Source organism: Tabrizicola piscis (genome assembly GCF_003940805.1).
Taxonomy (GTDB): domain Bacteria; phylum Pseudomonadota; class Alphaproteobacteria; order Rhodobacterales; family Rhodobacteraceae; genus Tabrizicola; species Tabrizicola piscis.
The window spans coordinates 3,493,010-3,548,765 of sequence record NZ_CP034328.1 but is presented as its reverse complement, the minus strand read 5'-3'; the positions used below and the strand labels follow the sequence as shown (position 1 = coordinate 3,548,765).

56 protein-coding genes and 1 other RNA gene (2 of these 57 cut by a window edge) are annotated in these 55,756 nt (G+C 64.6%); 20 read left to right on the top strand and 37 right to left on the bottom strand.

What is annotated here, in order from left to right; genetic code table 11:
• The 23 genes from dnaG to EI545_RS17135 all read right to left on the bottom strand — a co-directional run.
• Window positions 1-1,061 carry the 5' portion of a DNA primase gene (gene dnaG / locus EI545_RS17245; protein ID WP_125326607.1) on the bottom strand. The gene continues 877 nt to the left of window position 1, outside the view, so 1,061 of the gene's 1,938 nt are visible here — the first part of the coding sequence; the start codon lies at window positions 1,059-1,061; its stop codon lies beyond the left edge, outside the window.
• Window positions 1,062-1,219: 158 nt separating this feature from the next.
• Window positions 1,220-2,524: an NAD(P)/FAD-dependent oxidoreductase gene (locus EI545_RS17240; protein ID WP_125327656.1), complete on the bottom strand. Its 1,305-nt coding sequence runs from the start codon at window positions 2,522-2,524 to the stop codon at window positions 1,220-1,222.
• A 19-nt stretch (window positions 2,525-2,543) separates the two neighbouring features.
• Complete coding sequence (locus tag EI545_RS17235) at window positions 2,544-3,899, bottom strand: glutamine synthetase family protein (RefSeq protein WP_125326606.1); 1,356 nt, start codon at window positions 3,897-3,899, stop codon at window positions 2,544-2,546.
• A gap of 34 nt (window positions 3,900-3,933) precedes the next feature.
• Window positions 3,934-4,641, bottom strand: a complete 708-nt coding sequence (locus tag EI545_RS17230) for a type 1 glutamine amidotransferase (RefSeq protein ID WP_125326605.1) — start codon at window positions 4,639-4,641, stop codon at window positions 3,934-3,936.
• A gap of 75 nt (window positions 4,642-4,716) precedes the next feature.
• Entirely contained in the window at window positions 4,717-6,051 is a 1,335-nt protein-coding gene (locus tag EI545_RS17225; RefSeq protein ID WP_125327654.1) for a glutamine synthetase family protein, read from the bottom strand.
• A gap of 160 nt (window positions 6,052-6,211) precedes the next feature.
• Complete coding sequence (locus EI545_RS17220; RefSeq protein WP_125326604.1) at window positions 6,212-7,039, bottom strand: ABC transporter permease; 828 nt, start codon at window positions 7,037-7,039, stop codon at window positions 6,212-6,214.
• A gap of 94 nt (window positions 7,040-7,133) precedes the next feature.
• A complete protein-coding gene (locus tag EI545_RS17215) occupies window positions 7,134-8,012 on the bottom strand; it encodes an ABC transporter permease (RefSeq protein WP_125326603.1) in 879 nt (292 codons plus the stop codon).
• Between the two features lie 39 nt (window positions 8,013-8,051).
• Complete coding sequence (locus EI545_RS17210) at window positions 8,052-8,771, bottom strand: transporter substrate-binding domain-containing protein (protein WP_125326602.1); 720 nt, start codon at window positions 8,769-8,771, stop codon at window positions 8,052-8,054.
• Window positions 8,772-8,806: 35 nt separating this feature from the next.
• Window positions 8,807-9,514: a substrate-binding periplasmic protein gene (locus EI545_RS17205; RefSeq protein WP_125326601.1), complete on the bottom strand. Its 708-nt coding sequence runs from the start codon at window positions 9,512-9,514 to the stop codon at window positions 8,807-8,809.
• A complete protein-coding gene (locus tag EI545_RS17200; protein WP_125326600.1) occupies window positions 9,514-10,296 on the bottom strand; it encodes an ABC transporter ATP-binding protein in 783 nt (260 codons plus the stop codon). The genes EI545_RS17205 and EI545_RS17200 overlap by 1 nt, the downstream gene beginning before the upstream one ends.
• A 102-nt stretch (window positions 10,297-10,398) precedes the next feature.
• Window positions 10,399-11,169, bottom strand: a complete 771-nt coding sequence (locus tag EI545_RS17195) for a phosphate/phosphite/phosphonate ABC transporter substrate-binding protein (protein WP_125326599.1) — start codon at window positions 11,167-11,169, stop codon at window positions 10,399-10,401.
• Window positions 11,166-11,603, bottom strand: a complete 438-nt coding sequence (locus EI545_RS17190) for a tellurite resistance TerB family protein (protein ID WP_125326598.1) — start codon at window positions 11,601-11,603, stop codon at window positions 11,166-11,168. Before EI545_RS17190 ends, EI545_RS17195 begins: the two co-directional genes overlap by 4 nt.
• 9 nt (window positions 11,604-11,612) lie before the next feature.
• Window positions 11,613-12,410 carry a 23S rRNA (adenine(2030)-N(6))-methyltransferase RlmJ gene (rlmJ, locus tag EI545_RS17185; protein ID WP_125326597.1) on the bottom strand — a complete coding sequence of 266 codons (798 nt, stop codon included), beginning with the start codon at window positions 12,408-12,410 and terminating at the stop codon, window positions 11,613-11,615.
• A 159-nt stretch (window positions 12,411-12,569) separates the two neighbouring features.
• The gene (locus EI545_RS17180; protein WP_125326596.1) at window positions 12,570-13,958 is read right to left on the bottom strand and encodes an aspartate aminotransferase family protein; all 1,389 of its coding nucleotides are present in this window, start codon (window positions 13,956-13,958) and stop codon (window positions 12,570-12,572) included.
• A 293-nt stretch (window positions 13,959-14,251) separates the two neighbouring features.
• Entirely contained in the window at window positions 14,252-14,908 is a 657-nt protein-coding gene (locus tag EI545_RS17175) for a GntR family transcriptional regulator (RefSeq protein WP_125326595.1), read from the bottom strand.
• A 58-nt stretch (window positions 14,909-14,966) separates the two neighbouring features.
• On the bottom strand, window positions 14,967-16,595 hold the full coding sequence (locus EI545_RS17170; RefSeq protein ID WP_245990148.1) for a glycoside hydrolase family 43 protein: 1,629 nt from the start codon (window positions 16,593-16,595) through the stop codon (window positions 14,967-14,969).
• A gap of 51 nt (window positions 16,596-16,646) precedes the next feature.
• Complete coding sequence (locus tag EI545_RS17165; protein WP_125326594.1) at window positions 16,647-17,780, bottom strand: Gfo/Idh/MocA family protein; 1,134 nt, start codon at window positions 17,778-17,780, stop codon at window positions 16,647-16,649.
• Window positions 17,781-17,792: 12 nt separating this feature from the next.
• Window positions 17,793-18,542: a sugar phosphate isomerase/epimerase family protein gene (locus tag EI545_RS17160; RefSeq protein WP_125326593.1), complete on the bottom strand. Its 750-nt coding sequence runs from the start codon at window positions 18,540-18,542 to the stop codon at window positions 17,793-17,795.
• Window positions 18,543-18,558: 16 nt separating this feature from the next.
• Complete coding sequence (locus EI545_RS17155) at window positions 18,559-20,952, bottom strand: beta-mannosidase (protein WP_125326592.1); 2,394 nt, start codon at window positions 20,950-20,952, stop codon at window positions 18,559-18,561.
• A gap of 2 nt (window positions 20,953-20,954) precedes the next feature.
• Window positions 20,955-22,034, bottom strand: a complete 1,080-nt coding sequence (locus EI545_RS17150) for an ABC transporter ATP-binding protein (protein WP_125326591.1) — start codon at window positions 22,032-22,034, stop codon at window positions 20,955-20,957.
• 3 nt (window positions 22,035-22,037) lie between these two features.
• The gene (locus EI545_RS17145; protein WP_125326590.1) at window positions 22,038-22,967 is read right to left on the bottom strand and encodes a carbohydrate ABC transporter permease; all 930 of its coding nucleotides are present in this window, start codon (window positions 22,965-22,967) and stop codon (window positions 22,038-22,040) included.
• Window positions 22,960-23,850: a carbohydrate ABC transporter permease gene (locus EI545_RS17140; RefSeq protein ID WP_125326589.1), complete on the bottom strand. Its 891-nt coding sequence runs from the start codon at window positions 23,848-23,850 to the stop codon at window positions 22,960-22,962. Before EI545_RS17140 ends, EI545_RS17145 begins: the two co-directional genes overlap by 8 nt.
• Window positions 23,851-23,924: 74 nt before the next feature.
• Entirely contained in the window at window positions 23,925-25,148 is a 1,224-nt protein-coding gene (locus tag EI545_RS17135) for an ABC transporter substrate-binding protein (protein WP_125326588.1), read from the bottom strand.
• Between the two features lie 311 nt (window positions 25,149-25,459).
• On the opposite strand from EI545_RS17135, the gene EI545_RS17130 reads away from it, so the two are divergent.
• The 3 genes from EI545_RS17130 to EI545_RS17120 all read left to right on the top strand — a co-directional run bounded on the left by EI545_RS17130 (window position 25,460) and on the right by EI545_RS17120 (window position 28,872).
• Entirely contained in the window at window positions 25,460-26,530 is a 1,071-nt protein-coding gene (locus EI545_RS17130; protein ID WP_125326587.1) for a LacI family DNA-binding transcriptional regulator, read from the top strand.
• Window positions 26,527-27,585: a sugar phosphate isomerase/epimerase family protein gene (locus EI545_RS17125; RefSeq protein ID WP_125326586.1), complete on the top strand. Its 1,059-nt coding sequence runs from the start codon at window positions 26,527-26,529 to the stop codon at window positions 27,583-27,585. Before EI545_RS17130 ends, EI545_RS17125 begins: the two co-directional genes overlap by 4 nt.
• Before the next feature lie 117 nt (window positions 27,586-27,702).
• Entirely contained in the window at window positions 27,703-28,872 is a 1,170-nt protein-coding gene (locus EI545_RS17120) for a Gfo/Idh/MocA family protein (RefSeq protein WP_174258197.1), read from the top strand.
• 99 nt (window positions 28,873-28,971) lie between these two features.
• Here the strand turns inward: EI545_RS17120 and EI545_RS17115 are convergent, their stop codons facing one another.
• The 5 genes from EI545_RS17115 to EI545_RS17095 form a co-directional block, all read right to left on the bottom strand.
• Window positions 28,972-29,856 (bottom strand): NUDIX domain-containing protein, encoded by an 885-nt coding sequence (locus EI545_RS17115; RefSeq protein ID WP_125326585.1) that lies wholly within the window; start codon window positions 29,854-29,856, stop codon window positions 28,972-28,974.
• A gap of 10 nt (window positions 29,857-29,866) precedes the next feature.
• Entirely contained in the window at window positions 29,867-30,307 is a 441-nt protein-coding gene (locus tag EI545_RS17110) for a TrgA family protein (RefSeq protein ID WP_125326584.1), read from the bottom strand.
• A 22-nt stretch (window positions 30,308-30,329) separates the two neighbouring features.
• Window positions 30,330-31,544 (bottom strand): SAM-dependent methyltransferase, encoded by a 1,215-nt coding sequence (locus EI545_RS17105; protein ID WP_125326583.1) that lies wholly within the window; start codon window positions 31,542-31,544, stop codon window positions 30,330-30,332.
• A gap of 58 nt (window positions 31,545-31,602) precedes the next feature.
• Window positions 31,603-33,015, bottom strand: a complete 1,413-nt coding sequence (locus EI545_RS17100; protein ID WP_125326582.1) for a cryptochrome/photolyase family protein — start codon at window positions 33,013-33,015, stop codon at window positions 31,603-31,605.
• Between the two features lie 187 nt (window positions 33,016-33,202).
• Window positions 33,203-34,432, bottom strand: a complete 1,230-nt coding sequence (locus EI545_RS17095) for an aminotransferase class V-fold PLP-dependent enzyme (RefSeq protein WP_125326581.1) — start codon at window positions 34,430-34,432, stop codon at window positions 33,203-33,205.
• A 400-nt stretch (window positions 34,433-34,832) separates the two neighbouring features.
• On the opposite strand from EI545_RS17095, the gene EI545_RS17090 reads away from it, so the two are divergent.
• The 10 genes from EI545_RS17090 to EI545_RS17045 all read left to right on the top strand — a co-directional run bounded on the left by EI545_RS17090 (window position 34,833) and on the right by EI545_RS17045 (window position 42,075).
• On the top strand, window positions 34,833-35,879 hold the full coding sequence (locus EI545_RS17090; protein ID WP_125326580.1) for an ABC transporter substrate-binding protein: 1,047 nt from the start codon (window positions 34,833-34,835) through the stop codon (window positions 35,877-35,879).
• Window positions 35,880-36,295: 416 nt separating this feature from the next.
• Window positions 36,296-37,456, top strand: coding sequence for a GNAT family N-acetyltransferase (locus EI545_RS17085; RefSeq protein ID WP_125326579.1), 1,161 nt, complete (start codon window positions 36,296-36,298; stop codon window positions 37,454-37,456).
• Between the two features lie 56 nt (window positions 37,457-37,512).
• Window positions 37,513-37,869: a transfer-messenger RNA gene (ssrA, locus tag EI545_RS17080) on the top strand.
• A gap of 49 nt (window positions 37,870-37,918) precedes the next feature.
• The gene (locus EI545_RS17075; protein ID WP_125326578.1) at window positions 37,919-38,569 is read left to right on the top strand and encodes a DUF1194 domain-containing protein; all 651 of its coding nucleotides are present in this window, start codon (window positions 37,919-37,921) and stop codon (window positions 38,567-38,569) included.
• A 206-nt stretch (window positions 38,570-38,775) separates the two neighbouring features.
• Window positions 38,776-39,231, top strand: a complete 456-nt coding sequence (locus EI545_RS17070) for an SspB family protein (RefSeq protein ID WP_125326577.1) — start codon at window positions 38,776-38,778, stop codon at window positions 39,229-39,231.
• A 3-nt stretch (window positions 39,232-39,234) separates the two neighbouring features.
• Window positions 39,235-39,789, top strand: coding sequence for a class I SAM-dependent methyltransferase (locus EI545_RS17065; protein WP_125326576.1), 555 nt, complete (start codon window positions 39,235-39,237; stop codon window positions 39,787-39,789).
• An 89-nt stretch (window positions 39,790-39,878) separates the two neighbouring features.
• Entirely contained in the window at window positions 39,879-41,273 is a 1,395-nt protein-coding gene (gene fumC, locus EI545_RS17060; protein ID WP_125326575.1) for a class II fumarate hydratase, read from the top strand.
• A gap of 3 nt (window positions 41,274-41,276) precedes the next feature.
• Window positions 41,277-41,456 carry a DUF4169 family protein gene (locus EI545_RS17055; RefSeq protein ID WP_125326574.1) on the top strand — a complete coding sequence of 60 codons (180 nt, stop codon included), beginning with the start codon at window positions 41,277-41,279 and terminating at the stop codon, window positions 41,454-41,456.
• Window positions 41,457-41,503: 47 nt separating this feature from the next.
• Window positions 41,504-41,740, top strand: coding sequence for an N-(5'-phosphoribosyl)anthranilate isomerase (locus EI545_RS17050; RefSeq protein WP_125326573.1), 237 nt, complete (start codon window positions 41,504-41,506; stop codon window positions 41,738-41,740).
• Between the two features lie 86 nt (window positions 41,741-41,826).
• Complete coding sequence (locus EI545_RS17045) at window positions 41,827-42,075, top strand: ribbon-helix-helix domain-containing protein (RefSeq protein WP_125326572.1); 249 nt, start codon at window positions 41,827-41,829, stop codon at window positions 42,073-42,075.
• On the opposite strand, the gene EI545_RS17040 is transcribed toward EI545_RS17045, so the two are convergent.
• From EI545_RS17040 to EI545_RS17035, 3 genes are all read right to left on the bottom strand, one after another.
• Window positions 42,030-42,677 carry a DUF1638 domain-containing protein gene (locus EI545_RS17040; RefSeq protein WP_125326571.1) on the bottom strand — a complete coding sequence of 216 codons (648 nt, stop codon included), beginning with the start codon at window positions 42,675-42,677 and terminating at the stop codon, window positions 42,030-42,032. The two genes, EI545_RS17045 and EI545_RS17040, sit on opposite strands and share 46 nt — an antisense overlap.
• 16 nt (window positions 42,678-42,693) lie before the next feature.
• Complete coding sequence (locus tag EI545_RS21420) at window positions 42,694-42,852, bottom strand: hypothetical protein (protein WP_164517331.1); 159 nt, start codon at window positions 42,850-42,852, stop codon at window positions 42,694-42,696.
• A gap of 82 nt (window positions 42,853-42,934) precedes the next feature.
• The gene (locus tag EI545_RS17035; RefSeq protein WP_125326570.1) at window positions 42,935-43,633 is read right to left on the bottom strand and encodes a corrinoid protein; all 699 of its coding nucleotides are present in this window, start codon (window positions 43,631-43,633) and stop codon (window positions 42,935-42,937) included.
• 154 nt (window positions 43,634-43,787) lie between these two features.
• Here EI545_RS17035 and EI545_RS17030 point away from each other — a divergent pair, with 154 nt between their 5' ends.
• Window positions 43,788-44,876 carry a PA0069 family radical SAM protein gene (locus EI545_RS17030; RefSeq protein ID WP_164517396.1) on the top strand — a complete coding sequence of 363 codons (1,089 nt, stop codon included), beginning with the start codon at window positions 43,788-43,790 and terminating at the stop codon, window positions 44,874-44,876.
• A 108-nt stretch (window positions 44,877-44,984) separates the two neighbouring features.
• Here the strand turns inward: EI545_RS17030 and bmt are convergent, their stop codons facing one another.
• From bmt to EI545_RS17015, 3 genes are all read right to left on the bottom strand, one after another.
• Window positions 44,985-45,998, bottom strand: a complete 1,014-nt coding sequence (bmt, locus tag EI545_RS17025; RefSeq protein WP_125326568.1) for a betaine--homocysteine S-methyltransferase — start codon at window positions 45,996-45,998, stop codon at window positions 44,985-44,987.
• Between the two features lie 75 nt (window positions 45,999-46,073).
• Entirely contained in the window at window positions 46,074-46,415 is a 342-nt protein-coding gene (locus EI545_RS17020) for a hypothetical protein (protein WP_125326567.1), read from the bottom strand.
• 255 nt (window positions 46,416-46,670) lie between these two features.
• Window positions 46,671-46,985 carry a DUF1476 domain-containing protein gene (locus EI545_RS17015; RefSeq protein WP_125326566.1) on the bottom strand — a complete coding sequence of 105 codons (315 nt, stop codon included), beginning with the start codon at window positions 46,983-46,985 and terminating at the stop codon, window positions 46,671-46,673.
• A gap of 215 nt (window positions 46,986-47,200) precedes the next feature.
• Here EI545_RS17015 and EI545_RS17010 point away from each other — a divergent pair, with 215 nt between their 5' ends.
• Together EI545_RS17010 and purS are read left to right on the top strand one after the other, a co-directional pair.
• A complete protein-coding gene (locus tag EI545_RS17010; RefSeq protein WP_125326565.1) occupies window positions 47,201-47,953 on the top strand; it encodes a phosphoribosylaminoimidazolesuccinocarboxamide synthase in 753 nt (250 codons plus the stop codon).
• A gap of 46 nt (window positions 47,954-47,999) precedes the next feature.
• The gene (purS, locus tag EI545_RS17005; RefSeq protein ID WP_125326564.1) at window positions 48,000-48,239 is read left to right on the top strand and encodes a phosphoribosylformylglycinamidine synthase subunit PurS; all 240 of its coding nucleotides are present in this window, start codon (window positions 48,000-48,002) and stop codon (window positions 48,237-48,239) included.
• Window positions 48,240-48,272: 33 nt separating this feature from the next.
• Here the strand turns inward: purS and EI545_RS17000 are convergent, their stop codons facing one another.
• A complete protein-coding gene (locus EI545_RS17000) occupies window positions 48,273-49,661 on the bottom strand; it encodes a sensor histidine kinase (RefSeq protein ID WP_125326563.1) in 1,389 nt (462 codons plus the stop codon).
• The gene (locus EI545_RS16995) at window positions 49,658-50,335 is read right to left on the bottom strand and encodes a response regulator (RefSeq protein WP_125326562.1); all 678 of its coding nucleotides are present in this window, start codon (window positions 50,333-50,335) and stop codon (window positions 49,658-49,660) included. Before EI545_RS16995 ends, EI545_RS17000 begins: the two co-directional genes overlap by 4 nt.
• Before the next feature lie 200 nt (window positions 50,336-50,535).
• Here EI545_RS16995 and EI545_RS16990 point away from each other — a divergent pair, with 200 nt between their 5' ends.
• From EI545_RS16990 to EI545_RS16975, 4 genes are all read left to right on the top strand, one after another.
• Window positions 50,536-51,603, top strand: coding sequence for an ABC transporter substrate-binding protein (locus EI545_RS16990; RefSeq protein WP_125326561.1), 1,068 nt, complete (start codon window positions 50,536-50,538; stop codon window positions 51,601-51,603).
• Between the two features lie 128 nt (window positions 51,604-51,731).
• A complete protein-coding gene (locus EI545_RS16985; RefSeq protein WP_125326560.1) occupies window positions 51,732-52,688 on the top strand; it encodes a tripartite tricarboxylate transporter substrate binding protein in 957 nt (318 codons plus the stop codon).
• Window positions 52,685-53,173, top strand: a complete 489-nt coding sequence (locus EI545_RS16980; RefSeq protein ID WP_125326559.1) for a tripartite tricarboxylate transporter TctB family protein — start codon at window positions 52,685-52,687, stop codon at window positions 53,171-53,173. Before EI545_RS16985 ends, EI545_RS16980 begins: the two co-directional genes overlap by 4 nt.
• 4 nt (window positions 53,174-53,177) lie before the next feature.
• On the top strand, window positions 53,178-54,695 hold the full coding sequence (locus EI545_RS16975; protein WP_125326558.1) for a tripartite tricarboxylate transporter permease: 1,518 nt from the start codon (window positions 53,178-53,180) through the stop codon (window positions 54,693-54,695).
• Here the strand turns inward: EI545_RS16975 and EI545_RS16970 are convergent.
• Window positions 54,692-55,756 carry the 3' portion of a cytochrome P450 gene (locus EI545_RS16970; RefSeq protein ID WP_125326557.1) on the bottom strand. 270 nt of this gene lie beyond the right edge of the window, so the window shows 1,065 of its 1,335 coding nt (coding positions 271-1,335); the start codon falls outside the window, past its right edge; it ends in the stop codon at window positions 54,692-54,694. The genes EI545_RS16975 and EI545_RS16970 overlap by 4 nt on opposite strands.

Below are 55,756 nucleotides of genomic sequence, written 5' to 3'. Positions count from 1 at the left end.
TTGAGCAGGTCATCAGGGTCCATCCCCCCCGGCAGCACGGCAAAGCGCAGGGCCTTGCCCGCCTCCAGCAGCGGCAGCGCAAGGTCGATCACTCGCTGCGCGGCCTTCAGCCCGGCAGCGTCGCCATCCAGCGCCACGATGGGTTCATCCCCAATCCGCCAGATCATGCGCAGCTGGTCGTCGGTGACCGCGGTCCCAAGCGGCGCGACGGCAGCCGGGAACCCGGCCTCCGACAGGGCGATCACATCCATGTAGCCTTCCGCGACGATCAGCGGCTTGCCCTTGCCCGCCGCCTCCCGCGCGCGGGGCTGGTTGAACAGGTTGCGCCCCTTGTCGAACAGCTCCGTCTCCGGACCGTTGAGGTATTTGGCCTGAGCGTTCGGATCAAGGCTGCGCCCGCCAAGGCTGATCGCCCGGCCCCGCCCATCGCGGATCGGAAAGATGACGCGGCCGCGGAACCGGTCATAAAGCTGGCCGTTGTCGGATTTGGCGACCATGCCGGATGCGACCATCAGTTCCGGGCTGACCCCTTTCGCCGCCAGCGCATCGCGCAAGGCGTTGAACCCGTCCGGCGCCCAGCCGATCTCCCACCGCTCCAGCGCCGCTTCGGACAACCGGCGCTTTTCAGCCAGATAGCGCCGCGCTTCGGCCCCGGCGGCGGTTTTCAGCTGCAGGCGGTAGAACTTGACCACCTCCTCCATCACCTGGACAAGCTGCGTGCGCCGGTCGGCCTGTTCTGCGGCCTTGGGGTCGCGCGCGGGGACCGGCATCCCCGCCTCGCGCGCCAGAACCTCGACCGCTTCCATGAAGGACAGGTTTTCGGTTTCCTTCACAAACCCGATGGCATCGCCCTTCGCGTGGCAACCGAAGCAGTAATAGAACCCCTTGCGGTCATCGACATGGAAGCTGGCGGATTTTTCCTGATGAAACGGACATGGCGCCCAGAAATCGCCCTTGGCCATGTTGGACTTGCGCATGTCCCAGGTGACCTTTTTCCCCACGATCTGGGAAAGGGTCACCCGTGTGCGCAGGTCATCAAGGAATCCGTTCGGCAGGGACATAAGCTTTTGGCGGCCTTCTTGTGGACGCCCCGGGGGCGCTTCGCCCCCCGGACCCCCAGAGGATATTTGAGCCAGAATGAAAGACCAAGGCCATTGTGACTTTCATTCTGGCTTAAATATCCCGGGGGTGCGGGGGCCGGCCCCCGCTTTGCCAGATGTCAAAGACCCAGACGGTCGCGGGTGGAATACCAGGTCATCGCCAGGACCAGCAGCGGCCAGCGCAAGGCGGCCCCGCCGGGAAAGCGCGGCTGCGGCAGGCTGGCCATCAGGTCAAACCCGGCGGACTGGCTGGCCGTCGCCTCGGCCAGCAGCTTGCCCGCCAGCGTGGCTAGCGCCACCCCATGCCCGGAATAGCCCGAGGCCGACAGCACGTTCGGCCGCACGCGGGTGAAGCAGGGCATCCGGTTCAGCGTGATCGCCAGCGTCCCCCCCCATGCATGGTCGATCCGCACGTCCTTGAGCTGCGGATAGACCTCCAGCATCGGTTTCGACACGGTCTTCACGATGTCGGGGAAACGGTAGCCATAGCTTTCGCCGCCGCCGAACAGCAGGCGGTTGTCCTCGCTCAGCCGCCAGTAATTGACGACAAACTTGGTGTCTGCCACCGCCACGGGTTCGGCCAGCACGCCCACTGCACGGTCGCCCAGCGGTTCGGTCGCGACGATGAAATTGTTGATCGGCATCACTTTGGCCGCCACCGCAGGCTCCAGCCCGCCAAGATAGCCGTTTGCGGCCAGGATCACCGTGTCACAGGTCACACTGCCACTGGCCGTCCGCACCACAGGGCGGCGACCATGGTCGATGGCAGTCACCTCGCTGCCCTCATGCAGGCGCGCACCCGCCGCAGAGGCCGCCTTGGCAAGGCCCAACGCGAAGTTCAGCGGGTGGATATGCCCAGCGCCCCGGTCAACCTCGCCACCCTTGTAGACACTCGACCCGATCAGGCGGCGGATGCCGGTGCGGTCCAGCGGTTCCAGCTGGTCATAGCCGTAATCGCGGTGCAGCTTTTCGGCATAGGCATGCGCCTCGCGCACCTCGGCGTCGGTCCAGCAGGCATGGGCGATGCCGGGCTGATAGGTCACCCCGGCCATCGCGTGCTCCGTGATCAGCGCGCGCACCAGCGCCTTGGCATCCTGCGCAAGGTCCCACAGCCGATGGGCATTCTCTTTCCCGGCCACCTTTTCCAGCCAGACCTGATCCTGCCGCTGGCCACTGCCAACCTGCCCGCCATTGCGCCCCGAGGCGCCAAAGCCGATGCGATGCGCCTCCAGCAGCACCACCTTCAGCCCTCGCTCGGCCAGATGCAGCGCCGCCGAAAGGCCGGTATAGCCGCCGCCGACAATGCAGACATCCGCCGTCACCTCCCCCTTCAGCGCCGGAAGGGGCGGCAGCGGCACTGCGGTGGCCGCGTACCAGCTGGGCGGATATTCCCCGGCCCGGTCATTGGCGTGCAGAAGGTTCAGGCGCATGGTCTTGGGCGCATCAGACGTTCAAGAGCAGATGTTCCCGCTCCCACGGGCTGATGACTTGCAGGAATTCCTTGTATTCGTTCCGCTTTACGGAATCGTACACCTTGGTGAACTCCTCCCCCATCACTTCTTTCAGCGCCTGATCCTCATCCAGCAGGTCCAGCGCATCGCCCAGGTTCACGGGGATGTCCTCGCTGTCGATATAGGCAGAGCCACTGAATTCCGGCCGGCACTGGGTCTTGTTCATCAGCCCCAGATAGCCGCAGGCCAGGGTCGATGCGATGCCGAGGTAAGGGTTGCAATCCATCCCCGGCAGGCGGTTTTCCACCCGGCGTCCGGCAGGGCTGCTGATTGGCACGCGCAGGCCTGTGGTGCGGTTGTCACGGCCCCATTCGAGGTTGATCGGGGCGGCGAAGTCCGGGACATAGCGGCGGTAGCTGTTGACGTAAGGCGCAAACAGCGCGACGGCCGCGCCAAGGTGCTTTTGCAGCCCGCCGATGAAGTGCAGAAACGCCTCGGTCTCCACGCCCTTCGGGCCGGCGAAAATGTTCTTGCCGGTTTTCGTATCCACCACCGAAGTGTGGATATGCATCGCTGACCCCGGCTCACCAGCGATCGGCTTGGCCATGAAGGTGGCGAAACAGTCGTGGCGCAGCGCCGCCTCACGGATCAGGCGCTTGAAGAAGAACACCTCGTCGGCCAGACGGATCGGGTCGCCATGGGCGAGGTTCAGTTCAATCTGCCCTGCCCCGCCTTCCTGCAGGATGCCGTCAATCTCCAGCCCCTGCGCCTCGGCGAAGTCATAGATGTCGTCGATGACCTTGCCATATTCATCCACCGCCGACATCGAATAGGCCTGCTTGCCCGCCGCGCGGCGGCCAGAACGGCCCATCGGCGGCATGATCGGCTGGTTCGGGTCGATGTTGCGGGCGGTCAGGAAAAACTCCATCTCCGGCGCCACGACCGGGCGCCAGCCTTGGGCGGCGTACAGGTCCATGATCCGGCGCAGCACGTTCCTTGGACTGAACGGGATCAGGTTGCCCTGCTGGTCCTTGGCATCATGCACGACCTGCAGCGTCACATCCGCCGTCCAGGGTGCCGCAGTGGCGGTGGACCAGTCGGGTTCAAGGATCATGTCCGGTTCGGTAAAGGCGTCAAACGGGTTGTCGGCCCATTCGCCGGTGATGGTCTGCAGGAAGATCGAGTTCGGCAGGAAGTAGTTGGTCTGCTTGCCGAATTTCGCGGCGGGCATCGCCTTGCCCCGCGCCACCCCGGCAATGTCGCCGATGATGCATTCCACTTCATCCACACGGCGGTTGCCGATGTAGTCACGCGCTGCCTCGGGCAGTTGGTCGGTCCATTTGGACATATGTCACACGGTGTTGGAGGGTGGCCCCCGCGCGTCAGGCGCGGAGCTTCTCGGCCCCGGTTTTTGCTTGGTGGTTCAGAAAGAAAGTCGCAATGCGGCCAGCCATGGTCTGATCGTCCAAAGGCTTGGCGAAACGGTCGCGCGCGGCGGCCATCAGGTCATCCGGCACAAGGCCGGGGCCGCGCGTGCGCATCAGACCCTCGACAAAGCTGTTCGGAAACTCCGGATGGGCCTGCACGCTGAACATGCGGTCATCGTACAGAAGGGCGGCGTTTTCACAGAACTCGTTCGTCGCCGCGACCTGGGCCCCCTCCGGAACCTCGACCACCTGATCGCGGTGCCAGGCGTTCAAGGTCAGCTTCTCGCCGCCGAAGTCATAGTCGGTCGGACCAACCGACCAGCCCTTTTCATAGCGCGCCACACGGCCGCCCATGGCTTGGGCAATGATCTGGTGGCCAAAGCAGACCCCCACAACCGGCACCTGTTCGGCATAAGCCTTGCGGATGAAGTCCTCCAACGGCTTGATGAAGGGGTGATCCTCATAAGCCCCGTGGCGCGATCCGGTGATCAGCCAGCCGTCGCAATCGTGGACATCGGCCGGAAACTCCATCGCTTCAACGTGAAAGCGGCGGAAGGTCAGTCCCCGGCCTGCCAGCAGGGTTTCAAAGAAATCCGGATAATCGCCGTGTTCGGCGCGAAGCGCGTCAGGCGAGGCGCCGGTCTGAAGGATGCCGATCTGCATGGGTCCCGGTCCGTTGTGATGCTTCAGCAGAAGGTGGGCGCTTCGCCCCCCTTTGGTCAAGGGGGGCGCGTGCTGTCAGACCGTGTCGAGGTAAAGCTCGACCCGTTCTTCCGGCGAAAGTTCCGCAAGATAATGCAGTTCCTGCCGTTTGGTCTGGACCAGATTGCGGATCAGTTCCTTCGGCAGGAACCGATAGAGCTGGTCCGAATGCTCAAACGCTTCGATCGCGGCTTCCCAGGATGACGGGATCTGCGGCAGGTCCATCGCATAGGCATTGCCGGTCACCGCCGGTGGCGGCTCCATCTCATCCTCGATGCCGGTCAGGGCGGCGCCCAGAATCGCGGCCAGCATCAGATAGGGGTTCACATCGCCCCCCGCCACGCGATGTTCGATCCGCCGCGCCGCCGGGTTGCCCGCCGGGATGCGGATCGCCGCTGTCCGGTTTTCGTACCCCCAGGAAATCGCGGTCGGCGCATGCTTGTCCGGGACCAGCCGCTCATAGCTGTTGAAATGCGGCGCAAACAGCAGGGTGGAGTCATGCATCGCCCCCAGACACCCCGCCACCGCATGGCGCAGCTGCGCCGACCCTTTCGGACCGCCCGAGTCAAAGATGTTCTCGCCCTTCTGGTCCAGCACCGAAAAATGCGTGTGCAGACCCGACCCGGAATAATCGGCATAGGGTTTGGCCATGAAGCTGGCCGCAAAGCCATGCCGCCGCGCCAGACCCTTGACCAGCATCTTGAACAGCCACGCATCATCCGCCGCGCGCAGCGCGTCGTCGCAATGCATCAGATTGACCTCGAATTGGCCCAGCCCGGTTTCCGACGTGGTGGTGTCGGCGGGAATGTCCATCGCCTCGCAGGCGTCGTAAAGGTCGGTGAAGAAGGTGTCGAAGGCATCCAGCGCCCGGATCGACAGCGTCTCCGCCGCCTTCCGCCGCTTGCCGCTGCGGGGGGATGGCGGGACCTGCAGGGTCTTGCCCGAATCGTCGATCAGGAAGAACTCCAGCTCCATCGCAACAACCGGCGTCAGCCCGCGCGCCCGATAGCGCTGCACCACGGCGTTCAGCGCATGGCGGGGGTCGCCCTCATAGGGTTGGCCGTTTTCGCGGAACATCCAGATCGGCAAAAGCGCAGTCGGCGCCTCCAGCCATGGCATCGGCATGAAGCCGCGTTCAGTCGGCTTCAGCACCCCATCAGCGTCGCCCTGTTCAAACACCAGCGGGCTGTCGTCGATATCCTCGCCCCAGATATCCAGGTTCAGGATCGAGAACGGAAACCGCGTCCCATCCGTCACCATCTTGTCGGCAAAGCGGGCCGGCACACGTTTGCCCCGCGCCTGCCCGTTCAGATCCACCGCGGCCACGCGGATGGTCCGCACGTCCGGATGTTTGCGCAAATAGTCTTTCATCATCATCGTCGTTTGAGGCCGGGCACGAACCGCCCACGCACAGGGCCCAAACGGCCCCGGCAGGCGGGTTTCGGATCATGCCCTTGATCCCATCCCCTGTTTTTTGATCCCCGGCGCGGGCCGTTGTGGCACGTCGCGCAATTTGATCAAATTTAGGGTACTATCGGATGATCTGCGGACGCAAGCGGATTCTGCTTTTCTGGTTCGACGGCAGATGCCGGTTCAGCCTGCGGTTCACCAGACCGAAGACAAAGGTCAAAAGCAGCGTCAGCGCGATGAAATAGACGGCAACGATCGGATAGGGGACAAACGGGTTGAAGGTCTTGTCGGCAAAGTAGTTGGCATAATACAGCGCGTCGCCCATCTGGCGGAACGCGGGAAAGCCGCTGAAGAACACCAGCGTCGTGGCGTGGAACAGAAAGATCGCCTCGTTCGTATAGGCGGGCCAGGCCAGACGCAGCATCGTTGGCCATTGGATGCGGCGGAATTTCTGAAACCCGGTCAGGCCGTAAGCCTCTGCCGCCTCAAGATCGCCGCGCGGGATCGACTTCAGCGCGCCGTGGAAGATTTCCGCCGCATAGGCCGAGGTGTTCAGGAACAGCACGAACAGCGCCCCCGCCCAGGCCCGCGTGGTCCAAGCGGTTTCAACCGTGATGCCAAACACCTCGATCCCCGCCTTGGGCAGAAGCTGCAGCGTCTCATAGGCCAGAAAGAACTGGATGAACAACGGCGAGCCCCGGAAGACGAACACGAACCAGTCCGCCGGCTTGCGCAACACCGCATGGCGCGAGGATTTTGCCAGCGCGACGGCGATGGCAAAGAAGAACCCGAAGGCCAGCGCCAGCGCCCCGAAATAGACGTTCCAGATCAACCCCGACCCGATCAGCGTGACTTGCTGGCACAGCGTGAAATCGGTGCGCGGCAGCAGGTTTTCGCCATAGCCGATCGACCGGAAGGCATAGTCCTGCACGGTTTGCCAACAGCTCATGCCGGCCCCCCGCGGCAAGGTTCAGACCGCCACCCGGGCCGGGACCAAATTCCTTCAAAGGAATTTGCAAAAGTTTTCGAAAACTTTTGCGCTTTCATGCGGCAGCCTTCCGCAAGGCTTCGCCACCCGCCGTCGCCTGCCCCTGCGCCAGCCGCGCCGACAGGCGGGCCAGCACGACCTCGGATACCTTGGTGAACAAAAGGTAAAAGACCAGAAGCCCAAGGAAATACCACAGCCGCCAGTCGGGGTGCGGGTATTCATAGGCTTGGGTCTTCGATCCGCCCAATTCCCGCGCCCAATAGACGATGTCCTTGACGCCCAGCAGGAACAACAGCGGCGTGGCCTTGATCAGGATCATCCACAAGTTGGACAATCCCGGCAGCGCATAGACCCACATCTGCGGCACAAGAATGCGGCGGAAGACTTGGGCGTGGCTCATCCCATAGGCCTCAGCCGTTTCAAGCTGGGCCTTCGGAACGGCCCCCATCGCGCCGTACAGCACATTGGCGGCAAAGGCCCCGAAGACAAGCGCGAAGGTGAAGACCGCCAGCCCAAAGCCATAGGCCTGATGCCAGATGGCCGCTGACGCGCCAAGCGGCACCTTCGCCTCTTGGCAGACGCGGAACTCCAGCCCCTGCCAGGGCCAGACCGGGTCGTCGCAGACTGCAAGGCTTTTGAGGTATTCAATCCCCTGATCCAGCGCGATCACGAAGAACAGGAAGAACACGATGTCCGGCACACCCCGGACAATCGCCGCATAGCCCTTGCCCAGAAGGGACAGTGGCAGGAACCGCGACCGCGCGGCCGTGGCCCCGGCAAAGCCCATGGCAAGGGCGGTGGGCGCGGTGATCGCCAGCAAAAGCAGGACGGTCAGGAACGACCAATAGAAATCAAGGTGCTTGCCTGAGGTCAGGTAGCACGTCAGCCACGTCAGGCCTTCAATGGCCTTGGGGTCAGCGCAAGCGGCGAACATTGGCGGTGGGGCGCAGGTGAACCCGCGCCCCTTGCCCTATCAGAACTTGGCCGTTTCCGGGCCGAAGTGCTTTTCGATCAGCGCGTTCAGGCTGCCGTCATCCTTCATCGACTGGATCGCGGCGTTCAGCTTGTCCTTCAGCTCGGTGTCGCTTTCACGCAGGCCAAGGCCCACGCCGCCGCCAAGCTGAACTTCTTCGCCGACAAACGTCAGCTCGCCATTCGATTCCGCCACGATCGGCGCAAGGAAATCCTTGTCGGCGAAGACGGCCACAGCCTCGCCGTTGCGGACGGCGGCGATGGTTTCGTCGGGGGTCGCAAACTCCAGCAGGGTCGCGCCGGATTCGGCGACATAGCCCGCCTGAATGGTGGACACCTGCGCCGAGACGACACCCTTGATGTCCGCATCCGCCGTCAGCGCCACATAGGCCGACGCGGCCGGTGGGAAGTAGTTCTGGCTGAAGTCGATGACCTCGTCACGCTCGTCCGTGATGCTCATCCCGGCGATGATCACGTCATAGTTGCCGGACTGCAGGTTCGGGATGATGCTGTCCCATTCGTTGGTGACCCATTCACAGGTCAACGCAGCGCGGGCGCAAATCTCATCGCCGACATCGCGCTCAAAGCCCGCGATTTCGCCGGCGTCGTTGATGAAGTTGAAGGGCGGGTAGGCGCCCTCGGTGCCCAGACGCACCACGTCCTGTGCGATAGCCGCACCCGATACCGCGATCAGCGCGGTGGCAAGAAGCAGTTTTTTCATCCTTGGTCTCCCCTTTGGTGGATGGTTTTGCCGGTTCAGTTGAACCAGCGGGTTTCTAGATCCTGCAGCGTCCCATCGGCGCGCATGCCATCAAGCGCCGCGTTCAGCGTGTCAAGCAGATCGGCATTGCCCTTGCAGACGGCCATGGCCACGCCGTCATCCGGGATCAGGTCGGAATAAAGATAATCCAACCCGTGCGCATCCACAAAGCTCTGGATGTCGGGCCGGGTCTGGAACGGGCCCAGCGCGAGGTCGACCTGCCCCTGCCGCAGCGCCTCAAGCACCTCGCCCTCGGTCGCAAAGGCGGTGAAGCGGAGCCCCAGACCGCGCAGATGCGCCTCATGCACCGTGCCGGACTGGACCGCCGTCAGCGCCGAGGCGGGCGCAGGTGCGCCGGGGCGGCCGATGTACCATTCCTGCGGGTCGGTTCCGTGGTAGCTTTGCGTGAAATCCACCAGCGCCCGGCGGTCATCCGTCACCGCCATCCCGCCCAAGACCACGTCGAACTGCCCCGCCATCACACCCGGGATCAACTGATCGAAATTCGCCAACTCCCACTCGCAGATCAGCAGCGCGCGGGCGCAGATCTGATCCATCACATCGCGTTCGAACCCGGAGATCACGCCAGCATCGTCAACATAGGTATAGGCCGGAAACGGCGCATCGGTGCCGACCACCACCGGATCAAGCTGCACCAGCGACACCCCCATCGCCAGCGCCGCGATGGTCGCCAGACAGGCCATCAGGCCGCCGTTGCCGACAGGAACCCGCGCAGCCGTTCGCTTTGCGGATTGCCGAACAGGGTGGCGGGCGGCCCCTCTTCCTCGACCAGACCCTGATGCAGGAAGATGACGTGGTCGGAACAATCCGCCGCCAGCTTCATGTCATGGGTCACAAGCAGCATCGTGCGCCCTTCGTCAGCCAGGGCCTTGATGACGCGCACCACCTCCTGCTCCAGCTCCGGGTCCAGCGCGCTGGTCGGCTCATCGAACAACAGCGCCCGGGGCTCCATGCACAAGGCCCGGGCAATCGCCGCGCGCTGCTGCTGGCCGCCCGAAAGCTGCGCCGGCCAGGCATCGGCCTTTTCCGCGATCCCGACCTTGGCCAGATAATGCCGCGCGCGTTCCTCAACCTCTTTCGGGTCGCGCTTCAGCACCGTCACCGGGGCCTCCATCACGTTCTGCAAAATCGTCAGATGCGCCCAAAGATTGAACTGCTGGAACACCATCGACAGGTTGGTCCGGATCCGCGTCACCTGCGCCCGGTCGGCCGGATGCCGCTCCAGCCCCTGCCCTTTCCAGCGCACCGCCTCGCCCTCGAACCGGACCTCGCCTTGCTGGCTGTCCTCCAGAAGGTTGCAGCACCGCAACAGCGTGGATTTCCCCGACCCGGACGACCCGATCAGCGACACCACATGCCCGCGCGGCGCGACCAGATCGACACCCTTCAACACCTCCAGCGGACCATAGCACTTGTGCAGGTCGCGGATCTCGATCACCGGGGTATCAGGGCTGTCTGCGGGCATGGGGCTTTGTGTCTGGGGCGTATGGCATGGCAGTAGGGCCGAGATTGTGCAGCATTGCAACGTGCAACTGGCCGGAATTCCCGGGCTGACGCAGCGATTTGATCAGTTCGGCGGCGCATTCATCTGCGGCGGCGGGGGATTGGGCACTGCCAGATAGCTGGCCACCGGAATCCGCACGATCCCCTTCAGATGCAGCGTGGCGCGGTCCTGCGCGGAAAGGGCGGCGATGGCGTCGGCCATGGCGTCATGCACCCGGTCGGCATCCCCCCCCAAGGCGGTGATGTAAGGCAGCCCCGGGGTAGGGGTGGTCTGGTCGATCACCCGCAGGGCAGCACTCACCTCGCCCATGTCCTGCAACAACGCCCAGGTCACCGCATCCAGGGCGGCAATATCGGCCCGGCCATCCGCCACCGCACGCGCCGAAAGCCGGTGGCCCCCGGTCTGCACCACCGGCGGCAACCGCAGGCCCAGACCTGCCGCATAGACCTGCGGCGCGGCCCAGCCCGATTGCGACAAGGGTTCGTTGAAGGCAAAGGGCGCGCCGTCGAAATCGGCCAGCGCGCCACGCGGATCATCGGCCCGCACGACAAAAACCGACCGGTAATATCCCGCCGGGCAGCCATCAACCCCGAAATCCGGCGTCCCGACATAAGCCACACGATCATGCAGCCGCGCCCGGAACGGATAGCCGCAGGTCTGTGACAGCAAAAGGTCCGGGGCCTCCCACGCCGGCCAATAGGCCGCTTCGCCCCGGGTCAGCGCATCGGGGGCATCAATGCCCTGTTCGCGCAGCCTGTCCCGAGCCAGAGCCCAAAGCCGGTCATTCGCCGCCATCGCTGCGCCGAAATCATACATCCCAAGGCTGGCGATCATTCCCGCTCTGCCCGTTGCCGCGCTTGCGCCGATTCGACATCCGTCAGGCCCAGCAGGTTGGCCACCAGCCGCATCAGCCGGTCCTCCTCGGCGTCGCGCAAGCCATCAGCCAGCGCCACTGACCACAGCGCCACCATCAGGTCAGCCCGGTCCTCCAGCGCGGTGGCGGCTTTCAGCGCGCGGGTAAAGCGCACGGTATCGGGGGCAAGGCTTTCCAGTTCCTCGGCCTCGGTCCGCAGTTTGGCGGCGTCAAACGGGCCAAAGCCGTGCCGCCGCGCCAGCACCCGGTCGATCCGCTCAACCTCTTCGGCTGAGTATAGTCCATCAGTCCGGGCAATGCGGACCAAAAGCGCCGCCAGCGCCAGACGGGCGTCCGGTTCGGGCAGGGTGGCAGGGGCGGGCGCCATCAGGCGGCGAAGGAGTGCGTCAATCATCGGCTTTATCTAGGGCCCCCGACCGGGTTTGGAAAGCGTTGCAAAACGTTTGCCCAGCGCCACCAGTTCCGCCGCAAGCCCGTAAGGCGGGTTCACGATGAACAGGCCCGAGCCTTCCATCCGATGCCCCTCCCGCGCTGGGGGAAAGCGGACCTCATGTTTCAGCCCCTCGGGAAAGGCCGCCTGCAGCGCCCGGACCATCGGGCCCTGCGCGCCGCCCCGCAGGATCGGATACCACAGGATCAGCGCGCCCACGTTCCACTTGCGATGGATCGCCGCCATATGGCGCGGGATCGCCTCATAATCCGCCTTCACCTCGTAGGACGGGTCGATCAGCATCAGCCCGCGGCGCGGTGTGGGCGGGGTGATGGCCAGCGCCAGCTCAAACCCGTCCTTCTGATAGACTTGCGCACCCCAGTCCTTGGCCACAGCGCGCAGATGCGCCACTTCCTGCGGGTGAAGTTCGGCCAGATGCAGGCTGTCGGTTTCCCGCAACCCCAGCGCCGCAATCAGCGGTGACCCGGGATAGGCCCGGGCGCCATAGCCCGCCCGCGCCTCCTCCAGCCGCTGGCGGTAGGGATGGCCGGGCGGAAACAGGGCTTCGGCCAGCGCGATGCCGGCAGCCGCCTCCCCGGTCTTGACCGCTTCTTCCGCGTCCAGATCATAGACCCCACGCCCGGCATGGGTCTCGATATAGCTGATCGGCTTGTCTTTCTGGGTCAGGTAGTCAAGCACCCAGGCCAGCGTGGCGTGCTTGTGCACATCCGCCAGATTTCCCGCATGATAAAGGTGTTGATAGGACAGCATCCGCCTGCCCTACCCGCCTTTTGCCGCCGTGAAAAGATAGCGCGCCCGCAGCTTGTGCGGGCGCGTTGCGGGTCCAATACTTTCCATTTGGTAAACGCCCGCGCACAAGCCATTGATTTCAATGGCCGGGCACGGGTGTCCCTTGCAGGGACATCAGTCTTACGCGACGAACAGCCCGTCGGCTTTCAGACCCTGATAGCACTCATCCAGGCTTTTCTTCGCCCGGTCGACCAGAATGTCGATCTCACCCGTGGTGATCACCAGCGGCGGCGCGATGATCATCCGGTCCCCCACGGCCCGCATGATCAGGTCATTGGCAAAGCACCGCTCGCGGCAGCGATAGCCGACATTCGCCGCCTCGGGGAACTTCGCCCGCTTCGCCTTGTCCGGCGTCAGCGCAATCGACCCCATCAGCCCGACAAGCTTCGCCTCACCCACCAGCGGATGATCGGCCAGCGCGTCCCAGCGTTCCTTCAGATAGGGATGCGCCACGTCGCGGACATGCTCGACAATATGCTCGTCCTGCATGATCCGCAGGTTCTCCAGCGCCACAGCCGCCGCAACCGGATGGCCGGAGTAGGTGTAGCCATGGAAGAACTCCCCCGCCCCCCCGACAACCTCCGCCACCTCGTCACAGACGATGCTGCCGCCGATGGGCTGGTAGCCCGACGACAGGCCCTTGGCGATGGTCATGATATGCGGCTTGATCCCGAAGGTCTGCGACCCGAACCAGTTGCCAGTGCGGCCAAAGCCCGTGATGACCTCATCCGCGATCAGCAGGATGCCATACTTGTCACAGATCCGCTGGATTTCCGGCCAGTAGGTCTTGGGCGGGATGATGACCCCGCCCGCGCCCTGCACCGGCTCACCGATGAAAGCCGCGACATTGTCCGGTCCGATCTGCAGGATCTTCTCCTCCAGCTGCCGCGCGCGGGCGAGGCCGAAGTCATCCTCGGACATATCGCCGCCCTCACCCCACCAATAGGGCTGGTCGATATGCGCGATCCCGTCGATCATCCCGCCATGGGCATGGATCGGCTTCATCCCGCCAAGGCTGCCGCCACCCATCGTCGACCCGTGATACCCATTCCACCGCGCGATGATCGTCTTGCGCCAGGGCATGCCCTTGACGTCCCAGTACCGGCGCACCAGACGGATGTTGGTGTCATTCGCCTCGGACCCCGACCCTGCAAAGAAGACATGGTTCAGATCGCCGGGCGCCAGCTTGGCGATCTCTGCCGCAAGGGCAATGGCCGGGACATGGGTCGTCTGGAAGAAGGTGTTGTAATAGGCCAACTCCTCCATCTGCCGGGCCGCGACCTGCGCCAGTTCCTTGCGCCCATAGCCGATGTTCACACACCACAGCCCCGCCATCCCGTCGATGATCCGGTGGCCTTCGCTGTCGGTCAGCCAGACCCCCTCGCCCCGGGTGATCACCCGCGCGCCCTTGGCTGCAAGACCGGCCTTGTCGGTAAAGGGGTGGAAGTGATGCGCCGCGTCGAGGCGTTGGAGTTCGGCGGTCGGCAGGTGGTTGGTGATCATGTTCATGGGACGTCCCTCGCGGAATCGGCAAGGCTTCGCGCCCCGCCTTTGGGTCAGGATATGATCAAACGCGACCAGCATCAAGAAATTTGATCAAATTTTTCGAGGCCACAAATTCAGACAGCGCAATGGGAGGATCAGAGCACCAAACCCAAAGCCCAGTTGCTTCTTTCCAAATACTCCCCGGGGGTTTGGGGGCAGGATGCCCCCATCAACCGAGCCGGTTGGCGCGCGGCTTCGCGCGCCAGAGGCGAGACAGGGGCTTGCGCGCTTGCGCGCTCGATCAGGCTGGACTTGTCTCAGGCACCTTCGGCGAGGGCCTGGCGAACATGATCCACACCTTGCTGGATGTCCCGCTCAATGGCGGCGGACAGGGCACTCGCATCAGCCGCGCGCATCGCGGCAAGGGCCTCACGGTGGAGGTCGGGGGCGACCTCCCGGCCATAGCGGTCGATCACAGCGCGCAAGGACGGACCCGCGCGCAGCCATAGTGAACGGGCAAGGTCCAGCAGCACCGGGGCCTCGGCCGCCTGATAGAGCGCGAAGTGGAAGGCGTGGTTGGCGGCAAGGTAGTCGGTCAGCTTTCCCGCCTCGATCGCCCGGTTCACCGCCCCGTCAATCGCTTCCAGCCGGTCGATCTGCGCCGGGGTCAGGCGGGGGGCGGCGAGTGCGGCGAGCTGCGGTTCGATCGCCAGACGCGCGAAGGCCACCTGATCCAGCATTTCCGCCGACAGTTGCGGCACGGCCACCCTGCGGTTGCCCTGCGGCAGCAGCGCGCCTTCGGCGGTCAGGCGGCGGATCGCCTCGCGCACAGGGGTCATCCCGGCGCCAAGGTCGGCGATCAGCCCCTGAATGGTCACCGGCGCACCGGGCGCGATATGCCCAAACAGGATCATGTCGCGCAGGCGCGCATAGGTCACCTCGTGGCTTGGTATCTTCCGGTTGTCGGCGTCCATCGGGGGTCCTCTTCCTTGCCCCTTTATGACGCCATCCGCCGGGCAATCCAAGATGTGATCAAATCCGGTTTTCGTAGCGGAACCGGGTTACATCCGCCGTCCAGCCCTGCCCGGTCAGATCATATGCGACCACCCCGACAAAGGCCCCGGTGAAGGACGCATGTTCCCCCCGCCCCCCTTCGTCCGAGATCAGGGCAGCATCAAGGACCCGACTGGCCGCCACTCCGTTCACGGTGAAGCGTTGCGTGCTGCGGTCAACGGTGACGCCAAGGGTCACTGGACCTTCCGGCACTGCGACATGGCCATGGAAGGTCAGCGCCTCACCCGGCCAATCACCAAGGCAGGAGACGAAGGTCACCACCCGCTGTCCCGCCTCGCGCGTGATCAGGGCGGCGTGGAATTTGTGGCGGTTGTAGTAGGTGATGAGGCCTGCTGCGCGTTGCCAGTTGGGCGGATCGGCGGTGAAATCTGCCTCGGCGTCATAGGCCGGTTCTTCCTGACGGCGGGCGACAAGGGAGTGTTCGAACCACGATCCAAGGCTTTCCCGACCGACAAGACGCAAGGCGTGACCGGTCAGCGTGAACAGCCGTTCCGGGTGGGGGGTGCGCAGCCACTGGAATTCGGGCGGCAGGGTCGGCCCGGTGAAGTCGCGCTCAACCGGGGCATCGGGCGTCCGGGTCGCGGGCAGGTCGATGGTGGTGGGGGCAAGCTGGCCGCCGTCCTTCAGCCAAAGCCAGTCGTCGCGCCAGACAACCTCGGCCAGCCCCGTCTCGCGCCCCGTGGCGCAGAACGGGCCGTGCGGGCCCTGTTGCGGGCGGCCGCACAGAAAGCTGTGCCAATGGCGGCCATCATGCCCTTCGACATACTGGCCGTGGCCCATGCGCTGGATCGGGTTTTCGGGGGAGAACCGCGCAGTGATCAGGTGCTTTTGCGGGTGGGTCTCATAGGGCCCGCGCAGGTCGCGCGACCGGGCAAGGGTTACCGCGTGGTCATAGCCCGTGCCCCCCTCGGCCGTCGTGAGGTAATAGTAGCCGCCGCGCTTGTAGAGATGCGGTGCCTCGGTCAGGCCAAGGTCAGTGCCGGTATAGATTGTGGTGACGTCGCCCAGAAGCCCGCGCTTAGGGTGCCATTCCTGCAGCTCGATCCCGTCGAAAAGGTCGTTCGCGGGGTTAAGGCCGGTGCCCTTGCCGCGATGGTTCCAACGCATGGTGACGAAGTATTTCCGGCCATCGTCGTCGTGGAACAGCGACGGGTCGAAGCCGGAGGATGTGACATAGGTCGGGTCTGACCAGTCGCCGTCGATCCTGTCGCATGTGACGATGTAGTTGTGCGCGTCCTTGAACGCGCCATCCAGCCGCTTGACGTCGGTGTAGACCAGCCAGAACTTGCCATCCGCGTGGGACAGGCAGGGCGCCCAGATGCCACAGCTGTCAGGATTGCCGCGCATGTCCAGCTGGCTTTCGCGCCGCAGGGGGCGGGCGACCAGTGACCAGTTCACCAGATCGCGGGAGTGGTGGATCTGCACGCCCGGGTACCATTCGAAGGTCGAGGTGGCGAAGTAGTAGTCTTCCCCGACGCGGCAGAAACTCGGGTCGGCGTTGAAGCCGCGCAGGACGGGGTTTTCCAGCATCTTCAGACCTTTGGTTGGCGGGCCGTAAAGGTGGGTGCAGGCGGGGGGATCCCTCAATCCCCCCGCCCGCTGGTCCCGCCCGGAAGGGAGGATCCGGGCAGGTGTTCCTTAAGCCAGAAGCGCGCGGGCCTGATCGGGCGACAACGCCGCGGGCCGGGTGCAGGTGGTCGTCAGGGTGACGAACTGCCCGGTTTCCCCCGAGGTCAGGCAGGCGGCCATCACGTCCACCCCGTGCAGTGTCCGTTCCAGCGAACAGCGGGCATCGCGGCCTTCGGTCAGGGCCGCGACCATGTCGGCCAGGCCAGCGGTGCGGTAGTTGGCCAGCGGGCCGTGCTTGGGATGGTCCTGGTTTGCCACGCCAAAGGGATGGTCCCATGGGGCGACCTGCGTCAGCGCGCCATCGCGGCCGACCACCTCCACCGTGCCGCCGAAGAAGTTCGGGTCGGGGACATAAAGCGTGCCTTCGGTGCCATAGAGTTCGAAGTGGTTGCGCTTGTGGTGCCAGACGTCCCAGGAGGTTGTCAGGTTGACGGTTGCGCCGGACTGAAACTCCAGCAGGGCGTGGATGTTGGTCGGGGTCTTGACCGGGATCTCCTGCCCCGCCCGCGCGCCGGATCCGATCGTCCGGGTCGGGGTGGCGGAGGAGGTCAGCGCCCCCACTCGCCTGACCGGGCCAAGGAAGTTGATCAGGTTGGCAACGTAATAGGGCCCAAGGTCCAGCATCGGTCCCGCGCCGGGCAGAAAGAAGAACTCCGGGCTGGGGTGCCAGCCTTCGGGGCCGTGGTTCTGGACGCAAGCCACCGCCGCCGTGACCGTGCCGATGCGGCCTTCGTCAAGGATCGCGCGGGCCTGCTGATGCGCGCCGCCAAGGAAGGTGTCCGGCGCGCAGCCGACCGCGAGGCCCTTCGCCTTGGCCAGATCGCGCAGGGTGACGCCTTGCTCCAGCGTCAGAACAAGGGGCTTTTCGGAATAGGCGTGCTTGCCCGCCTCAAGGATCCGCTTTGTCACGGCGTAATGGGCGTCCGGAATGGTGAGGTTGATCACCACATCCACCTGAGAGTTGGCCAGAAGGTCATCGACCGACTGCGCCTTGACGCTGAACTCCTCGGCCCGCGCGCGGGCCGCGTCCATGTTCATGTCCGCCACGGCGCGCACCTCCAGCCCCTTGAACAGGGGGGCCAGCCGCAGATAGCTGGTCGAGATGTTGCCGCATCCGATGATGCCGATACCAAGATTTGCCATTTTTCCCTGTCCTCAGAAGCCTTTGGCCGCAGCGATCGACCGCGTGGCGAACCGCGCGTGATCCTTTGGGTTGTCGTGTTCTATGACGAAATGCCGGACGCCCGCCGCCCGCAGGGCCGCCATGATCGTCTTCCAGTCGACAGTGCCGTGGCCCACGTCGGCCCAGCCGTCCTCATCCGTGTTCTGGCCTGAGGGGGCGATGTCCTTGACATGGGCCGCGGTGATCCGGTCCTTGTACTTTGCGATCCAGGCCAGCGGGTCCGCCCCGCCCCGGATGACCCAGGCCACGTCCATTTCCCATTCCAGATCCGGCCCGCCTTCGAACATCCGGTCCTGCGGCACGGAGCCATCCCCCAGCGCCTTGAACTCGAAATCGTGGTTGTGCCAACCAAAGCCATAACCCGCCGCCTTGTAGGGCGCGCCGACCTGTTGCAGCCGCGCGCCAAAGGCCGTCCAGCCTGCCGCATCGGTGGGCCGGTCGGCGGGCATGATGTGCGGGCAGTAAAGCCGCTCCATCTTCAGGGCCTTGGCGATGCCCAGAACCTTGTCGACCTCGCCCTCCAGCATGGCCAGGCTGAAATGGCCGGTCGGCATCGTGAGGCCGGTGGTTGCAAGCCCGGCCTTCGTCGCCTCGACCGCCGCGTCGTCGGCATAAAGCGCGCCGTAGCCTTCGACGGCGGTGTAGCCCGCGTCGGCAAGCATCTGGAAGGTGGCCGCCATCGGCGGGAAGTTGCGGGAGGAGTAGAGTTGATAGGAGAACATGGCAGAAGGCCTTTCGTCAGCCGTAAGTGGCAGAGTGAAGATCGCGAAGGGTGAAGCTCGGCACTACCGATGCCTCCTTCGCGGCGAAGGTGACGGTCGCGGGGTGGCCGGGAAACAGGGCCATCGCGTTGTGGCTGAAGCGCCCGGGGCAATCCGCCTCGACCGCGACAAAGAGGGCAAGCCGTTCGGCCTGGATCGTCAGGGTCCAGCCATCGCCGGTCCGGGCGACCGTATGGGTCAGGCCGGGCGCTTGCAGGTCATAGGTCTTGTAGGCCCGTGGGGCGAAATGATCACCACCCAGCCGGTTGCCCGCAGCGTCAGCCCAGACGAAGGCCAGCAGCTCTTGCGCCATGAGCGCCCCGTTCGGCACCGTCAGCACCGGCGTGGCCGCATCCGGGCCGACGGTCAGCTGCGCCCGGTCAAGCGGCCGGGTCGTGCCATCCATCGCCACCGCCACGGCGGACACCGTCAGGGCGACCGGGTCCAGCCCGTCATTCACCGCGCGAAGTTCGATCCCGTACGCCAACGGGACGGCGACCACGGTCACCGGCGCGAAGAAGCCCTTCGCCATATGGTGGAGAAGTTTCCAGTTGCCGCCATGGTCAAGGCTGGACCAGCTGCACACCGGCCAAGTATCGTTCAGCTGCCAATAAAGCGTGCCCATGCAATGCGGCTTCAGGCTGCGCCAATGGGTGACGGCAGTCTTGATCGCCAGACCCTGCTGGATCTGGCTGAGGTAGACGAAGTTCTCGAAACCCACGGGGAAGCGGAAATAGCGGAACATCGTCTCGGCAATCCGGGCATTGCCGCCGGCGTTCTTCTGGTGGCTTTCCATCACCGGGCTGGCGATGTTGAAATCCTGCGGGTCGGCAAAGGCGCGGATCGCCTGCAGCGATGGATAGGACTGAAAGCCGAATTCGCTGCAGAAGCGGGGGCTGACATCGCGGTAATGGTCGAAGTCGCGGCCTTCGTGCCACACGCTCCAGAAATGCATGTCGCCGCTGCTGTCGTCGCGCCAGGCGTCGCCAAAGGACAAGGGGCCGGGGCTGGGCGAGGATGGCCACCAGTTCGCCTCGGGCAGGACCGCAAGCAACGCCGTCTCGACCGTTCGGTTCAGGCGGTCATAGTTCACCAGATAGCGGTCGCGGTCCTTGCGGCTTTCCGGGAACCAGGTCAGCGCGCCGATCAGCTCATTATCGCCGCACCAGAGCGCGATGCAGGCGTGGTGGTTCAGCCGGGCGACCACATCGCGCACCTCGCGGTCAACCTCGGCCAGATAGTCGGGGGTTGAGGGGTAAAGGTTGCAGGCGAACATGAAGTCTTGCCAGACCATCAGGCCCAGTTCATCGCAGAGGTCGTAGAACCAGTCCGGTTCATAGCGCCCGCCGCCCCAGACGCGGATCATGTTCATGTTGGCGTCAACGGCCGATTGCAGCAGGTCGCGCACAGCGTCGACCGTGATCCGGCCAGACAGGGCATCGGCGGGGATCCAGTTGGCGCCCCGGGCAAAGACATCGCGGCCGTTCACGCGGAAGCCAAAGCTGCGCCCGGCGGCATCCGGTTCGCTGATCAGCGACAGATCGCGCAAGCCGATCCGCCGCTGCGCGCTGGCCCCGGCGACGGTGACGGTCAGGTCATGCAGGGCCTGAAGGCCAAGGCCTGCGGGCCACCAGCGGGCGGCGTTGGGGGGGACGGCAATCGTCGGGAAGGCGCGGCCCTTGAAGACCGGCGCCGTGGCGGTGACCCCGCAGAGGGTGGCGGTGACAGTGTCGCCATCGGCAACGCCTTCGGTCGTGATGTGCAGCGCCACGTCGATCCGGTCGGCAAAATGCTCTTGCCGCAGGATGATGTCGGCGATGCGCGGGCCTGCCGGCTCTAGCGCGATCCGGCCCCAAAGGCCGAAGCCCCCAAGCGCGATGTTCCAATCCCAGCCGAAATCGCAGGCGGGTTTGCGCAGCATGTTGCCATGCGGGATCGGGCAGTTCTGCGCGGCGTAGGGGATGAAGAAGGGCTGCTCTTCCTGCCGCCGCGCGGCTTCGCGGACGGGAGAGCGGAAGTGCAGTTCGATGGTGTTCTCGCCTTGGATCACGCGGTCGCGGGTCGGCAGTCGCCAGCGGCGGAAGGCGTTGGCGCATAGCGCAAGGTGCTTGCCGTTCAGGAGCACCTCGACCACGCAATCCAGCCCCTCGATCACCAGATCGCAGGGGCTGCCGTCATGGGTGAAGCTGCGGCTGGCGACCCAGTCCCGCTCGGACACCCAGCGGCAGTCGTCTTCGTTGCGGCCCCAATAGGGGTCGGGGATCACGCCTGCCTTATGCAGGGCGCTGATCCCGTCGCCGGGCAGATCGAATGACAAGACATAGGCGCCGCTTTCATCCGAAAGCGTCCACGCGCCCGCCAGATCGAGCATCTTCAGATCCTCTGTTCGGTCTTGGTGTCGAAAAGCGAGGCTTTGGATATGTCCAGCCCGAGGTGAACCCTTGTGCCCGCCAGAAGCCGTCCTTCGACGGGAACGCGCACGCACAGGTCCTTTTCCCCGGCCTTCAGCCAGAGCAGGCTGTCAGCCCCCAGATGTTCGTCAATCTCGACCACTGCGGGGATCGACGGGCCAGCCGGGGCCTGATGCGTGACGGTGATGTGTTCGGGCCGCACGCCAAGGATCGCCTGATCCCGCTCCAGCACCGCGCCGCCGTCGTATCCGGCAAGGTCGATCCGCATGGCGTCGAACAGGAAGGCGCGGCCGCCCTCAACCGTCCGCCCGGGCAGAAAGTTCATCGACGGGCTGCCGATGAAGCCTGCGACAAACAGGTTCGAGGGCTTGTTGTAGATCGTCTGCGGGTCCGACAGTTGCTGGATCACCCCGCCCTTCATCACGGCGATCCGGTCGGCCAGGGTCAGCGCTTCGATCTGGTCGTGGGTTACGTAAACCATCGTGTTTTTCAGGCGGCTGTGGAGCCGCTTGATCTCCACCCGCAATTCGCTGCGCAGCTTCGCGTCAAGGTTGGACAGCGGTTCGTCGAACAGGAACACGTCCACATCGCGCACCAGCGCCCGGCCGATGGCGACGCGCTGGCGCTGGCCGCCGGATAGCGCACCAGGCTTACGGTCCAGCAGCGGCTGGATCTGCAGGATTTCGGCGGCGCGGGCGACGCGCTTGTCAATCTCATCCTTCGGCATCTTGGCGTTCTTCAGGCCGAAGCTGAGGTTCCCCCGCACCGTCATCTGCGGGTAGAGCGCGTAGGACTGGAAGACCATGCCGATGCCCCGTTCGGACGGTTCGGCCCAGGTGACGTTCTTGCCCTTGATCCAGATCTGCCCGTCGGTGATGTCCAGCAATCCCGCAAGGCAGTTCAGCAGCGTCGACTTCCCGCAGCCGGACGGGCCGAGGAGCACGACAAACTCCCCCTCCTGCACATCCAGATTCATGTTCTTCAGGACCGAGACTGACCCGAAGTTCAGCGTCAGGTCCTTGACTTCAATCGAGTTACCCATGGGTCAGCCTTTCACGGCACCGGCGGCGATACCGCGGACAAACAGTTTGCCAGAGACGAAGTAGATGATCAGCGGCACCAGCCCCGTCAGCAGGGTGGCGGCCATGTTGACGTTGTATTCCTTCACCCCTTGGACCGAGTTAACGATGTTGTTCAGCTGCACCGTCATCGGGTAAAGATCGGGCTTGGTGTAGACCACGCCGAACAGGAAATCGTTCCAGATTCCCGTGACTTGCAGGATCAGTGCCACGACAAAGATCGGCAGCGACATTGGCAGCATGATGCGGAAATAGATGCCCCAGAACCCGGCCCCATCGACGCGGGCGGCCTTGAACAACTCCTCCGGGATCGAGCTGAAGTAATTGCGGAACAGCAGGGTCAGGATCGGCATTCCGAACACCGAATGCACCAGCACCAGCCCCCACAGCGTGCCGTAAAGCCCCATTTCGCGCAGCAGGATCACGATGGGGTAGAGCATGATCTGATAGGGGATGAAGGACCCGAAGATCAGGATGGTGAAGAACACATCCGACCCCTTGAACCGCCAGTTGATCAGCGCGTAGCCGTTCACGCTGGCAATCGCGATGGACAGGATCACCGACGGCACGGTGATGATGACCGAATTCCAGAACCCGCGCGAAAGACCATCACAGTTCAGACCGGTACATGCCTCGGACCAGGCCTTGACCCATGGCTGAAACGTGATCTCGACCGGTGGGGCGAAGATATTGCCAAGGCGCACCTCGGGCATGCCCTTCAGGCTGGTCATCACCATGACCCAGAGGGGCAGAAGGTAGTAAAGGCAGACCACGATCAGCGTGCCGTACAGCATGATGTTGCGCCCGCTGAGCGCCTTTTTCGGCTTGGCGCCGCGCGGGCCAGACATCGCCTGCGCCCTGACCGGGCTGCCGCTCTGAAGGGTTGCATCAGCCATGCTTCTTGCCTCCGAATTCCAGATAGGCCCAGGGGATCAGCACGATCAGCACGGAAAGCAGCATCATGGTGGAGGCGGCGAACCCCTGCCCCAGGTTCTGCGCCTGGAACATGTAGTCATAGACATACATCGCAGGCACCTGGCTGGCGTTGCCCCCCGGCCCACCCGAGGTCATCGCGACCACAAGGTCGTAAAGCCGGATGATCCCGCTGGCGACGATCACCAGTGTCGTCACGAACACCGCGCGCATCATCGGGATGATGACCACGACATAGGTCTTCCAGGTCGGGATGCCGTCAACCCGGGCGGCCTTCCAGATATCTTCGTCAATGCCGCGCAGGCCCGCCAGCATCAGGCACATCACGAACCCTGTGCCCTGCCAGAGCCCGGCAATCAGCAGGCCGTAAAGCACGGTGTCGGGGCTGTTCAGCGGATCAAAGGAAAAGCTGGTCCAGCCCCAGTCACGCACGATTTCCTGAATGCCGAACTGCGGGTTCAGGATCCATTGCCAGACAAGGCCAGTCACGATGAAGGACAGGGCGAAGGGATACAGCATGATGGTGCGGAACGTGTCTTCATGGCGGATCTTCTGGTCCATCAGCACGGCCAGCAGGAACCCCATCGCAATGGTGAAGACCAGCGACATCACCCCGTAGAACAGCAGGTTCTCGATCGAGATCAGCCAGCGACTGGTGCCCCAAAGCCGCTCGTACTGTTCAAGCCCCGCCCAACGCAGCCGGGGCAACAGTTTGGAATCGGTGAAGGAATAGACGACCGTCCAGATTGTGCCACCGACGAAAACCACCAGCGTGGTCAGGATCATCGGGATCGCCGCGATCTTGGCATTCATGTTGCGCAACAGGCGCCTTGGCTTGTCGGACATCTTCCCCCCTTTGGCCCTTGCAGTGCAGAAAGGGGCCGCCCGGCAATCGGGCGGCCCCCTTGTTCACCCTGCGGTCAAAGACCGGACTTCAGGATTTCCACCCATTTGGCCTGGGCTTCTTCCGGGGCCATTTCGGACTTCCAGAACTCGACCATCAGGTCTTCAGCCTGCTTTTGCACGTCAGCCGACCAGTTCATGTCACCGGAGGGCACGATGTTCCCACCGGCCAGAACTTCCAGGCCCTTCTTCATGCAGTCGTTGGCAGCGGCCAGATCGACGTCGCCGCGGATCGGAAGCGAGCCCTTCTTCAGGTTGAAGGCCACCTGTACTTCTGGCGTAACCAGCAATGCCGCCAAGCGTTTCTGCGCGGCTTCCTTTTCCGGATCGTCCAGGACCGGGAAGAAGAAGGAGTCACCCCCGGTCGAGATGTATTCGTTCAGACCAAGGCCCAGAAGGCAGGAGTAATCCTTGCCCGCCACTTCGCCTGCGATCTGGAATTCACCCTGTGCCCAGTCACCCATGATCTGGCCAGCGGCCTGATCGGTGATGACAAGGTTGGTCGCCTGGTTCCAGTCCTGCACGGACGAGCCCCGGGTCAGTTCGCGCGCCTCAGCCGCCGCCACGAAGACCTTTGCGTATTCCGCGCCCGCCGCCACCTCCATGTTCTTGTCAACGTTCACTGACTTCCAGGCATCGAGACCTGCCACAGCGATCTGCATCGCGCCGAAGGCAAGGTTCGACTGCCAAGGCTGGTCGCCCAGGGCAAGCGGAAGCTTGCCCGCCTCGCGGACTTGCGGTGCCGAAGCGACGAATTCATCCCAGTTGGTCGGAACCGGGATGCCCAAATCCTCATAGACCTTGTTCGACAGCCACAGCCATTCCGGCGAGTGGATGTTGACCGGGGCGCAGTAGACTTTGCCATCGACCGTGCAGCCTTCCAAGAGCGACGGCGGATAGACTGTTTCCTTCCAGTTGTTGGCCTCGGCCACATCGGTAATGTCAAGCAAAAGCCCGGCCTCGATCAGCTCCATCGCCTGCTGGCCGTGGTTGAACTGGAACGCCCCCATCGGATCGCCACCGGTGATCCGGCTGATGACGATCGGACGTGCCGTGCCGCCGCCTCCCGCAATGGCGCCGTCGATCCATTTGTCGCCCGAAGCGTCGAAGGCCTTTGCAAGCTCGGCCACGGCCGCAGCCTCTCCGCCGCTGGTCCACCAATGTGACACCTCAAGCTCGGTTGCCATGGCGGGCATGGCCACCGACGCGCAAAGCACGGCCGTCAGTTTTGTCAGCTTCATCCGTTCCTCCCGGTTTCTAAATCGTTATAGCTATTCCTATAACGTTATAGATTTGCCGATCAATCAATCTTTTCTCTTGTCCGCCCCCGCTGCAAAAGATTTGATCGGCGCAGGACACCGCGCAATTCCGCGCGTCTTGAAGGGTCAGCCCACGCCGATGCTGCAGCGCCGAAACCCCATCCACAGGCTTGTCGTACGGGCGAATTCCGCGACCGGAACCGGCCGGGTTTCTGCGGCCGCAAACGGGGGGGCTGCCAGCGAATCACTCCGGTGGATTCGCCACAGCCCGCCCCCAGCCGCCGGAGGACGCCATGGCATCGCCTCCTGATCCGACCACACTTCTCCTGCCTGATTCGGAAGCCGAGCGTCCGACCCTGAAGACCATCGCCGCCGCGACCGGCCTTGCCATTGCCACCGTCAGCCGCGCTCTGAAGGACGCCCCCGACATCGGCGAAGACACCAAGCGCCGGGTGCGCGAGACGGCCACCCTGCTCGGCTATCGGCCCAACCGCGCGGGCGTGCGCCTGCGCACGGGCAAGACCAACGTCATCGCGCTGGTCCTGTCGACCGAGACGGATGTGATGAACCACACCTCACGCCTGATCTATTCGATCGCCAACGCGCTGCGCGGCACGGCCTACCACATGATCGTGATGCCCTTCTTCCCCGATCAGGACCCGATGGAGCCGATCCGCTATATCGTGGAAACCGAAAGCGCCGACGGGGTGATCCTGAACCAGACCAAGCCCGACGATCCCCGGATCCGCTACATGCGCGACCGGAACTTCCCCTTTGCCACCCATGGCCGCACTGACATGGGGCTGGACCACCCCTACTTCGACTTCGACAACGAAGCCTTCGCGCGCCTTGCCGTGCGCACCCTTGCGGATCGTGGCCGCAAGCGGCTATTCCTGATCGCCCCGCCCCGCTCGCACCTTTACGCGCGCCATATGACCTGGGGCTTTTCGGATGAGGCGGCCCTGCTCGGCCTGCCGTTCGAGGTGGCCGAGAAAGTCACCTCCGATTCCGGGGGCGAGGCGGTGGATGAAGCCGTCGCCACCCGCTTTGCCGAAGCCGACCCGCCCGATGGCATCCTTGTCGGATCGACCACCGCCGCGATGTCGTCGATCGCCGGGGCCGAGCGGTCAGGCCGGGTGCTGGGGCAGGACTTCGACGTCGTCGCGAAAGAGGCCATCGCCCTGTTGCGCCGCTTTCGCCGCCAGACCATCATCATCAAGGAAGACGTGGGCCGCGCTGGGGAATTCCTTGCCCGCGCCCTTGTGGCCGAAATTGAAAAACGCCCGCATGAGGCGCGGCAGGGCCTCGAAACCCCGGCCAAGGTTGATTGGGGCGATGCGCCCCGCACGGGAGGAAAGACATGAACACCATCAAGGGTCCTGCGCTGTTTTTGGCGCAGTTTGCAGGGGATGCGGCGCCGTTCAATTCGTGGACGTCGATCACGGCCTGGGCTGCGGAGTGCGGGTATCGGGGTGTGCAGGTGCCAAGCTGGGACGCCCGGCTGTTTGATCTGGAAAAGGCGGCGGCGTCGAAGGATTACTGCGACACGTTCAAGGGCGAAGCGGCCGAGAACGGGATCGAGGTGACGGAACTTTCCACCCACCTGCAAGGCCAGCTTGTCGCGGTACATCCGGCCTATGACACCGCCTTTGACGGTTTCGCCGCCCCCGCCGTGCGCGGCAATCCTGCGGCTCGGCAGGACTGGGCGGTGGATCAGGTCAAGAAGGCGCTGACCGCGTCACGCAACCTTGGCCTGACCGCTCATGCCACCTTTTCCGGCGCGCTGGCCTGGCCCTATGTCTACCCATGGCCGCAGCGCCCGGCGGGGCTGGTGGAGGAGGCGTTCGATGAACTCGCCCGCCGCTGGCTGCCGATCCTCAACCATGCCGAGGACTGCGGGATCGACGTCTGCTATGAGATCCACCCCGGCGAAGACCTGCACGACGGGATCAGCTATGAGATGTTCCTCGACCGGGTGAAGGGGCATGCCCGCGCCAACATGCTCTACGACCCCAGCCACTACGTCCTGCAACACCTTGATTACCTTGACCACATCGACATCTACCATGACCGGATCAGGATGTTCCACGTCAAGGATGCGGAACTGAACCCCACCGGTCGCCAAGGCGTCTATGGCGGGTTCCAATCCTGGGTCAACCGCGCCGGGCGCTTCCGGTCGCTGGGGGATGGCCAGGTTGATTTCGGCGGCATCTTCTCCAAGCTCACCCAATACGGCTTTGACGGCTGGGCCGTGGTGGAATGGGAATGCTGCCTGAAGCACCCCGAGGATGGGGCCCGCGAAGGCGCGGATTTCGTCAACGCCCATATCATCCGGGTCACCGAGAAAGCCTTCGACGACTTCGCCGGGGCCGGCACCGACCGCGCCGCCAACCGCCGCATGCTGGGGCTTGGTGACTGAGCGCGGCAGCGGGGGTTTCACACCCCGTCGTCAGTGGTGCTAGAACCAGTGGCGCACCACTGACGACCCCCGTGGGATATTTCCAGACAGAAAATGAACGACCAGACGAGGTACACCATGCCCATCGACGCCGCCCATACTGCCCGTCCACCCCGCCTCCGCCTTGGCATGGTCGGCGGCGGACGTGACGCCTTCATCGGTGCGGTCCACCGCATCGCGGCGCGGATCGACGATCAGTATGACCTGGTTGCCGGCTGCTTTTCCTCCAACCCGGAGAAGGCGCTCGCCTCGGCCGCCGATCTGGGCGTGGCGCGCGCCTATACCAGCTTTGCCGAGATGGCCTCGAAAGAGGCGCGGCGCAAGGATGGCATCGACGCCGTCGCCATCGTGACGCCGAACCACATGCACGCCCCCGTGGCGCTGCAATTCCTCAAGCGCGGCATCCATGTGATCTGCGACAAGCCGCTGACCGCCACGCTGGCCGAGGCGAAGAAGCTGGCCAAGGCGGCGGAGGCCTCGGGCGTGGTCTTTGCGCTGACCCACAACTACACCGGCTATCCGATGATCCGGCAGGCGAAGGCGATGATCGCGGGCGGAGAGCTGGGCGACCTCCGCCTCGTCAATGTCGAATATGTGCAGGATTGGCTGACCGAGGCGGTGGAAGCCTCGGGGCAGAAGCAGGCCGACTGGCGCACCGACCCGGCGCGGTCCGGCGCGGGCGGGTCCACCGGCGACATCGGAACGCATGCGTTCAACCTCGCGAACTTCGTCACCGGGCTGACGCTGGACAGTCTTGCCGCCGACCTGACCGCCTTCGTCCCCGGCCGAAGGGTCGATGACAACGGCCATGTGATGCTGCGCTATCAGGGCGGGGCCAAGGGCATGCTCTGGTGCAGCCAGGTCGCCCCCGGAAACGAGAACGCGCTGCGCCTGCGGGTCTATGGCACCAAGGGTGGGCTTGAATGGGCGCAGGAGGATCCGAACTATTTGTGGTTCACCCCCTTCGGCCAGCCCAAGCGCCTGATCACCCGTGGCGGTGCAGGCTCCGGCCCCGAGGCCGCCCGCGTGACCCGTGTGCCCCCGGGCCACCCCGAGGGCTATCTGGAAGGCTTCGCCAACATCTACACCGAGGCCGCCCGCGCCATCCGCGCCGCCAAGTCAGGCACCCCGGTCCCCGCAGGCACCACCTTCCCCGGCCTGAAAGACGGCCTCGAAGGCGTCGCCTTCGTCGATGCCTGCGTCAGATCCTCCAACCGAAATGCCGCATGGGTCAGCCTGAACCTCTGACCCGGCGCATTTGACTAAAGGTGTCTTTCTTTCTGCACAAATATCCCACGGGAGGCCCGGAGGGTGTGATACCCAACGGGGCCCACAAAGCGCGCAGCGTCAGCGCAGCCGTCTCCGCTCGCGCTGTAGCCATAGAGCGGTCAGCAGCAAGGGCGCATTGGCAATCTCGCCCCTGTCCACCGCATCCATGAACGCCTCGAACGTCAGCAGGTGGCCGCGAATATCCTCGGCCTCTTCGGCCTGGCCGAATACGCCCGCCACGCCATCCGGCAGGTCGCACAGGCCGATGAAGGAATAGATGTATTCCGTCATCGCCCCCGGGCTTGGGTAGTATTCCCCAACCCGCAACAATCGGCCAAGCACCAGCCCCGCCTCTTCCACCGCCTCGCGCCGGGCGCAGTCCTCGGGCGTCTCGCCCGGGTCGATCCGCCCAGCTACCGCCTCAAGCTGCCATGGCAAGGGGTCGCCCCGCCCCAGCGGCCCGGCGCGGAACTGTTCGATCAGCAGCACCCGATCCCTGACCGGATCATAGGGCAGGACCGTCACGGCATCGCCTGACACAAACACCTCCCGCCGGATCACGGGGCTCATCGTGCCGTCAAATCGGCGATGGCGCAGGTTCATGACCTCCAGCCCGAAGAACCCGGCATGTGCCTGCTCGACCGCGGCAACCGCAACGTCCGGGGTCGCGCTGCGCAAGCCGCGCCCTGCTGCCCCCGCCGCGCGGACACGGCTTGCCGCTGCGACCTGCAGCGACGGCAACCGGCGCCGCACGACAGGGGCCGGGATCTGGCCGTGGCAGGCCATTACGGCTAAAGCCAGCGCCTCAGCCTCGGCACCACCCGGTCCAAGGTCGAGCACTGGTGTCCCATCGGCCTCGCTTGGCGTCAGACCCATCACTTCGGCATAAAAGCTCAACCGCTCTGGCGATGCATCCGTCCCCACCACTGCCGCCTGCAGTGCCGGCGCCCCGATCACCTGCATGGCAGTCCTTTCAGCGCCAGCGCCGGTTGGCGTTTTCCGTCAGGATCCCCGCCAAGCCACCCCCCACGATCATCACGATCAGCACCCCCACCGAAAGCAGCGGCACTGACCGATCCAGCATCTGGTTGAACACATCGACCACCGCTTCGAACGGCCCGTCATAGCGCATCTTCACCGACTGCTGCAGCATCTCGTAGATGCCGACCAGAAGCAGGGCGAAAAACACCAGCACGATCACGGTTTTCCAGCCCGATCCCACCGCCCCGAGATAGCCCTTCCCGACCGAGTTTCCCATCACCTTCCAGCCCACCACCGCGCCAAGGGCGGACATGATCTCGTAAACCGGTCCCAAAGCATTTTCTGCGGGGACGTTGGCGGCATAGGCATTGGCAGTCAGAAATCCGACCACGGCAAAGGTCAGCGCGGCCATCGCCTTTGCGCCGGTAGGCATGGGAGTCGCCATCGAAAAGCCCTCACGTCGGACGGGTCACGGTGATCTGCGTCACGTCGCAGTTTCCTCCCTGAAACGCGCCCGCGCAAGAGGCCAGGTAAAAATCCCACATCCGCTTGAAACGGTCGTCAAACCCCAGCTTTTTCACCTCGCCCCAGCGGTCGGTGAAGGTCTCGTGCCAGCGCCGCAGGGTCAGGCTGTAGCTTTCGCCGAATTCTATCGAGCTTCTGACCCGCAGCCCCGCCTTTTCCACTTCGGCCCGCAGGACGGATGGCGCGGGCAGCATGCCACCGGGGAAGATGTATTTCTGGATGAAATCCACGCCCCGCTTGTAGACGTGCCAGCGGTCGTCGGCGACCGTGATGATCTGCAGCGTGGCGTGGCAGCCGGGGTTCAGCCGGTCATGCAGCGTGTTGAAATAGGTCGGCCAGTACCTTTCGCCCACCGCCTCGAACATCTCGATGCTGGCGATGCCGTCGTAGACGCCCCGTTCATCGCGGTAGTCCTGCAGCTTGATCGACACCCGATCCGACAGCCCCGCCTTGGCGATGCGTTCCACCGCAAAGTCATACTGGCGCTGGCTGATCGTCAGAGCCGTGACCTTCAGACCCCGCTCTTTCGCGGCATATTCCGCGAACCCGCCCCAGCCGCAGCCGATTTCCAGCACATGGTCGCCGGGTGATGTGCCCATCTGATCCACCATGCTGGCATATTTGCGCCGTTGCGCCGCTTCGAGGCTTTCCTGCGGGTTCTCGAAGATGGCCGAGGAATAGGTCATCGTCTCGTCCAGCCACAGCCGGTAGAAATCATTGCCGAGATCATAGTGATAGGAAATGTTCTTCCGCGCCTGCGTCTTCGAGTTCGACTGCAGCCAGAACCGCATCCGTTCATAGGCCCGCACCAGCCCAAGGCCGGGATAGCTGTTGCCAAGGGGGTTGTTCGCCGGACGCTGGATCAGGTCCAGAAAGGCTTGCAGGTCGGGGGTGGACCACCAGCCGTCCAGATAGGCATCGCAGAACCCAAGGTCGCCTTCGCGGATCAGCCGGGCAAAGAGGTCAGGGTTATGCACGTCAATCTCGGCCGCAAGCCCGGGTGCCGCACCCTCGATCCGGAACCGGCGGCCATCCGGCAGCACAAAGTCCAGCCGTCCCTCGCCCAGCCGCCCGGCCACCTCGAAGGCCTTCGCGAAATAGCGTGGCAGGCCAGTCTGGCCCTTCACCGTCGTCAGCACGTCCATCGGCCCTCCCCAGGGGTTCCCGTCTTTGATTCCAGTTTCGTCAAACCGCACCCCCTGCTCAAGTCTTTCGTGACCCATATGCCGCAAGGGCACGCGCACGCCCATCCGCAAGCTCGATGACCGGCGCAGGATAGGCCTGTGTCGGTTCAAGGCCCCAGGACCGCGGCACCGCCTCAAAGAAGGCCAAAGCCTCCGACCCCGGATTGCGCGACATCTCGGCAATGAAGCGACGTCGATAGTCGCCCTTTGCGTCAAACTTCTCGGCTTGCCCGGCCGGGTTGAACACCCGGAAATAGGGCGCCGCATCCGGACCCGATCCCGCAACCCATTGCCAACCCATCGCATTCGCCGCAGGGTCCCAGTCCGTCAGGCAATCGGCAAACCACTGCAGCCCGACCCGCCAGTCAGTCAGAAGGTGCTTGGTCAGATAGCTGCCCGCAATCATCCGGGCGCGGTTGTGCATCGTGCCGGTGACATACATCTCGCGCATCGCCGCATCGACAAACGGCTCGCCCGTCATGCCCTGCCGCCAACGCTCCGCCTCCGGATTGTCGCCGCGCCAGGGGAATGCATCCCATTCCGGCTTCCAGTTTGTGCGGGTGATCTGCGGCGAATGGTGCATCAGGTGATAGGCAAACTCACGCCAAGCCAGTTCCCGCAGGAACGACTCCGCCCCCGCCCGTCCCTCATCCCGGGCGCGCAGACCGGCATGCCACACCTCGCGGATGCCGATCTCGCCATAGGTCAGGTTCTCGGACAGCCGCGACGTCCCCGCCACCCCCGGCAGATCCCGCGCGGCGGCATAGTCCTCCACCGGCCCGTCCAGAAAGGCCGCCAGCTTGGCCCGCGCCGCAGCTTCCCCCACCGCCTGATAGCGGGCCACTACCGCGGCCCCTCGGTTCATCGCCGCGCCAAGGCGCCAATCCTCCAGCCGTTCGCTGGCCGGCCAGACAGCCGGTGCCACCGCCCGCGATGGCGCGACAGCGGGCGCGGAGACCACACGGCCCCGCACAGCGCGCCAGTAGGGCGTGAAGACCCGGTAGAACCCGCCCTGCCCGGTCTCAACCTCCCAGGGCTCATGCAGCAGATGGCCTGCGAAACTACGCGCCTCGACCCCGCCCGCCTTCAACGCGGCCTTCACTTCGGTGTCCCGCGCCACGCTTTCCGGGTCATACAGCCGCGACCACCAGACGCCGCCCGCCCCGGTCTCGGCAACCAGGGCCTGAAGTACCGCCAGCGCCTGCCCCCGGCGCAGCACAAGCCGCAGCCCGATCCCCTCCAGCGCGCGGGCAAAGGCTGCCACCGCAAGGCCCAGACGCCACTTCGCCGCCGCCCCCAGCGCCTCGGTCTCGGGGTCCAGCACAAACACAGGCAACAGCGGCCGTCCCGACGCGACCGCCGCGGCCAGCATCGGCTGGTCGCCCAACCGCAAATCGCGGCGGACCCAAAGGATCAACGGTCGCTCAGACATACCCCGGCCTTCCCCATGTGAACATTACGCCCGCCATCCTGCTGCGGATCACTTACTCTTGCTCTTTTTGCAAATACTCTCAGGGGGTTTGGGGGCAGAATGCCCCCATCAGCCGAACCTTCTGCGCACTCTTCGCGCAGAAGGTGAGAGGAAAGGCGCGCGCGGCACGCGCTCCGTTCCGCTGCCGTCAGAGGACCCGGTCCAACGCCTCGATCAGCCGGGTGACCTCTTCGGCGCTGGTGTAGTGGACAGCACTCATCCGCAAGACGCCCTTTTCCAGATCGATCCCCAAAGCGGTCAGCGGCCGCACCGCGTAGAAATCCCCGGCCCAGCAGGCAATCCCGTTGCGGCCCAGATCTTCCGAGACCGGCTCGGCGACCCGGTTCAACTCCACGGCCACTGTCGGTGCGCGCCGCGCGGCCTCCCGCGGGCCCAGCAAGCGCAGGTCGTTGCGGGCGGAAAGGTAGTCCAGCAGGGGCTGGATCACCGCCGCCTCCTGCGCGCGCATCAGGTCATGTACCCCCCGATTCCGTGCTGCCGCATCGCCGGCGATCCCGTGATGCGCCGCGAGCGCATCGACATAATCCGCCATCCCCGCGCAGGCCGCGATCTGGGCGTGATCCGGCCCCGCCGGAGTGTGCCGCTTGTAAAGCGTGCCGTGGTTGAAATAATGCCCCTGCCCCGGCAGTTCGAAGCCAAAGCCCTCGCGCAGGACCATGATCCCCTGATGCGGGCCATAGGTCTTGTAGGCCGAGAACAGATACACATCGCACCCCAGCGCCGGAATGTCGGGGAACCCGTGCGGCGCATAGCTGACCCCGTCCACCACGGTCCGCGCCCCGGCGTCCTTGGCCATCGCACAGATCGCGGCCACGTCGTTGATCTCGGCGATCACGTTCGAACAATGGGGGAAGCACACCAGCTTCACCATCCCATCCGCCAGCAACGCCGCCAGCGACGGCAGTTCCAAAGACCCCGTTTCGCGGTCGATCTGCCATTCGCGGACCTCAATCCCTTCGTCGGCCAGCCGCCGCCAGACGCCCGAATTCGCCTCGTGGTCCTGATCGGTCACCACAATCGCGCCGCCCGTCCCCTCCAGCCACTTCCGCACCGCTTGCGCCAGCACATAGGTATTGGCGGATGTGGAGGGCCCGAACGACACTTCCTCGCGCGCGACACCCATCATCGCCGCCAGCCGGTCGCGCGCCTCGTCCATCTCGGCCCCCCCCGCCTGCGCGCCCGGATAGGGGCCATAGGGCTGCACCTTCCGGTCGCGGTAAAACCGGGTCAGCCGGTCCACCACCTGCAGGCAGGGATAGCTGCCCCCGGCATTCTCGAAGAACGCATGGGACGACAGCACCGGCGAGTCAAAGGCCGGGAACTGCGAACGGACAAAATCAAGGTCAAGCACGGTCATCGTCATCTCCTGATGGCCGCGGGTGCCGGATCTGACCCCATGTCGCGGGGGTCCGGTCAATCCGGTCCGCGGCAGGTCTTCCAACCAGACCTTGGGATGTCTCCCCCGAAGGCCAGAGCCGGGTCGTTCCGGCGTCAGGCAATGTGGTATCGCCCCTCTTGCCGCACTGCAAGAGCCTCGCGCCGGGTTGCGCGCCGGCCCATTTGCCCAGATTCGCGTCGGCTGACGGATTTTTGTGCGCCATTCCCCTGCTTCAACGGCAGTTTCCCCTTGTCCTTTGCCCGCCCGCCACACAACTTTACGGCATCGGGGCGGGCTTCTGGGGGGTTCCGTCTCTGAAGACAGGTCACAATCCGGCAGTTGGTCGTCCAGTGACCACCGCCGCTTCAAAGGAGAACACATGTCCCGCAAAAGCCTCGCCCTGCTCAGCGCCGCCTCCGTGCTGTCGCTGTCCGTTGCCGCCCAGGCCGCTGATCCCGAACTGACCGTGCTCGATTGGGCCGGATGGGAAATTGACGGCATGCTGCAGCCCTATGTCGACTTGCACGGACAGAAACCGACGTTCGCCTTCTTCGCCGATGACGACGAAGCCTTCCAGAAAGTCTCGTCCGGCTTCCGCGCTGACGTTGTGCACCCCTGCGCCGCTTCGGTCCCTCGCTACACCGAAGCTGGTTTGATCGAACCCTGGGACATTTCGAAGATTCCGGAGTTCGCCAATATCCCTGAACGGATGACCGCCCCCTTCACGACCGAGGAAGGCGTCTTCTACATCCCGACCGACTATGCCTACACCGCCATCGCCTACAATTCCGAAACCGTCCCGGCGGAAGACGTGGCCACGGTTCAGGTCTTCACCGACCCGAAATACGCTGGCCGCATTTCGATGCCGGACAATACCGATGATGTCTGGTCGCTGGCGTTCCTTGCCACGGGCGTCACCTCCTGGGACAATGTGACGGATGAACAATTCACCGCCGCCGCCGACTGGCTGCGCTCGGTGCACCCCAACGTCCGGGCCTATTGGGCCGACCCGTCGGAACTTTCCCAGCTCATGGCCTCGGGCGAGGTTCAGGTTGCCTGGTCCTGGAACGACCCCGTCGCGATCCTGCTGGCCGAAAACTTCCCCGTGGGCTTCAACCGCTCCCCGGCCGAAGGGGCCGCCACCTGGTACTGCGGCTTTGTCAACATGAAGGACGGCCCCGGCAACGAGGAGAAGGTCTACGACCACATCAACTCGCTTCTGGCCCACACCTCGGCCCAGCCGCTGCTGGATGCGATCGGCTACGCTTTGGCCAACGACGCCGCCATGGCTGAAATCCCGGCCGAGGCTTTGAAGGCGGCCTATGTCGACCCGATCGACACCACGCTTTTCGTCCAAAGCCCGCCCTCGACGGAACTGCGCGACCGGATGATCGAAGAGTTCGAGATGATCAAGTCGGGCTTCTGACATCTGTCTGACAGATGACTGGCAATGCCCGGACCGCGCGTCCGGGCATTTTGCTTTTCAGGCCAGCAGCATGGCTTCCGGGTGCTGTAAGGGCTGGTCGCTTCCAGTGCGAAGCCCTGCGCAGAGGTCAAGGTTGGCGCCGTGCTGCACACCACGGTATTAAAAAGATTGAATATCAAGCCGTGCCGTTGAAAACTGGTGATGTTCACTTTTGCAAGCGCCCACGGTCGGGAGGTTCGTTTCACTTGAGTTCTTCAAAACCTTACATTCCGGTCAAACCCTTTGAACTCTTGTCGTGAATTCCAGTTATCTGAAGGGGCCCGCAGATCCAGCATCGTCTGGACGCACATGATCTGGCGGGCTTCTTGTGCCTGTGGGCTTGGCAGCCGGCAATCCCTGCATCCGGGGGCAGCCGCATGAAGGTACCTGCAGGCGCTGTCCCAATCGTTTATCAGTGTCCCGAGGATGTCCCAGCACTGGCCGAAACCTGGGCCGCGGCGCAGGAAACAGCAGAGTTCCTCGGCGGCGAATACAGGGACTATGTGTCGCCCGGCGCTTCCCCCAGCGGGGTCCAACGACGGATCGCGGTCCTGACGAAAGCGGCCAAGCCAGACCTTGTGCTGCCCTTCACGCGTGAAACCCACCTGCACACGTTCACAGTCGGGGAACGCAGTTTGGGAAGACTGCCGACCATGGCGCTTCGTCTGGCCAATCCGTGGCTTTCGGAAAGCCATGCGCCAAGCGACATCGCATACCTGCTGCGCCATGTGATGCAAAAGGAACATGTCGATCTGATCGACCTTGGCGAGATCCCGGAAAACTCGGCCCTGCGGGGGGCGCTTGATGCGCTTGCTTGGCCCGCGCGGAAATTGCGGCTTGGCCGCAAGGACAGCATCCGCTGGCTGATCGACTTTCCTGAAACGTTTGACGCCTATCTCGCCGGGCTAAGCACATCCACCCGGCAATCGACCCGGCGCAAGATGCGCAGCCTTGAAAAGGACTTCGACCTTCAGTTCGAGACCTTCACCTTGCCTCAGGATGTCGACCGCTTCCTCGCGGAAGGCGAAAAGATCAGCCGGTTGACCTACCAGTGGAACGTGGGTCAGCAGCTGAACGACAATGCCGAAACCCGGGCGCGCTTCCGCGATCTGGCCGATCAGGGGCGACTAAGATGCTATCTGCTCTCCCTCGACGGGGTCCCAAGGGCGTTCCTGCGCGGCACGGTCGAAGGGCAGATTTACAACTACGAAACCCCCGGCTTCGATCCTGCCTTCGCCAAGAATTCGGTCGGGACGGTGATCCTGATGCGCGCACTCCAGGACCTGATCACCAACACCGCCTGCCGGACTTTCGACTTCGGCACCGGCGGCGATGAGATCGGCTTCAAGTCGCGCTTTGGCAACCGGCGGCTGACCTGCAATTCCTACTATATCGTGAATGCAATCCGGCCGCGCGCCGGCCTGCTGCTGGCAGGGCAAAATGCGTTGACGGGGGCGAAAAACCTTGCTGCGGCGGTGATTGGCACAGGTGCGTTTCGGGACCGGATCAAGCGCCGGTTGCGCAAATACGGCGACTGACCGGGTGCCACGGCAGCACGGTCCCGCAGCGCGCGGCCATTCCCGTCCGGGAATGCCACCTTGCGCCCCCCACCCCCTGCCCCTATATTGACGCTTGTCGGGGGCAACCTCGACTATGGCGATAAACGCACCTGTAATAATCGGCTCGGACCCGGGGGCGGTACCCGGCGGCTCCACCAAAACCCCCGTTCATTGCGGGCGTGTGGGGCCGAAATAGGATCGACGAACGACCAAAGAGGCCAGCTTTCGCTCGGTGAGGTACCACCGTTATCGGTCCGCAAGTACAGTTGCCAATGACAACCGTGCTCCGATGGCTCTGGCTGCGTAAGCAGTTCGAGGTATCGAAACTTAAGCCCCTGCGCTTAGCCGCGTAGGGCGGGGTTCGCAGGTACCTGGCAACAGAAACCTGCACCTTCCCCCCTTCCCCTTGCCAGACTCGGCCAGCGACCCCATCGTGGGCCGATGCTGCGCCCCCTCACCCTTGTCTGCCTGACCGCCTGGCCAGCCATGGCCTGTGAAACGGCACTGTTGCTTTCGATTGACGTCTCAGGCTCCATCGACAGCGCCGACTACCGGCTGCAGACCGAAGGCCTGTCCGCAGCCCTGTCCGACCCCGAGGTGGCCGAGGCATTGGTCCGGGGCCAGGTGGCCCTTGCCGTCGTGCAATGGTCTGGCACGGCCCAGCAAGACCTGGCCCTGCCCTGGCAAAGGATGCTGACCCCCGGGGCCGTGACCAGCTTTGCCAGCCGCGCAGCCGCCATGCCCCGCGCCTTCAAGGGGTCGGACACGGCAGTGGGCGAAGGCCTGCGCTTTGCGCTGTCGCAGTTCGCCGCCGTCCCCGATTGCACCCGGCAGGTGATTGATGTCTCTGGTGACGGTCAGGAAAATGCGGGCTTCACCGACGCCCGCGCCCGGTCCGAAGCGGTGGCAGCCGGCGTCATGATCAACGCAATCGCGATCGAAGAACCGGGGCCGGCCTTTCCCATCACCAACTACTATCGCAACTGGATCATCAGCCCGGGCGGGTTCGTGGTGACGGCACGCGGGCTGCGCGACTATGCCGAAACCCTGCGGTTGAAGTTGTTGCGCGAGCTGGTCACGACCATCGGCTGACCGGTTCGGGCAAACACCTTCCTGTCACGCCACCCGGCGGCTATCGGAGCAGGCGCTTTCGCACACACCCCAGTCGTTGCCCATCTTCTGACAAGGCACCCTTTGCTTTGGGTCCTTCTACAGCGGGCATCGGCGTTTTCGCCCACCGCCCCTTCCCTTGGCCCTCAAATCCCTTATTGTAGCCGCAGTCATGAAAGGGCATCCGGATGGCGCGCACCATCGACTATGGCAACCTCATGCATCAGGCGATGCGCGGGCTGATTCAGTCCGTTCTTGCCGATGTGGCTGAAAACGGCCTGCCCGGGGCGCACCACTTCTTCATCACCTTCGACACAACCTATCCGGGCGTGGAGCTTGCTGACTGGCTACGCGACCGCTATCCCACTGAAATGACCGTCGTTATTCAGCACTGGTTTGAAAACCTGACTGTGAACGATGAATTCTTCACTGTTACCTTGAATTTCGGAAACAATCCGGAGCCGATGATCATCCCCTTCGACGCGGTCCGTACCTTCGTCGACCCGTCGGTAGAGTTTGGCTTGCGATTCGAAACGCAATCTTCGGATGAAAACGATGACGAAGAAGACGACATCGAAGTTGAGGAAGAGCCTACTCGCCATGACGCGGAAGTTGTGTCGCTTGACCAGTTCCGCAAGGGCTGACCGTTGAGCGAAGATCTGGCGCTGTTCCGCCGCAGATTGCTGCAAAACCCCAAACAGATCTCGGCGCTTGCGCCCTCATCGCGCTATCTGGCGCGGGCGATGGCCGAAGGGCTGGGGCCTAAGACCGGTCGGGTGGTCGAGTTCGGACCCGGCACCGGCCGTCTGACGCGCGCCATTCTCAAGGCCGGGGTTCCCGCCCGGCATCTTGACCTTTTCGAGCTGGACAACGATTTCGTCCGCCACTTGCGGCAGCATTTCCCCGGCGTTGCCGTGCACCATCTTGGGGCCGACCGGGCCGACGACGTGGTTGCGTCCGGGGTTGGCGCTGTCGTGTCAGGCCTGCCGCTTCTGTCGATGCCCCCCGCCGTGCGCGAAGCCATCGTGGACGCCGCATTCCGCATTCTGGCCCCCGGCGCGCCCTTCATCCAGTTCACCTACGGGCCAAAGCCGCCGCTTCCACCGGACAGCGTGGAACGGCTGGGCCTGCGGTTCGAATCGGGCACCAAGGTCTGGCTGAACCTGCCGCCCGCCCGGGTCTACCGGTTCTACCGCGCGTGACGCCTGCAGATTTCGGTATGCGACGGCATGCCAATTGATTTTGCACGCCCACGGCGCTAAGGGGCAGCGGACGCAGCGAGGAGACCCAGATGACCGCGACCCGCACCGAGACCGACAGCTTTGGCCCACTGGAGGTTCCCGCCGACAAGTATTGGGGCGCCCAGACCCAGCGGTCGATCATCAACTTCCCCATCGGCTGGGAACGCCAGCCCGTTGCGATCATCCGTGCACTGGGGGTCATCAAGAAGGCCTGCGCGCTGGTGAACATCGCGCAAGGCGACATCTCGGAAGATCTGGGCCAGGCGATTGCAGCGGCCGCGACCGAAGTGATCGACGGCAAGTTCGACGACAACTTCCCGCTGGTGGTCTGGCAGACCGGGTCGGGCACGCAATCCAACATGAACGCGAACGAGGTGATCTCGAACCGCGCGATTGAAATGCTGGGCGGGGTGATGGGGTCGAAAAAGCCCGTCCACCCAAACGACCATGTGAACATGGGGCAATCGTCAAACGACACTTTCCCCACGGCGATGCATGTCGCCATCGGCATGATGGCGCGTGACGTGCTGCTGCCAGGGCTGGAAAAGCTGTCCGCCGCGCTCTGGGCGAAGTCGAACGAATTCAAGGACATCATCAAGATTGGTCGCACCCATACTCAGGATGCAACGCCCCTGACGCTGGGCCAGGAATTCTCGGGCTACGCCACGCAGGTCGACAAGGGCATTGCCCGGGTCAAGATGTGCCTGCCTGACATCTATGAACTGGCGCAGGGCGGCACGGCGGTCGGCACCGGCCTCAACACCCGCGTCGGTTGGGATACCCGCGTCGCGGCCGAGATTGCAAAGATCACCCGCCTGCCCTTCATCACCGCCCCGAACAAGTTCGAGGCGCTGGCCGCGCATGACGCGATGGTCATGTTCTCAGGCGCGCTGAAAACGGTGGCCGCCAGCCTTTTCAAGATCGCCAACGACCTGCGGCTTCTTGGCTCCGGCCCCCGCTCTGGCCTGGGTGAGTTGATCCTGCCCGAGAACGAGCCTGGGTCCAGCATCATGCCGGGCAAGGTCAACCCCACCCAGGCCGAGGCGCTGACCATGGTCTGCGCCCAGGTCATGGGCAACGATGCCGCAGTGGGTTTTGCAGGAAGCCAGGGCCATTTCGAGCTGAACGTCTACAACCCGATGATGTCCTACAACGTGTTGCAATCCATGCAGCTACTGGGCGACGCGGCGGGGTCCTTCACCGACAACATGGTGGCGGGCACACAGGCCAATGTGGCGCGGATCGACAAGCTGATGAAGGAATCGCTGATGCTGGTGACAGCCCTTGCGCCAACCATCGGCTATGATGCGGCGACCAAGGTGGCCAAGACCGCGCACAAGAACGGCACCACCTTGCGGGAAGAGGCGATCGCTCTGGGCTATGTTGACGGCGAAACCTTCGACCGCGTGGTGCGCCCCGAAGACATGATCGGCCCGAAAGGCTAAGCCTTGGCCGAGATTGTCAACCTGCGGCAGGCGAAAAAGCAGGCGGCCCGCAAGGCCGCCCGCAGTGCGGCTGATGCCAACGCCGCCAAATTCGGGCGCACGAAGGGCGAGCGGGAGCTGGAAAAGGCGCGGGCCGAAAAGGCCGCCGCCCATCTGGATGCGCATCGGCGTGAGACGGATTAATCAATAGTTTACCCTGTAATGGCAGGCTTTGGCGCAGGGGGTGCGCCATGAAGGATCTGCCAGACTCGATTTCACCAGATCGCTGGATCACGCATCTCTTTTCGGCCAGAAGCGCCGCTGAAGGCGGGACAGTGCGGCGAAAGGTGGTCGATGTTGAACGTCTGATCGGCAGAGACAGGTTTCTTCAGGAAGTTCATCGCCGAGGCTTCAGAGTTGTGGAAAACGCAGGTCAATTCATCGTCTTCTGCAATCGCGAGCCGGTCTATCTGCTGACGCGCGGCTGACACCTGGCGCAAATCTTTTCGAAAAGATTTGCAAAATCCTTCGAAGGATTTTGTCCAAGGCCGACCGTTGCGCTATGGCTTGGCGCATGTCCACCCGCCCGATCAAGCGCTCGCTCACCCTGCATGGCCACCGCACCAGCGTCTCGCTGGAGGCCCCGTTCTGGGATGCGTTCCGCGAGATTGCCGCCCTACGGCAAGTGCCGCTGAACCAGCTTGCAGCCGACATCGACGATGCCCGGTCAGGGGATGAGGGCCTTGCCTCAGCGATCCGGTTGTTCGTGCTTGACCACTACCGGTCTGCGACGTCGGCAAGCGTCACTGCCAGATCGCCATAGCCCGTGTACCGCCGTTCATAGGCCAGTCCCAACCGCGCCGCGCAGTCCTGCGCTTTGGCGTCAAGCACCGGGTCATTGACCTGTGCCTGATATACCAGCTTGGTGTAGTTGCCGAAATACATGTCCCGCAATTCCGGATGCCGGTCCAGACCCATCGGCTTCCAGACGAAGGCATCGAACTGCCGGACAAGGAAATCCGTCAGGTAAAAGGCCGTGAATTCGGTGTCGGCCTTGGCCGCAAACGTCGCGTTGCCTTCAAAAAACGAATAACAATGCGGGCCTTCAACCATCTGAACGCCCAGTTCCTTGCACTTTTCGAACAATCGCCCGCCAGTCCCGCAATCTGCATAGACAACGAAGATCTCGGCGTACTGCCCACGCGCCTCGGCCACCGCTGCCTCGACAGCCGGGATGATCCGGTCCGGCCAAAGATGCAGTTTTGCCGGCAGGCATTGCAGGTCAAGGTGGCTCCAGCCATTCGCCGCCTTCAGCGCAAGGATCTCATGCGCCAGTGCGCCGCAGGCGATCAGCAGCACCCGCCCCGTCCGCGCCGGAGCAAGGCCCGCTTCGCTGAGGGAGATATCGTCCAACCTCGCCTCCATTGGTCCGAGATGGCCCCTACCTGCCGACGCGCGACCACGCCAGAATCAGGCTGGCCGACAGCGCGGCAAAGGCGACAGCGGCCAGCGGCACGCCGGACCACAGGGCCAGGATGATTGTCAGTCCAGCCGACAGGATGACCAAGGCGATCAGGCCGAGAAAATGCGTCAGTGGCATATTGTGCCCCCCCGATCTTCAATCTGCGCCCCGAATGCGGCTTTCGCAAGCCCGCCACGGATCACAGAGCCGTGCAGCCGCCTTAAGCGCTCAGCTGGTTGTGCTTGCGCGCAACGAACTGCTTGGCCGTTTCCACCGCCACCGCGGCATCGCGGCAATAGGCGTCGGCACCGATGGCGCGGCCGAATTCCTCGTTCAGCGGGGCGCCACCGACCAGCACGATGTAATCCTCGCGCATGCCCTTTTCCTTCATCGTGTCGATCACGACCTTCATGTAGGGCATCGTCGTGGTCAGCAGGGCCGACATCCCAAGGATATCGGGCTGTTCCCGCTCCAGCGCCTCAAGGTATTTCTCGACCGAGTTGTTGATCCCAAGGTCAAGCACTTCGAACCCTGCGCCTTCCATCATCATCGCGACAAGGTTCTTGCCGATGTCGTGGATATCGCCTTTGACCGTGCCGATCACCATCTTGCCCATCCGCGGCGCGCCGGTTTCCACCAGCAGCGGCTTCAGGATGAACATCCCCGCCTTCATCGCGTTCGCGGCCAGCAGAACCTCGGGCACGAACAGGATGCCATCGCGGAAGTCGGCACCGACGATGGTCATCCCCGCCACCAGCGCCTTGGTCAGGACGTCATAGGGCGTCCAGCCGCGGGCGATCAGGATGTTGACGCCTTCCTCGATCTCTTCCTTCAGACCATCGTAGAGGTCGTCATGCATCTGCAGAACAAGCTCGTCATCCGAAAGCTCGGACAGGATGATTTCTTCTTCGTCGGCCATCGGGGCGCTCCAAGCGGAAGGGTCTGTCATGGTGCATGGTCGCAAAGCGACCTGACCACTATTCGGCAAGCGACATACACCGGATGAAAGCCGACAGAAAGCAGTCGCCGGTGGGAAAGTTGTGGCCAATGTTCCCGTCTTGTTCTAGAATTGCCTGATGACGACCGATGACAGCATCCTGCCCGGTCAGCGCCTGCGCGGGCGCGGGGCAGACAGCAACCGTAGAGGCCGGTTCGAACGCCAGACGCTGGCGGCGCATCACGACGGCTGGGAGATTGAGGAAGAGGCGCGTCTGGTCCGAACCGAGGTTCGGCTGGAACGCCCCAGATCGGCCATAACCTACAACCGGTCGCCTGACCTGCCGTTTGACCGGTCGATCAATCCCTATCGCGGCTGCGAACACGGGTGCATCTATTGCTACGCCCGTCCCAGCCATGCCTTCCTGAACCTGTCGCCGGGCCTGGATTTCGAAACGCGCCTGATCGCCCGGCCCGGCATCGCCGACGTTCTGGACGCCGAGTTGCGCCGTCGCGCCTACAAGGTGGCACCCATCGCCATCGGCACCAACACCGACCCGTACCAACCCATCGACCGTGACCATGGCATCATGCGGCAAGTGCTGGAGGTGTTGTCGGCCTTTCGCCATCCCGTCTGGATCACCACCCGCGGCACGACCATCGAACGCGACATCGACCTGATAGCCGCGATGGCCGCCGACGGGCTGGCCGCCGTATCAGTTTCCGTCACGACGCTGGACGAAACCCTTGCCCGGAAGATGGAACCCCGCGCGCCCTCGCCCAAGCGGCGGTTGCAGATGATCCGGGCGCTGGCATCGGCTGGGATCCCGGTGCGGGTGCAGGTGTCGCCCCTGATCCCGGCCCTGACGGACCACGAGCTTGAGGCGGTGATGGCCGCGGGGGCCGAGGCGGGGGCGACTTACGCCAACTCCATCCCCCTGCGCCTGCCACTTGAGGTGGCGGAACTGTTCCGACAGTGGATCGAAGCAACCTTTCCGGACCGCGCCGCCCGGGTGATGGGCCGGGTGCGCGAACTGCACGGTGGCCGCGATTATGACCCGGAGTTTGGCAAACGCATGACGGGACAAGGCCTGTGGGCCGATCTCATTCACCGCCGCGCCGATGTGTCGCGCAAACGGCTGGGTCTGGGCAGCGGCTTGCCACCGCTGCGGTCCGATCTTTTCGTCGCACCACCAAAGGCGGGGGACCAGCTGACCCTGTTCTAGACGCCAAGACCCCGATTTCTTCAAAGAAATCGTGCCGGAGCCTTCGAAGGCTCCGGTCCGGAGTTTTCAAAAACTCCGGCGCCCCCGCCCCAACCTGAGCCGCAAACGCTAGCCCCGACGTCCGCGCCGCTCGCGCTTTGGCTCACCCGAGGTATCCCCGGTCCCGTCCGAGGCCGAGGAGAACCCGCCAAGCTGGGAGGTGATGTCCTCCAGCGTCGGACGCGGTCCCTTGGGGCGGCTTTCCAGCGCCGCACGCATGGCGCGCAGATGGTCCGGCATCGTGCCGCAGCAGCCGCCGATGATCCGCACCCCGGCGTCACGCGCCAGAACGGCATATTCCGCCATCAATTCCGGCGTGCCGTCATAGTGGATGTGACCGTCATGATATTTCGGGATGCCCGCATTGCCCTTGGCGATCAGCGGCCGCGCCGTCCCGGTGGCGGCAAAGCCAAGGACCGTGCGCATCAGGTCGGAGGCACCGACCCCGCAATTCGCCCCGAACGCAATCGGCGGATTCGGCAGCTTTTCCACCATCTCGGCCATCGCGGCTGAGGTGACGCCCATCATCGTGCGGCCGGCCGTGTCAAAGCTCATCGTGCCGCACCAGGGCATGCCGGCCAAGGCGGCTGCCTCAGCCGCGGCGCGGTATTCCTCGAAGGCGCTGATCGTCTCGACCCACAGAACGTCGGCCCCGCCCTCCTTCAGACCCTCGGCCTGTTCGTGGAACATCTCGACCGCAATGGCGTGGGTCAGGGTGCCCATCGGCTCAAAAATCTCACCCGTGGGGCCGACCGACCCCGCCACCACGACCGGACGCCCCGCCGCATCGGCAATCTCGCGCCCCAGCGCCGCGCCGATCCGGTTCAGCTCGCGCACCCGGCCCTCGGCCTGATGCAGCTTCAACCGGCTGGCGTTGCCGCCAAAGGTGTTGGTCAGGAAAATGTCCGACCCCGCCTCAACCGCGCCACGGTACAGCGCGCGGATGTTGTCGGGCCGGTCGGTGTTCCAGAACTCCGGCGGCTCACCCGATTCCAGCCCCATGTTGAACAGGTTGGTCCCCGTGGCCCCATCGGCCATCAGCCAATCGCGCGAGGCAAGCATCCGGGTCAGCGCATCGGTCATCGTCGGGGTTCCTTTCAACCAAGGTTCCCCCTCCTCTGCCATGCCCGGCTGAGAGAGGCAAATTCATATTCCGCATCACGTCATGTGGTGCGCCTCAACCAGATGCGGCTGGGCGCAGTCGATCAGATCCACGGTCAGGCCAAGCGGATCGGCCACAGCCCGCAGTTCGCCAAGCACCATCGCGCGGTCGGGCAGCCGCTCGGACACAACCCGGACCCGCCCCATGAAAACCGTCGCCCCAAGCTGATGCAGCAGGTCAAACGCATCAAAACTCTCGCCAATCAGCGGGATGACCAGAAGATCGACATCCGCAAGATCGTCGCCAAGGGCAAGCACGTCGCCGAACTGCATGGTTTTCACCGTCACAGGAAAGGGGGTGACGGTCCGGTCGAATGACTTAGCCGGGGTAATGAGCATCCTGTTCTCCTTCGGGCAGCATGCGAACAAGCGCAACAGTCTGAAGAACGGGGCCCGACCGGCTTTATTCCATCCGTTGTGAAAAATGTTCAGACATTGGCCTGAAGCGACCCAAGGCCCAAGACAGCACCATGGCTGCAAGCCTTTGCGACGTGTCGGTTGCTCAACAGATCGGTTGGGCCCTGGGCCGGTTCAAGGCCCAAAGCCGGATCAGGCCGCAGGCGGGATGAACCTACCTGCGGCTCCGTGCAACGATCAGATCTCGGACATCAATTGCGCTTTGGCTACCGGCAGAAGCTCAGCCATCTTGGCGCGGATTTCCTCGGCACTGGCCTTGCCGGCCAGATCGGCGACCAGCTTGCGGACCACATCCTCGATCCCGGCCTCTTCGAAATCGGCGCTGACCACTTCCATCGCATAGGCGGTGGCATCGTCCCCGGATTTGCCCATCAGGCCCGCCGCCCAAAGCCCGGTCAGCTTGTTGCGCCGCGCCTCGGCCCGGAACTGCATTTCGCTGTCATGGGCGAACTTGTTTTCAAAGGCGTTCTCGCGGTCGTCGAAAGTGGTCATCAGGGGCCCCCTAAGGTCATGCGCAGGTTCAGGCATGGGTTCACGGTCACCTTTCATATGCCCCTCCCCTTGCCGTGCTGCAAGCCCCCGCGGACAACCCGCCCCTCTCCCCGCACCCTCACGCGCCTTGCGACCGCGCGACCCTTGGACTATAGGCCAAGGGAACACCCCGCAGGACGCGCGCGTCCCGCCCGGGACCCGTCATCGGAGCACGCATGGCACGGCGCAAGAAGGTCTACGAAGGCAAGGCGAAGATCCTCTACGAAGGCCCCGAACCCGGCACGCTGATCCAGTATTTCAAGGATGACAGCGCGCCCACCGTCGCGGCCCCCGCCACGCTGGAAGGCAAGGGCGTTCTCAACAACCGCCTGTCGGAATTCTTCATGACCGGTCTCAACCAGATCGGCGTGCCGACGCATTTCATTCGCCGCATCAACATGCGCGAACAACTGGTCCGCATGGCCGAAATCATCCCGCTGGAAGTTGTGGTGCGCAACTTTTCCGCCGGCCCGATGACCGCGCGGCTGGGAATACCCGAGGGCACGCAACTGCCCCGCCCGATCGTCGAATACTACTACAAGGACGAACGCCTGAACGCCCCCCTCGTGGCCGAAGAGCACATCGTCGCCTTCGGCTGGGCCAACCAGCAGGACCTTGACGACATCATCGCCCTTGCCCTGCGGGTGAACGATTTCCTCAGCGGCGTGATGATGGGCGTCGGCATCCGGCTGGCCGATTTCAAGATCGAGGTGGGCCGCGTCTGGGATGGCGACTACATGCGCCTGATCGTGGCGGATGAGATCAGCCCCGACAGCTGCCGCCTGTGGGACATGCGCCTGCCAGAACGTCCCGATGGCACCCTGCCCGACCCGCAGCCGATGACCGACGTCTATTCCGAACTCGCCCGCCGTCTGGGCGTGATGCCGTCGAACGTGACCCATACGACCAAACCCACCCTGATCAACTGACCCCGGATTTTTCGCAGAAAAATCCTGGCCATTCCGGAGGCCCCTGATGAAAGCCCGCGTTACTGTCATGCTGAAATCCGGCGTCCTTGATCCGCAAGGCGAAGCCGTGCGCCATGCGCTTGGGTCCCTTGGGTTTCAGGGCGTGAACGGCGTGCGGCAGGGCAAGGTGATCGAGCTTGATCTGGCCGAGGCCGACCCCGCCAAGGCCGAGGCCGAGGTCAAGGCGATGTGCGACAAGCTGCTCGCCAACACCGTGATCGAAAGCTACCGGGTCGAAGTTCTGTAGTCCCGGCCAGCCAGGCAAGGCCTTGGTACCGCCCTACCTTGGCTCCCGCCGCTGAAAAACACAGCTGACCTTCAGCCCGCGCCCACCCGCGCCCTGGTCAAAGGCGCAACTGGCCCCGAACAGTTCCGCAATCTCGGCCACGATCGCCAGCCCCAGCCCTGACCCCCCCAAAGGCGCGGGTGCCGCAGCCATGCGCAACGGCTGACCTTCCGACTGGACAGCGGCCAGCCTCTCGGCCGCAAGACCGGGGCCATCATCCTCGACCTCCAGCTGCACGGCACTGACATCGTCGCGGACCCGCACTGTCACGACCGCGCCCCGCCCGGCATAGCGCAGCGCATTGTCCAGAAGGTTGCGCAACAGTTCTGCCGTCAGGACCGGCTCGGCCAGCGCCCAGGCATGGCTGGCACCGTCATAGCCAAGGTCAATCCCCGCATCTGCCGCCTGTGGCAGAGCCTCACCCGTCAGGTCGCGCGCAAGGGCGGCCAGATCGACCGGCACCAGCGAAAGCCCCGTGGCCGCCGCGTCCACCCGCGCCAGCGCCAGCAACTGCGCCAGCACCCTTTCTGCCCGCACCAGCGCCGCGTCGGCCTTGTCTAGTGCCGCGGCCGCCTGATCCCGCCCCTCGGCGCGGCGGGCCAGTGCCAGCTGCGTGCGCAGCGTCGCCAGCGGCGTGCGCAACTGGTGGCTGGCGTTCCCGGTAAAATGCCGCAGCGCCGCCACCGCGCCTTCCAGCCGCGCCATGAAGCTGTTGATCGCCCCGGCCAAGGGGGCCGCCTCAAGCGGCACCCGGGCCTGCAACGGGCGCAGGTCATCGGGCGTGCGTTCAGCAATCGCCGCGCCAAGCCGGTCCAGCGGGCGAAAGGCCAGCGTCACTGCCGCCCAGACGATTCCCATGATGCAGCCGATCAACACCAGAATCCGCAGCGCCGACCGGATCAGGATCTGCCGCGCCAGCGCACTGCGGGCCAGCGTCGATTCCGCCACCGTCACCGTGAAGGCCAGCGACGTCGCCCCGGTCGAAATCTCGCGCTCCAGCGTGGCGCTGCGGATCGGCACTTCCCCGAACAACCCGTCGGCAAAGGCGATGCCCGCTTCGCCGGGATCCAGCACCGCCAGCGCCTCATACCCCGTCAGGAACTGCCCGGCCGGGGCATCCACCCGGTAGAACACCTGATCTTCCGCCGCCGAGGCCAGCATTTCCAGCGCGGCAAAGGGAATGTCGGCCTCAAGCCCGCCGCCTTCGTCCACCGTCACCCGCTCGGCAATGGCCAGCGCAGACCCCTCCAGCACGCGGTCCGACAGGCCTTGCGATGTCCGCACCGCCTCGCGCCAGGTGTCGGCCAGTGCCACCACACCGATCAGCGCCGCCGCCAGCGTCAAACCCAGCAGTAGCCTGCGCCGCAGGGAATAACCGCTCATCCCGGCTCCACCGGCTTTTCCAGCAGATATCCCAGCCCCCGCGCTGTCCGCAAACTCAGGTCATAGGGCGCGATCCGCCGCCGCAGCCGCGAGACGTATTGTTCAATCGCATTGTCCGACAACAGATCGTCAAGCGACGTCAGCGACTGCACGATGGCCTCTTTGGTGACAACCTTGCCCGCCCGCAGGAAGAACAGCTCCAGCAGCGCACGCTCCCGGGGTGGCAGGTCCAGATCAACCTCCTCAGCCCGGAACTGCCGCGTCGTTAGGTCCAGCGTCAGCCCGCCCAGCCGCACGACCGAAGACCGCAACCCCGCCTGCCGCCGGAGCAGCGACCGCACCCGCGCCTCGAACTCGCGCACATCGAAGGGTTTCGACATGTAGTCGTCGGCCCCAAGGTCCAGCCCCCGCACCCGCTCTTCCGCCGATCCCCGTGCCGTCAGGATCATCACGGCGGGCGACGGGGTGCGCGCGCGGATGCGGCGCAAGAGGCTTAACCCGTCCAGCCCCGGCAGGTTCAGATCAAGGATCACCAGCTCGAACTGTTCGGCAATCAGCAGCGCCTCGGCGGCCAGCCCGTCGTTGACACAGTCCACCGCATGCCCCGACCCCGCCAGAAGCGTGGTCAGCGCCTCGGCCAGCGGCAGATCATCCTCGACAAGCAGCAGACGCATGTGGCCCCCTTTCGCCAGCCTAAAGCAGCCACCCGGCCCGGGAAAGCGCCAAGGCGGACCGCCTACCACCGATTTCTTCAAAGAAATCGGACCGGAGCCTTCAAAGGCTCCGCACCGGAATTTTGGAAAATTCCGGCGCCACCACCGACTGCGCGGTGCGAACGCTTGAGGGGCAAGCCCAGTTGGGGCAGGCTATCCCGATGTGGCGCGCCCTTTTCCTGATGCTCACGCTTGCCAACCCCGCCTTCGCCCCCGCCAAGGCCGAGGTGGCGCGCTTTCCCGCGCCCGGGGGCGAGACGGCCAGCCTCAGCATCTACTCCACCCTTGACCAGCCGCTTGCCGCCCCCCTCATCACCGCGTTCCAGGTCGCGCATCCCGGCGTTACTGTGGTCTACGAAGACCTTCTGGCCGCCGAAATCGCCGCCCGCATCATCAGTGAAACCGATAGCGGCGGCCCAACCGCCGATTTCGCCTTTTCCTCGGGCATGGACCTGCAGGTGAAACTCGCCAATGACGGCTATGCCCAGCCCGTCACCGTGCCACAGGCCGCCGCCTGGCCCGATTGGGCCAACTGGCGCGACATGGCCTTTGCCCTGACCTATGAACCCGGGGTTCTGGTCTGGCACAAGCCGTCCTTCCCCGACGGCCCGCCCCAGTCGCGGCTCGAGATGATCGCCTGGGCCCAGACACCCGCAGCCCAGGGCCGCATCGGCACCTATGACGTGGCCCGCTCGGCCGTGGGTTACCTCTACCTCGCCCGCGATGCCGAACATTTCGCCGACATCTGGTCGCTTGTCGCCGCCATGGGCCGGGCCGGCCTGCAGACCTTTCCCACCAGTCAGGCCATCATCGACCGCGTGGCCGATGGGCGGCTGGCGCTTGGCTACAACATCCTTGGCTCCTACGCCGACGCCCGCGCGCGGACCGAGCCTGACCTTGGCGTCCTTCTCCTCAAGGATTTCACCGTGGTCGTCAGCCGTGTGGGCCTTGTGCCCCGCGCCGCCGCGCGGCCCGACCTTGGCAGCACGTTCCTTGCCTTTCTCATGGGGCGCGAAGGCCAGACCATCATGGCCGACCGCCTGCGCCTTGCCGCCGTGTCGCTGGAGGTGTCGGGCCAGAACACCGCCCGCGCGATGGAGGCAGCCTTGGGCGACCAGCTGCGCCCGGTGCCGGTCAGCCCCGGCCTGCTGGCCTATCTTGACCAGTCCAAGCGCGCCAAGCTGATCGCCCGCTGGGAAGCGGCATTGGCCAGCGGCGCGGCACCCTAGTCCACATCTGTTGCATCCTTGTCAGCTTCCTGACAGGTTTCTGTGATGCAATCCAACAATGGGACCGGCGCGAGGAGGCGTCGCCCGCAAAAGATCGGCACATCTGCGTGCCATGGGAGGAGACCACAATGAAACACGCCCTTCTCGGAGCGGTATTTGCCGTTGCCGCCGCCACCGTATCGGCCACTGGCGCCTTTGCCGAAGATTACATCATCATGGCCCCCGCTGCCCCCGGCGGCGGCTGGGATTCGACCGCGCGGACGATCCAGGAAGTCCTGGTCGCCGAAGGCATCTCGGGCAACGTCCAGGTCCAGAACGTCCCGGGCGCGGGCGGCACCGTGGGTCTGGCGCAATTCGCGTCCTCGGCCGCAGGCGACCCGTCGCAGCTGATCGTCGGCGGCTACGTCATGGTCGGCGCGATCCTGACCAACGCCTCGCCCGTGTCGCTGGCCGATGTCACCCCGATTGCCCGCCTGACCGGCGAAGCCGTTGCCATCGCCGTCCCCGCGGGCTCCGAACTCCAGACCATTCAGGATCTGGTCGAGATGATGAAGGCCGATCCGGGTGCCGTGTCCTGGGCTGGCGGCTCGGCCGGTGGGGTTGACCACATCACCGTGGGCCTTCTGGCCAAGGCCGCCGGGATCGACCCGACCAAGATCAACTACGTCGCCTTCTCGGGCGGTGGCGAAGCGCTTGCCGCGATCCTTGGCAATCAGGTCACCGCGGGCATTTCCGGCGTGGGCGAATTCCTCCCGCAGGTCGAGGCAGGCACCATGCGCATCCTCGCCGTGTCGACCGATACCCGCTGGCCCGGCACCGATGCGCCGACGCTGATGGAATCGGGCTATGACGTGAACGTGCAGAACTGGCGCATGATCGCCGCCGCACCGGGCCTGTCGGACGAACAGAAGGCTGCCGTCCTCGCTGACATCGACACTCTGGCGAAATCGGCGGGCTGGAAGGCACAGCTTGAGGCGAAGAACTGGGCCGACACCTACCTTGCCGGCCCCGAGTTCGAGGCACAGCTTGCCAAGGAAATCGAAGCCACGACCACCATCCTCAAGGACATCGGTCTGGTGCAATGACCGGTCAACCCGGAACCGGACGCAGCCCCGATGGGGCTGCGTTCTTCATCGCAGCCCTTCTGGCCGCGTTCGGCGCGGTCCTTCTCTGGGATGCCAGCACGATCCCCGACAAGGGCGGATATGCGGGCATCGGCCCGGCCGCCATGCCAAAGATCGTGGGCTGGGCCCTCCTTGCCCTTTCTGCGGCCACTGGCGTCGGGGCCTTCCGGGGCCGGCTGGCCGAGGTGCCGCGCCAGAACCCGGTGCCACTTCTGCTGATCGGTGGCGGGCTTGTCCTGCAGATCGCCCTGCTGAATGTCGTCGGCTTTTCGCTGGCCACGGGCATCCTTTTCGCTGCAACCGCCGCCGCCTTTGGCAAGCGCAACCTCTTGCTGACCTTGCCCGTGGGCGTGGCCTTCGCCTTTGGCATCTACGGCGTTTTCGATGGCATCCTGCAGTTGAACCTGCCCGGCGGCCCGCTTGAAACCCTGATCTACGGGGGCTGACCCGATGAGCACCTTCGACTTCCTTCTCCAAGGCCTTGGCACGGCGATGGAGCCGATGATCCTGCTGTACGCCCTGATCGGCGTGACCCTTGGCACCGCTGTCGGCGTGTTGCCCGGCATCGGCCCCGCCCTGACCGTGGCGCTGCTCTTGCCCGTCACCTATGGGCTGGACCCGGCAGGGTCGCTCATCATGTTCGCGGGCATTTATTACGGCGGGATGTATGGCGGCTCGACCACGTCGATCCTTCTGAACACCCCCGGGGAAAGCGCGTCCATCGTCACCGCGCTGGAAGGCAACCGCATGGCCAAGGCCGGGCGCGGCGGCCCGGCGCTTGCCACGGCCGCCATCGGGTCCTTCGTCGCGGGCCTTCTGGCCACGTTGGCGCTCGCCTTCCTTGCCCCCCACATCGTCAAACTGGCGCTGGTCTTCGGCCCGCGCGAATACTTCGCCTTGATGATGCTGGCCTTCGTGACCGTTGCTGCCGCCTTTGGCGAATCCACGCTCAAGGGCCTTACGTCGCTATTCATCGGCCTTGGCCTTGCCACCATCGGCATCGACAGTCTTACAGGCCAGGCCCGCATGTCCTTTGGCGTGCCGCAACTTCTGGATGGGATCGAGGTGACCACCCTCGCCGTCGCCATGTTCGCGCTGGGGGAATGCCTGTTTGTCGCCGCCCAGACCCATGGCCTGAATGACAAGGTCGAGGCGATCAAGGGCTCGGTCCGCATGACCGCTGCTGACTGGAAACGGTCATGGCCCGCATGGCTGCGCGGGTCGGCCATCGGCTTTCCCATCGGGGCCATGCCCGCAGGCGGGGCCGACATCGCCAGCTTCCTGTCCTACGGCACCGAAAAGCGCATGTCGAAACACCCCGAGGAGTTCGGCCACGGCGCCATCGAAGGCGTCGCGGGACCCGAGGCCGCGAACAACGCCGCCGCCGCAGGCACGCTGGTGCCCCTCCTGACACTCGGCCTGCCGACGACCGCCACCGCCGCGATCATGCTGGCAGGCTTCCAGCAATTCGGCCTGCAACCGGGCCCGCTTCTGTTCGCCACCGCCCCGCAGCTGGTCTGGGGCCTGATCGCCAGCCTTCTGATCGCCAACGTGATGCTGCTGGTCCTGAACCTGCCGCTGATCCGCTTCTGGGTGATGCTGCTGCGCATCCCGCGCCCTTGGCTCTATGCCGGGATCCTCCTCTTCGCCACGCTTGGCACCATCGGCGTCAACCCCTCGCCGGTGGAGCTTTCCATGCTGCTGCTCTTCGGCTTCCTCGGCTATGGCCTGCGCCTGTTCGGCTATCCCATCGCGCCGGTTGTCGTGGGCCTGATCCTTGGCCCCATGGCCGAACAGCAACTCCGCCGCGCGCTTGCCATCGCGCAGGGCGATTGGACCACGCTCGTCTCCACCCCGCTCGCGGCGACCCTTCTGGCCATCGCTGCCCTCGCGCTGATCGTGCCAATGATCCTGCGCCTGCGCGGCAAAGGGCAAGTGCTGGCCCAGATCGCCGGCGACAGCGACTAACGCCGTTCGACGCGCAACCAGATCCCGTCCCGTGCGCGCACCGTCAGATGCGCGACCGGGACGGGCACCTTGCCCGCCACCGCCTGAAACCGGAACGCCCGCACCAGATGCGCCAGCAAAAGCGTGCCCTCCAGCATCGCGAACCCCGCGCCCGGGCAGACCCTCGGCCCGCTGGAAAACGGCAGATAGCCGTCCCGCGCCGCTTCACGCCCCTCGCCCGCCCAGCGGTCGGGGTCAAACTCGTCGGGTCGATCCCAGATCCGCTCATGCCGGTGCAGATGCCAGGGGCTGATCACCACCTGCGCGCCGGGCTTGACTTGCCGTCCGCGAAATTCCTCATCCTTCCGGTTTTCCCGCACCATCATCGGCACCGGCGGATACAGCCGCAGCGCCTCGCGGAACACATCCCGGGCAAAGCGCAATCCCCCCATCGTCCCGAACTCTGGCCGCAAGCCCGCCACCTCCGCCGCCACCCGCTCCTGCACCTCGGGGTGCGTCGCCAGCAGGTATAACGCCCAACCTAACGCCGAGGCACTGGTCTCATGCCCCGCCAGAAAGAAGATCGCCACCTGATCGACCATCTCCTCGGTGCCGAACGGCACACCCGTCACCGGGTCGGGCGTCGTCATGATCTTCGTCGCCAGATCCATCGGCGCCCGCCCCGCCGCAATCGCCGCCGCCCGGTCTGCCGTCAGGCCGGAGATCAACCCCCGGATCACCCGCGCCGACCGCAGCGTCGCCCGGCGGTGAAAGCGGGGCATCCACCCGGGCAAGGGCAGGAAGGCCGCAAGGTTCAGGATCGGAGCTGACCGTTGATAGGCGCGGAATTCCTGAAACACCGCCTGCGCCACCCGATCCTCGATGGGCAGGGAAAAGAGCGTGCGAAAGATCACATCCGCCGCCGCATGGCTGGCGGCCAGCTCAACCTCCACCTCACCGGGCACCATCCGCGCCACGGCCGCCTCACCCGCTGCCCAGATTGCCGGAAACGCCTCTTTCAGCCGCCCGCCCTCAAAGGCCGGGTCGATGATCCGCCGCTGATGCAGCCATTCCTCGCCATT

Coding starts and splice junctions, on each gene's coding strand:
- EI545_RS17090 (WP_125326580.1), top strand. CDS start 34,833: ATGTCCCGCAAAAGCCTCGCCCTGCTCAGCGCCGCCTCCGTGCTGTCG.
- EI545_RS17035 (WP_125326570.1), bottom strand. CDS start 43,633: ATGGCCGACGAAGAAGAAATCATCCTGTCCGAGCTTTCGGATGACGAG.
- EI545_RS17225 (WP_125327654.1), bottom strand. CDS start 6,051: ATGAAAGACTATTTGCGCAAACATCCGGACGTGCGGACCATCCGCGTG.
- EI545_RS17020 (WP_125326567.1), bottom strand. CDS start 46,415: ATGCTCATTACCCCGGCTAAGTCATTCGACCGGACCGTCACCCCCTTT.
- EI545_RS17210 (WP_125326602.1), bottom strand. CDS start 8,771: ATGAAAAAACTGCTTCTTGCCACCGCGCTGATCGCGGTATCGGGTGCG.
- EI545_RS17010 (WP_125326565.1), top strand. CDS start 47,201: ATGGCACGGCGCAAGAAGGTCTACGAAGGCAAGGCGAAGATCCTCTAC.
- EI545_RS17180 (WP_125326596.1), bottom strand. CDS start 13,958: ATGAACATGATCACCAACCACCTGCCGACCGCCGAACTCCAACGCCTC.
- fumC (WP_125326575.1), top strand. CDS start 39,879: ATGACCGCGACCCGCACCGAGACCGACAGCTTTGGCCCACTGGAGGTT.
- EI545_RS17160 (WP_125326593.1), bottom strand. CDS start 18,542: ATGTTCTCCTATCAACTCTACTCCTCCCGCAACTTCCCGCCGATGGCG.
- EI545_RS17140 (WP_125326589.1), bottom strand. CDS start 23,850: ATGTCCGACAAGCCAAGGCGCCTGTTGCGCAACATGAATGCCAAGATC.
- EI545_RS17015 (WP_125326566.1), bottom strand. CDS start 46,985: ATGACCACTTTCGACGACCGCGAGAACGCCTTTGAAAACAAGTTCGCC.
- EI545_RS17215 (WP_125326603.1), bottom strand. CDS start 8,012: ATGTTCGCCGCTTGCGCTGACCCCAAGGCCATTGAAGGCCTGACGTGG.
- EI545_RS17125 (WP_125326586.1), top strand. CDS start 26,527: ATGAACACCATCAAGGGTCCTGCGCTGTTTTTGGCGCAGTTTGCAGGG.
- EI545_RS17105 (WP_125326583.1), bottom strand. CDS start 31,544: ATGGACGTGCTGACGACGGTGAAGGGCCAGACTGGCCTGCCACGCTAT.
- EI545_RS17045 (WP_125326572.1), top strand. CDS start 41,827: ATGTCCACCCGCCCGATCAAGCGCTCGCTCACCCTGCATGGCCACCGC.
- EI545_RS17205 (WP_125326601.1), bottom strand. CDS start 9,514: ATGGCCTGTCTGGCGACCATCGCGGCGCTGGCGATGGGGGTGTCGCTG.
- EI545_RS17075 (WP_125326578.1), top strand. CDS start 37,919: ATGCTGCGCCCCCTCACCCTTGTCTGCCTGACCGCCTGGCCAGCCATG.
- EI545_RS16990 (WP_125326561.1), top strand. CDS start 50,536: ATGTGGCGCGCCCTTTTCCTGATGCTCACGCTTGCCAACCCCGCCTTC.
- EI545_RS17165 (WP_125326594.1), bottom strand. CDS start 17,780: ATGGCAAATCTTGGTATCGGCATCATCGGATGCGGCAACATCTCGACC.
- EI545_RS16975 (WP_125326558.1), top strand. CDS start 53,178: ATGAGCACCTTCGACTTCCTTCTCCAAGGCCTTGGCACGGCGATGGAG.
- EI545_RS17230 (WP_125326605.1), bottom strand. CDS start 4,641: ATGCAGATCGGCATCCTTCAGACCGGCGCCTCGCCTGACGCGCTTCGC.
- EI545_RS17155 (WP_125326592.1), bottom strand. CDS start 20,952: ATGCTCGATCTGGCGGGCGCGTGGACGCTTTCGGATGAAAGCGGCGCC.
- EI545_RS17110 (WP_125326584.1), bottom strand. CDS start 30,307: ATGCCTACCGGCGCAAAGGCGATGGCCGCGCTGACCTTTGCCGTGGTC.
- rlmJ (WP_125326597.1), bottom strand. CDS start 12,410: ATGCTGTCCTATCAACACCTTTATCATGCGGGAAATCTGGCGGATGTG.
- EI545_RS17130 (WP_125326587.1), top strand. CDS start 25,460: ATGGCATCGCCTCCTGATCCGACCACACTTCTCCTGCCTGATTCGGAA.
- EI545_RS17120 (WP_174258197.1), top strand. CDS start 27,703: ATGCCCATCGACGCCGCCCATACTGCCCGTCCACCCCGCCTCCGCCTT.
- purS (WP_125326564.1), top strand. CDS start 48,000: ATGAAAGCCCGCGTTACTGTCATGCTGAAATCCGGCGTCCTTGATCCG.
- EI545_RS17200 (WP_125326600.1), bottom strand. CDS start 10,296: ATGCCCGCAGACAGCCCTGATACCCCGGTGATCGAGATCCGCGACCTG.
- EI545_RS17040 (WP_125326571.1), bottom strand. CDS start 42,677: ATGGAGGCGAGGTTGGACGATATCTCCCTCAGCGAAGCGGGCCTTGCT.
- EI545_RS16985 (WP_125326560.1), top strand. CDS start 51,732: ATGAAACACGCCCTTCTCGGAGCGGTATTTGCCGTTGCCGCCGCCACC.
- EI545_RS17085 (WP_125326579.1), top strand. CDS start 36,296: ATGAAGGTACCTGCAGGCGCTGTCCCAATCGTTTATCAGTGTCCCGAG.
- EI545_RS17115 (WP_125326585.1), bottom strand. CDS start 29,856: ATGCAGGTGATCGGGGCGCCGGCACTGCAGGCGGCAGTGGTGGGGACG.
- EI545_RS16980 (WP_125326559.1), top strand. CDS start 52,685: ATGACCGGTCAACCCGGAACCGGACGCAGCCCCGATGGGGCTGCGTTC.
- EI545_RS17100 (WP_125326582.1), bottom strand. CDS start 33,015: ATGTCTGAGCGACCGTTGATCCTTTGGGTCCGCCGCGATTTGCGGTTG.
- EI545_RS17220 (WP_125326604.1), bottom strand. CDS start 7,039: ATGAGCTGTTGGCAAACCGTGCAGGACTATGCCTTCCGGTCGATCGGC.
- EI545_RS21420 (WP_164517331.1), bottom strand. CDS start 42,852: ATGCCACTGACGCATTTTCTCGGCCTGATCGCCTTGGTCATCCTGTCG.
- EI545_RS17070 (WP_125326577.1), top strand. CDS start 38,776: ATGGCGCGCACCATCGACTATGGCAACCTCATGCATCAGGCGATGCGC.
- EI545_RS17050 (WP_125326573.1), top strand. CDS start 41,504: ATGAAGGATCTGCCAGACTCGATTTCACCAGATCGCTGGATCACGCAT.
- EI545_RS17175 (WP_125326595.1), bottom strand. CDS start 14,908: ATGGACGCCGACAACCGGAAGATACCAAGCCACGAGGTGACCTATGCG.
- EI545_RS17190 (WP_125326598.1), bottom strand. CDS start 11,603: ATGATTGACGCACTCCTTCGCCGCCTGATGGCGCCCGCCCCTGCCACC.
- EI545_RS17135 (WP_125326588.1), bottom strand. CDS start 25,148: ATGAAGCTGACAAAACTGACGGCCGTGCTTTGCGCGTCGGTGGCCATG.
- bmt (WP_125326568.1), bottom strand. CDS start 45,998: ATGACCGATGCGCTGACCCGGATGCTTGCCTCGCGCGATTGGCTGATG.
- EI545_RS17095 (WP_125326581.1), bottom strand. CDS start 34,432: ATGACCGTGCTTGACCTTGATTTTGTCCGTTCGCAGTTCCCGGCCTTT.
- EI545_RS17195 (WP_125326599.1), bottom strand. CDS start 11,169: ATGATCGCCAGCCTTGGGATGTATGATTTCGGCGCAGCGATGGCGGCG.
- EI545_RS16995 (WP_125326562.1), bottom strand. CDS start 50,335: ATGCGTCTGCTGCTTGTCGAGGATGATCTGCCGCTGGCCGAGGCGCTG.
- EI545_RS17150 (WP_125326591.1), bottom strand. CDS start 22,034: ATGGGTAACTCGATTGAAGTCAAGGACCTGACGCTGAACTTCGGGTCA.
- EI545_RS17145 (WP_125326590.1), bottom strand. CDS start 22,967: ATGGCTGATGCAACCCTTCAGAGCGGCAGCCCGGTCAGGGCGCAGGCG.
- EI545_RS17235 (WP_125326606.1), bottom strand. CDS start 3,899: ATGTCCAAATGGACCGACCAACTGCCCGAGGCAGCGCGTGACTACATC.
- EI545_RS17000 (WP_125326563.1), bottom strand. CDS start 49,661: ATGAGCGGTTATTCCCTGCGGCGCAGGCTACTGCTGGGTTTGACGCTG.